This is a genomic window from Stenotrophomonas maltophilia (genome assembly GCF_013464485.1).
Classification (GTDB): Bacteria; Pseudomonadota; Gammaproteobacteria; order Xanthomonadales; family Xanthomonadaceae; genus Stenotrophomonas; species Stenotrophomonas maltophilia_AW.
Genome location: NZ_RAUX01000040.1, coordinates 1 through 50,194, shown reverse-complemented (window position 1 = coordinate 50,194; position 50,194 = coordinate 1). Strand labels below are relative to the sequence as shown.

Below are 50,194 nucleotides of genomic sequence, written 5' to 3'. Positions count from 1 at the left end.
CCGCCCCCCCTACTCCGCCATCACCGCTTCGATCTCGTCGGCGCTGCGCGCCAGGCCCTCGGTCAGCACCCGATGGCCCTCGTCGGTGATCAGCACATCGTCCTCGGTACGGATGCCGATACCGCGCCAGCGCGGCTCCACGGTCGTGTCGTCCACGCCGACGTAGAGCCCCGGCTCGATGGTGAACGCCATGCCCGGCTCCAGCAGGCGCGAATCGCCGGCCAGGCGGTAATCGCCCACATCGTGTACATCCATGCCGATCCAGTGCCCGGTCTTGTGCCGGTAGAAACGCTGGTACAGGCCTTCGGACAGGTTCTTTTCCAGCGTGCCCTTCAGCAGGCCCAGCCGCAGCAGGCCCTCGGTCAGGGTCTGCACCGCCGCGAGGTGACCGGCCTCGTATGGCACGCCCGGCTGGGCCTGGGCCAGCGCCGCAGCCTGCGCCTCGCCGACCAGGTCATACAGCGCGCGTTGTTCGGCACTGAAGCGGCCGTTCACCGGGAACGTACGGGTGATGTCACTGGCATAGCCGCGGTATTCGGCACCGGCATCGATCAGCACCAGTTCGCCATCACGCGAACGTGCGTTGTTGTCGCGGTAATGCAGGATGCAGCCGTTGCGGCCGGCACCGACGATGCTGCAATAGGCTGGCACTGCGTCGTTGGCGCGGAACACGCGCTCCAGTTCCGCCTGCAGTTCGTACTCGTGGATGCCCGCCCTGGCGGCCTTCATCGCGGCCAGATGCGCACGCACGCTGATCTGCGCGGCGTGGTGCATCAGCGCCACTTCTGCACCTGATTTGAACAGGCGCTGCTCGTGCAGCAGGTGCCCCAGTTCCAGGAACTCATGCGGTGGCTGTGCGCCGTGGCGCACCTGCGAGCGCACGCGGTTGACCCAACCGATCAGCTTGAGGTCGAAATCGGCATCGCGGCCGAAGTGGTAGTAAACGCGCGAGCGCCCTTCCAGCAGGCCTGGCAGGATATCGTCCAGATCATCGATCGGGTAGGCATCGTCCATGCCGTACTGCGCCACTGCCCCTTCCTGCCCGGCGCGACTGCCGTCCCAGGCCTCGCGCTCGGCATCGCGCTCGCGGCAGAACAGGATGGCCTCGCCGTGGCGGCGGCCCGGAATCAGCACCAGCACTGCTTCCGGTTCCGGGAAACCGCTCAGGTACTGGAAGTCCGAATCCTGCCGGAACGGATAATGGGTATCGAGGCTGCGCACCTTCTCGGCCGCGGCCGGCAGTACCAGGATCGCGTCCTCGCCGGCCATGTCCATCAGCTGGCGGCGACGACGCTTGTATTCGCCGGCCGCGATGCCGGTGCGCTGCTTGATGTCCATCAGTTCAAGCGCTGCCGATGGCGCGAGGCCAGCACCACGTCGCCGTGCAGCAGCAGTACTGCCACGCGGATGAATTCCTCGATCTCCGACAGGGCTTCGTCGTCATCGTCGCCACCGGCCTCGAAATCCTCGCTGGAGGCACGGGCCAGGCTGGCCATGTCGGTCAGCGCTTCTTCGCCCTCTTCGGACAGGGCCGGGCGGCGACCACCGCTGCCCAGACCAAAGCCGCCCAGGAACGAGCGGGTCCAGCTGAACATGGCGTCGGCCTGTGCGGACACGTCGTCGGTATCGGTCAGCAGCAGCTCGAAGGCGAAGTCGCGGTCTTCCAGCTGCTTGATGGTGACCTGCAGCAGCTGCCCCAGCACGCTGTCGGCGGCCACCGGCGGCAGGTTGTCGTCAGCCAGCACCCGCGCCGGCCAGTCGTTGCCGGGGGCGCCGCCGGCGGCCAGCCAGCCGCACAGCGCACCGTGCAGCTCGGCAGCGGTGGCGCCCAGGCCCAGTTCGTGGCTGGCGCGGGTAACGTCGTCGACGGAGGGAAGTTCGGTCATCGTGCGGCTCGTTCGGATAAGGAAACCCGGGACGCGCACGCGCGCGCCCGTGAGACCCGGTAGTGTAGCAACCCGACGGCATCCTCTCCGCAGCTGTCCAGCCTTGCTGCGACAACGCTTGACCGCCCTTGCCCGGCTTGCCTATCGTGCCCGTATGGAACCCGCTGACCCCCTTGCCCAGCTGCAGGACTTCGCCGCCCGCGTGGAAGCGTTGCTTGAACGCAACCAGCGCCTGGCCGAGGAAAACCGCAGCCTGCGCCACCAGCAGGAACAGCTGGTGGCCGAGCGTTCGACGCTGCTGGCCAAGAACGAGCAGGCACGCTCGCGGGTGGAAGCAATGATCAGCCGGCTCAAATCCCTGGAGCAGCACACATGAGCGCCGAACCGGTCAGTGTCCGCATCCTTGATCGTGAATACACCGTGGGCGTCGGCGGCGACGAGCGCGACAGCCTGATGGCCGCCGCGCGCCTGCTGGATGCGCGCATGCGCGAAATCCGCGGCAGCAACCGCATGGCCGCGGTCGACCGTGTCGCCGTACTGGCCGCGCTGAACCTGGCCCACGAACTGCAGCTGCTGCGCGACGAGAACGCGCGCCAGGCGGTGGCCCTGCAGCAGACGCTGGCCGACCTGAACCGGCGCCTGGACCGCGCCATCGACGGCACCCCGTAGAAAAAGGGGACGGAGGGAATTAAGGCGCATTCGCCCCTTCCGTGCCGGAAACGTCTTAATCCCCTCCGTCCCCTTTTCTCCGTCCCCTTTTCTCATATCTGAATTGGCACGGACTGTTGCCGACGAACGGCCTATCCAGATTCTGCTCGCTGGCTATAATGGCCACGCGTTCTCTGCGGTACTCGACGGCATGTGCAAACATTCGCCTTGTCCCTTAAGAACGACACCGGGAGCGCGACAGCGCCGGGAGTGCAGGTCCGCCTTGTAGCGGGAAGCCCGATGGTTCTCCAGCGTTCCCACTTGAGCCCCCGGGTTCAAGGTCGTTTCGCATGCATCGACATTGCGGAGAATGCAATATTCCAAGCAAGGGCGGCGTCTTCGGGCGTCGCCCTTGTTCTTTCCGGCACAATGACGGCTGATCCTTGCCGCACGCTGCCATGACCGATCCGCGCCAGGCCCTGCGCCACGACCTGCGGCAACGCCGCCGCGACCTTTCCGCCGCTGAGCGCATCGCCGCCGCCGAATCCCTCGCCGATGCCCTGATGAACCTGCCGTTCGCCCCGCGCGAAGGCGCCGTGGCCGGCTACTGGGCGCTGGATGGCGAAATCGCCCTGCACCGCTGGCAGCTGCAGCTGCCCGAAGGACTCACCTACTGCCTTCCGGTGCTGGCCGGCGACGTGCTGCGCTTCGCACCGTGGCGGCCCGGGCAGCCGCTGACCAGCAACCGCTACGGCATTCCCGAGCCGGACGTGGCGATGGAAGACACCCTGGAACCGGCGCAGATGGCGCTGGTGGTGACCCCGCTGGTGGGTTTCGACACGCAGTGCCGGCGGCTGGGCATGGGGGGCGGCTGGTATGATCGCAGCTTCGCCTTCCGCCATGATCGGCCGGCGCCGCCCTGGCTGGTCGGTGCTGCGTTCGCGGTGCAGCAGGTCGAGTCCTTGCCGGTGGCGTCGTGGGACGTGCCGGTGGATGCGATCTGCACCGAAGACGGCACCCTGTTCCCCTCCGCTGCCCCCGTGAACGCATGACCGCCCGCAAGCGCTACTGGCTGATGAAGTCCGAACCGGACGCCTTCTCCATCGATGACCTGGCCAAGGTCAAGGTCGAGCCCTGGAACGGGGTGCGCAACTACCAGGCGCGCAACTTCATGCGCGATGGCATGCAGGTGGGCGACGGCATCCTGTTCTACCACTCCAATACCAAGGTGCCGGGCATCGTCGGCCTGGCCACGGTGGCCAGCACGGCCTACCCGGACGACACCCAGTTCGACCCGAAATCCGACTACCACGACCCCAAGAGCACGCGCGAGAACCCGCGCTGGATGCTGGTGGACGTAGGCTTCGACCGCAAGCTCAAGCAGGTGATCGCGCTGGACGAGATCAAGCTGCACGCCGACGAGCTCGGCGAGGGCTTCCCGCTGGTTGCCAAGGGCAACCGCCTGTCGGTGTTCCCGGTGACCGCTGCGCAGTGGAAGCTGTTGCTGTCGCTGGAAAAGAAATCCTGATTCCCTGCCTGAGAGTTCTTCCCATGTCCGAAGCCAAGCGCCTGGCCGCCGAGAAAGCCATCGAGTACGTTGAAGACGGCATGATCGTCGGTGTCGGCACCGGTTCCACCGTGGCCTATTTCATCGATGCCCTGGCCCGCATCCAGCACCGCATCAAGGGCGCCGTGTCCAGCTCCGAGCAGAGCACCGCGCGCCTGAAGCAGCACGGCATCGATGTGATCGAGCTGAACCACAGCGGCAACCTGTCGCTGTACGTGGACGGCGCCGATGAGTGCGACGGCAACAAGTGCCTGATCAAGGGCGGCGGTGCCGCGCTGACCCGCGAGAAGATCATCGCCGAGGCCAGCGAGCGCTTCATCTGCATCGTCGACCCGAGCAAGCAGGTGCCGGTGCTGGGCAAGTTCCCGCTGCCGGTGGAAGTGATCCCGATGGCGCGCAGCCTGGTCGCCCGCCAGATCCGCGACATGACCGGCGGCCAGCCGACCTGGCGCGAAGGCGTGGTCACCGACAACGGCAACCAGATCCTGGACATCCACAACCTGCAGATCACCGATCCGGAAAAGCTGGAGCGCGAGCTCAACCAGCTGCCGGGCGTGGTCTGCGTCGGCCTGTTCGCGCGCCGTCGCGCCGATGTGGTGATCGTCGGTGGCGAGCCGCCGGTCGTGCTCTGACCTTTTCGAAGGATCCTGACGATGTCGCTGTTGCGTTCGCTGCTGATGCTTCCGCTGCTGGCCCTGGCCGGCTGCGCCACCGACGCGGCCCGCCATTGGGTCGAGCTGGATGGCGCCCGCTACCAGGTCGAGCTGGCCACCAACGATGAAACCCGCGCGCGCGGGTTGATGTTCCGCGACCAGATGGCCGCCGACCACGGCATGCTGTTCATCCACGACCGCGAGGAAATGCAGGCGTACTGGATGAAGAACACCAAGCTTGCGCTGGACATCCTGTACTTCGACAGCCAGCGCAAGCTGGTCAGCCAGCAGCGCGATGTGCCGCCGTGCTCGGCCGGCGACATGTGCCCGCCCTACCCCAGCGGTGGACCGGCGCGCTATGTGCTGGAGCTCAACGCCGGTCAGGCCGAGAAGCTCAAGCTGAAGGACGGCACGGAGCTGAAATTCGGCCCAGGCATCGAGTAACAGGGTTCTGCCCGCGGTAGTGCCGGCCGCTGGCCGGCAACCCTGCAGGGGTCAGATCCCTTTCGCACGCKAAWGGGATCTGACCTCCGGATTTTTCACGCGACACCGCTTGAAACCGCCTGCAATTGCCGCCAGTCTGTGGTCATGCAGGACCAGATCTCACTCCCCGACTGGGATGCACTGGCCGACCTCGAAGACGAGGCGCTGCCACTGTTGCCGACCGCGCTGCTGATCGCGCGCGATGAATACCCCGATCTGCAGCCGTCCACCTACGACGCGCTGATCCAGAGCCATGTCGACCACCTCCGTTCGGAAGTGGACAGCATCGACAACAGCCCATTGAAGATGGCAGCGATCAATCGCCATCTGTTCGACGAGCTGGGCTACAGCGGCGACCACGACGAGTACTACGATCCGCGCAACAGCTACCTCAACCAGGTATTCGAGCGCCGCCTGGGCAACCCGATCTCGCTGGCGCTGGTGCAGATGGAAGTCGCGCGCCGGCTGGGAATCCCGCTGGACGGCGTGTCCTTCCCCGGCCACTTCCTGGTGCGCCTGCCGGTGGACGACGGCGTGCTGGTGATGGACCCGTTCAATGGCGGCCGCCCGCTGGACGTGGACGAACTGCGCGAACGTGCCAAGTCACACCTGGGTGGGCAGATGCCGGACGACCAGGTGCTGGCGCAGATCCTCGACCCGGCCCCGGCGCGCGCGATCCTCATGCGCATGCTGCGCAATCTGCATGGTGTCTATGCCGAAGCCGGCGAGTGGGACCGCGCCGCGCGCAGTGCCGACCGCCTGCTGAAGCTGGCCCCGGAGCAGGACGACGCGCTGCGCGACCGCGGCCTGGCCTACCTGCAGCTGGAGTACCTGGCCGGTGCCCGCCATGACCTGGGGCAGTACCTGAAGCGCAATCCCGAGGCCAGTGATGCGCAGTGGCTGCGCGAGAAGCTGATCGACCTCGGCGGGCCGGTGCCGCGGTTGCATTGAGGGAGTCGGTGTGCGGACCAACGGTCCACACCCACAGGAAAGTCCGGTCAATCGACCTCGACCATCTCGAAATCGGCCTTGGTCACCCCGCAATCCGGGCAGGTCCAGGTCTCGGGGATGTCCTCCCAGCGCGTGCCAGGCGCGATGCCCTCTTCCGGCAGACCTTCCGCTTCGCTGTACAGGAAGCCGCAGACCACGCACATCCAGGTTCGCAGGGTGGTGGGGGTGGCGTCGCTCATCGGATAATCGGGGCTGGATTCACGGGCCGCCATTGTCCCATCGCGGCCCACGCACCGGTAGCCATCGATGACTTCTGCTTCCCCGGCGCCCTGCGGCGTCTACCTGATCACCCCGGACGAGCCTGATACCGCACGCCTGCTGGCCCGTACCGCGCCGCTGCTGGCCGCCGGCGCCACCTGGCTGCAGTACCGCAACAAGACCGCCAGCGATGCGCTGCGGCAGGAGCAGGCGATCGCGTTGCAGGCGCTGTGTGCGCACTACGGCGTTCCGTTGATCATCAATGACAACCCGGCGCTGGCCCAGGCCGTGGGCGCGGCCGGCGTGCATCTGGGCGGCACCGACGGTGACATTCCCAGCGCGCGCGCCCTGCTCGGCCCTGAAGCCATCATCGGCGCCTCCTGCTACGACCAGCTGGCCAACGCCGAAAAGGCCGTGGCCGCAGGCGCCAGCTACGTGGCCTTCGGCGCGTTCTTCCCGACCACCACCAAGGTCACCAGCAGCCGCGCCCATACCGACCTGCTGCGGCAAAGCGCCGCACTGGGCGTGCCGCGGGTGGCGATCGGCGGGCTGACGCCGGACAATGTCGGCCCCATCATCGACGCCGGCGCCGATCTGGTGGCCGTGGTCAGCGGTATTTATGCCGCACCGGACCCGGTCGCGTCCCAGCGCGCCTACCTCGCCCAGTTCGCGTAATGCCCAGGAAAGCCCCATGAACCACGACCAGTCCCACGCCCTGTTCTCCCGTGCCCAGCAGCTGCTGCCGGGCGGCGTCAATTCGCCGGTACGTGCGTTCAAGTCGGTCGGCGGCGAGCCGTTCTTCGTCGAGCGCGCCGACGGCGCCTACCTGTACGACGTCGACGGCAACCGCTACATCGACTACGTCGGTTCCTGGGGCCCGATGATCGTCGGCCACAACCACCCGGCGGTGCGCCAGGCGGTGAAGCGGGCGATCGACAACGGCCTGTCCTTCGGCGCACCGTGCGCGGCCGAAGTGACCATGGCCGAGACCATCACCCGGCTGGTGCCGTCGTGCGAAATGGTGCGCATGGTCAACTCCGGCACCGAAGCCACGTTGTCCGCGATCCGCCTGGCGCGCGGTGCGACCGGTCGCAACCGCATCGTCAAGTTCGAAGGCTGCTACCACGGCCACGGCGACTCGTTCCTGGTCAAGGCTGGCAGCGGCATGCTGACCCTGGGCGTGCCGACCTCGCCGGGCGTGCCGGCCGGCCTGAGTGAACTGACCCTGACCCTGCCCTACAACGATTTCGAAGCTGCCACCGCGCTGTTCGAACAGCAGGGCGAAGACATCGCCGGCCTGATCATCGAGCCGGTGGTGGGCAACGCCAACTGCATCCCGCCGCGCGAAGGCTACCTGCAGCACCTGCGTGAACTGTGCACGAAGCATGGTGCGCTGTTGATCTTCGACGAAGTGATGACCGGCTTCCGCGTCGCCCTCGGCGGCGCGCAGGCGCACTACGGCATCACGCCGGACCTGACCACCTTCGGCAAGATCATCGGCGGCGGTATGCCGGTGGGCGCCTACGGCGGTCGCCGCGAGCTGATGCAGCAGATCGCACCGGCCGGCCCGATCTACCAGGCCGGTACGCTGAGCGGCAATCCGGTGGCAATGGCCGCCGGCCTGGCGATGCTGGAACTGATCCAGCAGCCAGGCTTCCACGCCAACCTCGCCGAGCGTACCGCGCGCCTGTGTGCCGGCCTGGAAGCGGCCGCCGCCGACGCCGGCGTGGCCGTGTCAACAACCCAGGTGGGTGCCATGTTCGGTCTGTTCTTCACCAGCGAGAAGGTGGAGACCTATGCGCAGGCCACTGCCTGTGACATCCCGGCGTTCAACCGCTTCTTCCACGCCATGCTGGACCAAGGTGTATTCCTGGCACCGTCGGCATACGAAGCGGGCTTCCTGTCCAGCGCACACGACGATGCGGTGATCGAAGCCACGCTGACCGCTGCGCGCGTCGCCTTCAAGGCTGCCAAGGGCTGAGCCCACGCCCGGTAGGTGCCAACCTTGGTTGGCACTGCCGCATCTGGTAGGTGCCAACCTTGGTTGGCACAGAGCAGTCGAGCATGGCTCGACGCTACAAACGGCATCAACCGAAGACGAACTTGCCCTTCATCATCGCGAAGTGGCCGGGGAACGAGCAGAAGAAGGTGTAGTCGCCGCCCTTCTGCAGGCCCTGGGTGGAGAAGCGCAGACGCGTGCTCTCGCCGCCACCGATCACCTTGGTGTGCGCCAGCACGCGCTTGTCGGCCTTCGGCAGGTAGCTGTCGGCCAGAGTCATGCGCATGCCCGCCAACGCCACCGGCTGGTAATCGGCACTGCGGGTCAGCACCCAGTTGTGGCCCATGGCAGTAGCGGCCAGCTTGCCGGTGTGGCGCAGGGTCAGGTCCACGGCGGTGCAGTCGGCGGCGACCTTGATCTCGCGGCTGCTGAAGCTCATCTGGTCGGTGCTGTCGATGCTCACCGCGCACACGCGCGCCATCGCCGACGGCGCCAGCATCAGCGCACCCAGTCCCACTGCCACCATCCAAGCCTTCATCGTTGCGTCTCCTGCAGGTTCAAGCGCCATTCTAGGCAGGCCACTGCCACCGCGTCTGCGACCGTCTGTCGCATGCCCACTCCAGGGTTTCCCGCGCACTTACCGCAATGGCATGCTCGGCCGATGCGGATCGACCTGTTGCTGCTGGATATGGACGGCGTGCTGGTGCAGTACCAGCGCGCTCAGCGCGTGTTGCACCTTGCGCAGGCGCTGGATGTCAAGCCGGAAACCGTGCAGGCCGCGCTGTACGACAGCGGGCTGGAAGCGGCACATGACAATGGCACGCTGGATGGCCCGGCCTATCTGGCGCAGCTGGGAGAGCTTCTAGGCACGACGGTCGATGTGACTGCTTGGACCGCGGCGCGGCGGGCCGCCAGCCATCCGCAGGCTGCCTTGTTGCAGCGGCTGCAGGCCCTGCAGTTGCCGATGGCAGTGCTGACCAACAACGGCGCGCTGATGCAACAGGCCTTGCCCACCCTGCTACCGGAACTGTTCCCTGCCCTGCAGGACCGCGTGTTCTGCAGCGCGGATTTCGGCCTGCGCAAACCGGCGCCTGCGGTATTCCTGCGCACGCTTGAGGTACTCGGCGTGGCACCTGCGCGCACGCTGTTCGTCGATGACCTGTTCGCCAATGTGCGCGGCGCACGCGCCGCCGGCCTGCACGCGGAAACCGTGCGCGATGGCCGGGGATTGGGCAAGGTGTTGAAGCGTTACGCGGTGAGCTGATCGGGGTCAGAGCCCTCTCCGCAGGAGAGGGATCCGATCCCAGCGCCGCGGCGTCAGCGCGCGGCGATGAACGCAGCAATCGCTGCGCGCAGGCGCTTGAGGCCTTCGGCCACTTCTTCGTCGGTGATGTTCAGCGATGGCACGAAGCGCAGCACGTCCGGACCGGCCTGCAGGGTCAGCAGGCCCTGCTCGGCGGCGTGGTCGAGGATCGCACCGGCCTGGCCGGCGAAGTCCTTGCTCAGCACCGCGCCCAGCATCAGGCCACGGCCACGCACGTCGCTGAACACACCGAACTCGTCGTTGATGCGGGCGAAGCCATCGCGCAGCGCCTTCGACTGGCGGCTGACGTTGGCGGCGATCTCCGCCGAGGCCAGCTTGCGCAGTGCCACGCGGGCCACCGCAGCAGCCAGCGGGTTGCCGCCGAAGGTAGTGCCGTGTGCGCCGAACTGCATGGTTTCGGCCACCTTCGGGCCGGCCAGCATCGCACCGATCGGGAAGCCACCACCCAGCGCTTTGGCCAGGGTGACCATGTCCGGTACCACATCGTCCTGCCAGTGCGCGAACAGCGTGCCGGTGCGGCCCATGCCGGCCTGGATTTCATCCAGCACCAGCAGTGCGTTGTGCTGGTCGCACAGTTCGCGCACGCGCTTGAGGAAACCGGACTTGGCCGGCATCACGCCGCCCTCGCCCTGGATCGGCTCCAGCATCACTGCGGCCACGTCGCCGGCGGCCATCGCGGTTTCCAGCTGCACCTCATCGTTGAAATCGATGTAGCGGAAGCCACCGGGCAGCGGCTCGTAGCCTTCCTGGTACTTCGGCTGGGCGGTGGCGGTCACCGCGCCCATGGTGCGGCCGTGGAAGCTGCCACGGAAGGTGATGATCACCCGCTTGTCGGCCGGGCGACCCTGGCTGGAGGCCCACTTGCGGACCATCTTGATCGCCACTTCGTTGGCTTCGGCGCCGGAATTGCACAGGAACACGCGCTCGGCGAAGCGGCTGGCCTTCACCAGCTCCTCGGCCAGATGCAGCGGCGGCGCGCTGTAGAACACGTTGCTGGTGTGCCAGAGCTTGCCGGCCTGCTCGACCAGCGCGGCGACCAGGTCCGGGTCGTTGTGGCCCAGGCCACACACGGCGATGCCGGCGGCCAGGTCGATGAACTCACGGCCCTGGCTGTCCCACACGCGGGCGCCCTGGCCTCGTTCCAGTACCACCTGGCGGGGCTTGTAGACCGGCAGGTAATAGTGCGAAAGGGAGATCAGCGGATCGGTCGCGGCGGTCATGGCAGTCGGCAGGATTCAGGAACCCCCATTCTCGCGCCGGAACCCCTGCGGCACAATGCGCCCATGCGACCGTTTTCCGCCCCCCAGCTGAACCCCGCCACCGAGACCGGCTGGCGCCGTCGGTGGTTCGACATCATCTACCGGCACGACTCGCGGCCCTCGCGCAATTTCGACCTGATCCTGGTGGTGGCGATCGTCGCCAGCATTCTGGTGGTGATGATCGACAGCGTGCAGCACCTGCATGCCGAGTGGTCCACCGGCCTGTACATCCTGGAATGGGGCTTCACGATCATCTTCACCGCCGAGTACCTGCTGCGTCTGGCGGTGGTCAAGCGCCCGCTGCGTTACGCAGTGAGCATCTGGGGCATCATCGACCTGCTGTCGATCCTGCCCGCCTACCTGTCGATGTTCATCCCCGGCGCGCAGAGCCTGCTGGTGGTGCGCGCGCTGCGCATCCTGCGCGTGTTCCGCATCCTCAAGCTGACCCGCTACATCGAGGAAAGCGGCGTATTGATGACGTCACTGTGGCGCAGCCGGCGCAAGGTGCTGGTGTTCCTGTTCACAGTGATCACCATCACCATCATCGCCGGTGCGCTGATGTACGTGATCGAAGGCCCGGAACACGGCTTCACCAATATCCCGGCCAGCATGTACTGGGCGGTGGTGACCATGGCCACGGTCGGCTTCGGCGACATCGTGCCGCAGACCGTGCTCGGCCGCTTCGTCACGTCGGTGCTGATCCTGATCGGTTACAGCATCATCGCCGTGCCCACCGGCATCTACACCGCCGAACTGGCCAGCACCATGCGCGAAGCCGAACTGGCGGCTCGCCGCGATGCCCGCGGCTGCCCGCATTGCGGGCTGGAAGGCCACGAGCCGGATGCACGGCATTGCCGCAAATGTGGCGGCCAGCTACCGGATCCGTTCAACCATTGAGGCGCATGCCGGCCAGCGGCCGGCACTACCCTGGTGGATCCACGCCGTGCGGGGAGGACTGCCGTCACTCAGCGCAGGCGGTTGCTGGTGGACACCAGATCGTTGTAGGCGTCCAGCAGGGTGGATTGCGCGCCTTCCGGGGCCGAGGTGTCCCAGCTGCCGGAGGCCTTGCGCTCGGCAGCCAGCCCTTCGGCGGTGATCGGCTTGCCCTGCTCCAGACGCTCCACACCGCGCCCGGCCGTGCGCACCAGCTTGTCTGCTGAACGCTGCACGTGGCCCCACATCGGATCGTCCTTGCCCACGCCGGAATTCTGGATTTCCGTCACCAGCGCCTGGTAGTCGGCCAGCTGCGTGCGCAACGCTGCCAGGTCCGGTGCGTCGCCCTGGAATGCCATGGCCAGCTGCTTGCCATCACCCAGCAGGCGCAGGTGGTAATAGGCCAGCGAACGACCCTCGCTCTCCTCGATCTGCTTCAGCTGTGCCGCGCGACGATCGTTCTCGTTCTTCTCCAGTGCCGCATCCAGTGCCTCACTGGCCTTGAAGAACCCGGCATAGGCCTGCATCAACGGCGCGTGCTGGCTGCGCAAGCCCTCACCGCCATCGCGGCGATAGTCTTCTCGGGTGATGTAGCCGTCGGCGCGTTCGATCAGCGCGTACAGCGACTGGAAGGCCTGCTGGTAGTCGCGCGCCGGTGCATCCAGCGCAGTAGACGGGGTCTTTGCCAGCGCATCGGTCAGCGCCTGGCCGCAGTATTCCACGCGGTGCGACAGCACCTTGCCCGGTGAGCGCGGCTGCGCTTCCTTGCCGGTCGGACCCGCTTCGGGATCCTTCATCCAGCCGGTGTAGGTCTGGAAACCTTCGTGGATGGGCTGTTCAACGCCGTTGTAGCACTCGATGTAGGCGTTGATCTTCGCCAGCCCGGGATCGGCTGCCGCCGGTCCCGGCGCCTTGTCGCAACCGGCCATACCGGCCAGCGTGCCGAGCAGCAGAAGGGGAAGCAGGCGTGCAGAAGCGTTCAAATCGATTCCTTGCAGAGAGAAGCGGTAGGCATCCTCGCGCGTGACGCAAACACCCACGGCGGCGGTATCGGGAAGGCCCCTCCGTTCCGGAGTGTGCGAAGCGTCGCAATCGACCTGTTCGATTGCGACGCAAATGACGCGATGGACGCTGCAGTTACTGGCGGTTGCTCTGGAAGACCAGCGTGTTGTACTCCTGCATCAGCTTGCTGGCCGAACCACGCGGGGCCATCGAAGGCGAGTCCAGCATGCGCCGCTCGAAATCGCTGTAGGGCGTCTTGCTGCTGACCCGCTGCAGTCGCTCCTTGCCCTCCCGTCGGAAGTTCTCGGCTTCACGCTCGAAGCTGTTCCAGTCCAGCTTGCCCGGCTCCTGATCAGCCACCTTCGCATGCGCTTCGTCGGAAATGCGGTTGAACGCATCCAGTCGTTCACGGGCCTTGGCCGGATCAAAATCGTCCTCGCTCATCAGATCCACGATCGCCTTCGCTTCCAGCATCATCGCCAGGCGGTAGTACTCGCGCGTGCGCCCCTCGGCCTGTTCCAGCACCTTGAGCTGCTCGCGCTGGGCCGCGTCGTTCTGACGCTCCAGCTCGGCATTGAACGTTTCGCTGGCAACCACGAACTCCTTGAACGCAGCCATCAAGGGCGCGTGCATCTGCTTGCCCCTGGCGAACTGGTCGTCCTCATGGTCCTGCCGGTCGTAGTAGTCGTGCGCGTCCTTGCTGACCGGCACCAGTGCCTTCAGCGACTGCTGATAGCGGCCTGCGGCGGCATCGAGATCGGCCAGTGCCGGCTTGGCAGCGATCGCCTCGGTCACTGGGGCGTCGCAGCGCTTCATGTCGTAATCGCTGATCTCCGACGGCCCGTACACCTGCGTCTCGTGCCCGGTCGGGCCGGCATCGACGTCCTTGATCCAGCGCGTGTACGACTCGATGCTGCGGTGGGTCTTCGAATCGAGTGCGTTGAAGCACTCGATGTAGGCATTGAGTTTGGCGGTCAACTGCTGCTGCGCGTCGGACAGCGTCGCGCCGGTGTCCGGCTTGGTGGACGGGCCAGTGTCACCCGTCGTTGCGGGCGACTCGCCGCCGCAGGCGGTCAGGATCAACGACAGCGAAGCGGCCAGTGCCGCGATGGAAAGCGTACGTGTCATGTGCTCACATCCTTGTTGAAAACGATTACATCTGGACATTCTAGCGCAGCAGGCCGACAGCCGCAGCCCTCGGCCCGGGTTCAACGCAGCACTCAGTCCAGAAACAGGTCTGGCAGCAACGGCCGCGACGGATCCACCGCGTATCCGGAAAGATCGGTGATACCGGCCTGTGCCAGCACCTCATCGTCGATCAGGAACTGGCCGTGGAAGCCGGCCGCTTCACGCACCAGCACCGCATGTGCGGCATCAGCCATGATCTGCGGCGTACGGCAGCCAGCCGCATCCACGCCCGGAATCATGTTGATCGCATCGGTGGCGATCACCGTGCGCGGCCACAGCGCATTCACCGCTACGCCCTGCGGACCGAATTCCGCGGCCAGGCCCAGGGTGACGAAGCTCATGCCCATCTTCGCCAACGTGTAGCCGGTGTGCGGTGCCCACCACTTCGGCTCCAGGCTCGGCGGCGGCGCCAGAGTCAGGATATGCGGGTTCGGCGCCTGCAGCAGGTACGGCAGGCAGGCCTGCGCGCACAGGAAGCTGCCGCGCGAATTGACCTGCTGCATCAGGTCGAAACGCTTCATCGGCGTATCCAGCGTGCCGCGCAACCAGATCGCGCTGGCGTTGTTGATCAGGATGTCGATGCCACCGAAGGTATCGACCGTGGCCGCCACCGCCGCCTGCACCTGCTCTTCCTCGCGGATGTCGCACTTCAGGGCCAGGCCCTGGCCACCGGCTGCCGTTACCGCTTCGGCTGCGGTATGGATGGTGCCCGGCAGCTTCGGATTCGGCACCGACGACTTGGCTGCAATGGCCACATTGGCGCCGTCGCGCGCAGCGCGCAGTGCGATGGCCAGGCCGATGCCGCGCGAGGCACCAGTGATGAAAAGCGTTTTGCCCTGCAGACTGCCCACGTTCCACACTCCAGCGTATGCAATGAGCCGCTAGTATGCCGCGCCGACGCGGAGTTCACCCGCCCTTGACGATACTTGGGCCTCCAGACAACGCACGAGGTCCACGCCATGCGCCGTTCCCGCCTGTTGCTGCCTGCCCTGGGGCTTGCCCTGCTGACCGCCTGCCAGGGCCGTTCGCCGGAACCCGGAAAGGAGCCGCCCGCCGGTGACGCGCCCAGCGCGGAGAAGGCCGCCGCCGACGGCAAGATGCGCTGGAGCGAGGCGGTGGTCTGGGATGGCGACCTCAACGCCTGCCGCCAGGGCGAGAATGCGGCCACCCGTGACTGCCTTCGCGACGCGATGCGCGCCGGAGGCGCCAGTGCCGATGCCATCACTGCCGCTGAGCAGTTGTCCAGCGGCGGTGAGCTGGCCTATGTGACCGCCTGGCACGAGAACGAAGGGCTGGGCATTGCCACGATTGAGTATCCTTTCCGCGCCAATACCAATGAGGGCACGCGACTGGTCGATGCCAGCGGCAAGCGCATCGACGTGGATGCCGTGCAGTTGGACGACACCCTGCGTGCCGACCCGACCGTGCAGGAACTGCTGAAAGCCAGCCCGCAGGCCACGCCGTTCGCGCCGGCACAGTCGGCCGGCGCTTCGCCATTGGATAACGGCGGCATCCGCCTGCTGTACCGCACGCCGCTGCGCGACTGCCACGCCTGCCCGGACGTGGGGCAGCTGCAGATCGCCTATGACTTCGATGCCAAGCGCAACTTCATCGGCCAGCAGGTGGTGCCGGCGACGCCGTAAGGCCACGGCCCCCTATAGAGCCGAGCATGGCTCGGCTCTACATTTCTATTCCTGGTACAGCACTGCCACGCCATCACCACGGGCAAGCCGCTTCACCTGGTCCAACGTATCCACCGCCATGACGGAGTACGTGACCTCCACACCCGAGTGCAGGCGTCCCTCGGCAGTGTCCTCATCACTCGCCACTGATATCAGCTTGCGAATTCCGGCGAATCGATAGAGGGAAGGCCTACCGTCTTCACCCACCAGGCGACCGGTCAGATCCTCATACCCGGAAGCAAGCGCTTCTGCATTCTCAAGAGCGTGTTCATCGTTGTCGGCACTGATCAGATACACGTTCTCATGCACCCGGAACGCCCCCTGTCCTGGACTCTCGTAGTAGAAAATGGCGTGTGCGCAATACCACATGCATCACCTCAATGATTCTTTTGCGGGTTGTCCCTGGTTTGGATGTCGCGAGCCTTCTGCTGCCAGCGGAATCCACATTTATGCGGCACTTGGCAATGAGCCGTTTAGCCGTTAAGCAGCCCACGGATCACAAACCACATCCACGCATGGCCTGGATCTACCGGTACAACCGCACCTGCTTCTCCAGCAGATGCGGCACGATCAGCCGATGCACGGGCGCAACCGGCAGCATGTACACGCGCCCGAACGCGTTGTGCGTATGCACCACCGTCGCCACTTCCAGCACGTCGCCCTGCCACTGCAGCGCCAGCTGCACGCGCAGGTGGCGGTCGTCGTCTTCCAGCACGATGGCATCGTCGTCCAGCGACTGCAGGGTGAAGATGCCCAGCCGCTGGCCGGGTTGAGGATCCGCAACAACCTGCACCGCCCGCAACGAGCCCAGGTGCTTCATGCCGAGCAGGCGCATGCCGTGGTTGCGCAGCGCCATCAGCCCATCGAACCAGCCGGGAATGGTCGCGGCCATATCGCGGTAGGCCTGCAGGGCCGAGCGCCCATCGCGACAAGTCGTCGCCTGGCAGGCGTGCACGAAGTCGGCACCGGGCAATTGCGCACGCAGCACACTGCAGGCAGTTGGCGGCCTGCTCACGACGGACGCACTGCTCACGGCTTCGGCCCCTGCCCTTCGTTGTCTTCCCAATGCAGGATGCGGCGGGTCACGAAGCGATAGACCGGCTTGCCGGTGGCAAACCACAGTTCGCGCACCCACGAGGTGCGCTTGAGCACGCGCTTCTCCACCGGGGTGAGCGATTCACGGCAGTACATGCGCTTGTGCTTGAGCAGGTGGCGCAGGTCCTCGCGGGCCAGCAGCCGCATCCAGCGCGAGCGCGGGTTGCCGATCACCGCCAGCTGGAAGTCGATCAGCGCCGGGCGGCCGTCTTCGGTGACCAGCCAGTTGGCTTCCTTGGCCAGATCGTTGTGGGCCACGCCATACCGATGCAGCTGCTGCAGCAGCCGACGCGCCGAGCGGAACCAGGCCAGATCGTCACGCGGCGGGCGCTGGTACATGGCATCGCCGGCCATGAAGCTGCGGTCGAGGTGACGGCCATCCCACGCCAGCAGCTGCGGCACATCGGCCATGCCGTGGATGTGGCGCAGCGCGCGTGCTTCGCGGCGGGCCAGCCACCAGGCCGGCAGCCGCAGCCACAGCGGCGTGGCGCCCAGATCACGGCGCACGAAGGGGCCATCGGGCCCTTTCACAAGAAGGATCTGGCCGAAGCTGTCGGCCTTCAAAGCGTGCGATGGAGCGTCTGGCGTATGCGGCATGGGGCCATTCTAGGCGAAGGCGCCGGTTGCAAACGGTCACGAAGCGGCTGGGAACCAGTCACCTTCACGCCCCTATAATCGGGCAATGGACTCTTCATGGATCGACGCCACGCTCGCGTGGATTGCCGCTCACCCCGTGTTGGCGGGTGCCGTTATCTTCCTCATCGCCTTCTGCGATGCGGTGATCATTCTTGGCGCCATCGTGCCGGCGCTGCCGCTGCTGTTCGCGGTGGGCGTGTTCATCGGCCTGGGCCAGATCTCCGGGCCGTACGCGGTGGCGGCTGCAGCCCTGGGCGCATTTGCCGGCGACGGTATCAGTTACTGGATCGGCCGCCGCTGGGGTGACCGCCTGCGCGGCGTGTGGCCGTTCAGCCGCTACCCGCAGCTGCTCGACCGCGGCGAGAACCTGTTCCGTCGCAATGCCTTCAAGAGCATCCTGATCGCACGCTACGTCGGCGCGATCCGACCGTTCGTGCCGGCCATCGCCGGCATGATGAAGATGCCCGCCAGCCGTTACGTGCAGGCCAGCGGCATCGCCAGCATCTCCTGGGCGGTGCTGTTCCTGGCGCCGGGCTGGATTCTTGGCGAAGCTTACGACGCAGTCGCGGCGGTGGCCGGGCGTCTGGTGGTGGTGGTCGGCCTGCTGGCGGTGATCCTCGGCCTGGTCTGGGCCATCGTTCTGTACGGCTATCGCTGGTCGGCCGCGCGCATGGACAACTGGCTGGCGCGCCTGCTGGATTGGTCCAACCGTCACCCGACGCTGGGCCGCTACACCGTTGGCGTGCTGGACCCGAAGCGGCGTGAGTCCGTGCCGCTGGCGATGCTGGCGCTGATGCTGCTGGTGCTGGGCTGGGGCTGGTTCGCGCTGCTGACTGTGGTGGTCGCCCATGGCGAACCGTTGGCGATCGACTTGCTGGTGCACCAGGCCATGCTGGCGCTGCGCAATCCGCTGGCCGATTACCCGATGGCCGCGTTGGCGTCGCTGGGCGCCTGGCAGGTACTGCTGCCGGCCACCGCTGCAGCGATGGGCTACCTGATCTGGCGCCGACGCTGGATGGCGGCCGCACATTGGCTGGCCGCCCTCGCCTTCGGTCTGGCGCTGACCATGCTGCTCGGTGCCACCGTGGATGTGGTGCGCCCGGTCGACGCCAGCAGCGGCTTTGGCTTCCCGTCGGTGTCGGTGACCATGGCCACCATCACCTTCGGTTTCTTCGCGGTGCTGATCGCCCGCGAGATGCCGGGTCGCACCCGCGTCTGGCCCTACCTGGTGTCGGGCATCGTGGTCAGCCTGATCGGCTTCTCGCGCCTGTACCTGGGTGCGCATTGGCTGAGCGATGTGATCGGCGGCATGCTGTTCGGCACGTTCTGGCTGCTGGTGCTGGGCATCGCCTACCGCCGCCGCTTCAACCGCTCGTTCTGGGTGAAGCCGGTGGCCTGGCTGTTCTACGGCGTCTTCGCCGTGGCGGCGATGTGGTACGCGCCGCGCAACATCCCGGTGAAGCTGGAGCGGTTCGAGCCGACCCTGCCGGCACCGCAGGCGATGGATGCGCAAGCCTGGTGGCAGCACGACTGGGCCACGCTGCCGGCGCGCCGCAACGAGTTCGACGACGACCAGCGCTGGCCGCTGGACGTGCAGGTGGCGGGCCCGCTGGCGCCGCTGCAGGCGCAGCTGGAAGCCCGCGGCTGGAAGCGGCAGGAGCAGGCCGGCTGGCAGCAGGCGCTGCTGATGTTGGACAAGAACACCGGCGCTGAGGAGCTGCCGGTGCTGCCGGCAACACTGGATACGCGCGTTGAAGCCCTGCTGATGGTGCGCCAGGGTGCGCAGCCCAATGAGCGTTATGTGCTGCGGCTGTGGCCGGCGCCTGCAGAACTGCAGCCGGGCAACACACCGCTGTGGCTGGGTAGCGCGCAGACGCTGCGCTACGAGCGCCACTTCGAGTGGATCGGCATGTGGCACCCGCTGCGTGGCGTCGACCCGGCGTTGAACGCGGTGAAGGACGCCGTGCAGGACCTGCCGCAACGTGAGGATGTGCACAGCGAAACCGGGCTACCGGTGCTCCGGCTGAAGACCACCACGCCCTGACCGGTACCGGTGCGCGGCCACCCACTGTAGAGCCGAGCCCATGCTCGGCTGCCCTTCGCGGGATCCATCAAGCCGAGCATAGGCTCGGCTCTTCAGTAGATCCACGCCATGCGTGGATGACTTCTACGGCATCCAGCCCAGCAACTGCTGCAATCGCTGGTGCGGGTCATCCATCTGCAGCAGCTGCAGGCGTTGCTGCTCGCTCAGCGGCAGCAGCTCGGCCAGCCGCCAGCCGACCCAGCTGGCCTGGTCCAGCAACGCCGGATTTGCCGGTGCATAGGCCTCACCCGCCTGTTCGATGATGTGCCCCAGCACCGTGGCCAGCAGCGCATGCTGCGGCTTCAGTTCGTCATCGGGGTCTTCTTCGCACCAGCGCACATCGGCCACAACCAGGCCGTTGTCGCGCACGCGCGTGCGCTCGACATGGAAACGACGCGTACCGCGCAGGCGCAGCTGCAGCACGCCATCGGCGCCGACATCGAAATCTTCGATTCGCACCTGCACGCCGTAAGCGGCAGGGGTGGCCGGCTCCCCCACTTCCTGCCCTTCCAGGATCAGGCAGACACCGAAGCCCTCCCCGCTGCGGCCGGTGTCACGCACCAGATCGAGGTAGCGCCGCTCGAACACGCGCAGGCCCACCGCTGCACCTGGTACCAGCGCGGTGTGCAGCGGAAACAGCGGCAGTGACGTGTCGCTGCTCATCGGGCCTGCAGCGCGGCAAGGAAGCGGCGCGGCGCGCCGTCGAAGCCACCATTGGACATGAACACCACGTGGTCGCCGCTGCGCGCGCTGGCCTGCAGCTGCGTCAGCAATGCGTCGGTATCCGGCACAGCATGGGCTTCGCCCCGCACCGCGGCGATCACGGCGGCGGCATCCCAGGCCAGTTCCGGGCGGTGCAGGAACACCACTTCATCGGCCAGTGCCAGCGAGGGCGCCAGCGCCTGCGCATGTGCGCCCAGCCGCATCGAATTGCTGCGCGGCTCCATGGCGACCACGATGCGCGCATCGTCCACCTTGGCACGCAGGCCTTCCAGCGTGGTGGCGATCGCGGTCGGATGATGGGCAAAATCATCGTAGACGGTGATGCCGTCATGGCTGCCGATCACTTCCATGCGGCGCTTGACGCTGCGGAAGCGCGCGAGCGCCGGAATCACCTCGGCCGGGGCCACGCCCACGGCATGCGCGGCGGCCAGCGCGGCCAGGCCGTTGAGCACGTTGTGACGGCCCAGCAGCGGCCATTGCACATCGCCCAGCACCTGCCCGCGATGATGCACGCGGAAGGCGCTGCCATCGGCGGCCAGCAGTTCAGCATGCCATTCCAGCGACGGATCGAAGCCGAAGCGCTCGACCGGGGTCCAGCAGCCCATCGCCAGCACTTCTGCCAGGTGCTGATCCTCACCGTTGACGATCAGGCGCCCACGCGCCGGCACGGTGCGCACCAGATGATGGAACTGGCGCTGGATCGCCGCCACGTCGGGGAAGATATCGGCGTGGTCGTATTCAAGGTTGTTGAGGATGGCAACCAACGGCCGGTAGTGTACGAACTTGCTGCGCTTGTCGAAGAAGGCGGTGTCGTACTCATCGGCCTCGACCACGAACTCGCGGCCCTGGCCCAGACGCGCGGAGACGCCGAAATCCTCGGCCACGCCGCCGATCAGGAAGCCAGGTGAACGACCGGCGCTTTCCAGCAGCCAGGTAAGGATGGTGGTGGTGGTGGTCTTGCCGTGGGTGCCGGCCACGGCCAAGGTGTCGCGGCCCGGCAGCACCTGTTCGGACAGCCATTGCGCACCCGAAATGTAGCGCTGGCCGGCGTTGAGCACAGCCTCCACGGCCGCATTGCCGCGCGAGAGCGCGTTGCCGATCACCACGTCGTCGGTGCCCGGTGGCACGCTGTCGGCGCGGTAGCCCTGATCCAGGGTGATACCCAGCTGCTCGAGCTGGGTCGACATCGGCGGATAGATGGCCTGGTCGCTGCCACTGACCGAATGACCGAGTTCCCGCGCCAGGGCGGCCACGCCGCCCATGAAGGTGCCGGCGATTGCAAGGATATGTACGCTGCTCATGACCGAGGATTGTGACCGATGACGGCTGTATAGGGCCAATGTCCGCTCAGGGGTAAGACAAGTCCTACACAGGATGTGAGAAAACTCCAATCTTCTGTCAGGGAATTCCCGATAGCGATGTTCTGTGAACCCGGACACAATTCGAACTGCCAGCCGCAGTACCCGAACCGGTCCTACTCCCCAAGAGGCCATCCCCAAGGGAGCTCATGCTGCGGGGCCCTGAGCAAGCCCTCTGCTGGCGCCTATCAAACGACACAGGCCTGATCCTCGCGGACCAGGCCTGTGTTGTTTCTGCGCCCTTGGGGCCGGCAGCAGGCCGGCCCGGCTGGATCACGCTTTGATCGTCGCCAGGATGCGGGCTTCGATCTCGTCCAGCTCGCCCACGCCATCGACGCGGGCCAGGGTGCCACGGCCGGCATAGAAATCGACCACCGGGGCGGTCTGGTCGTTGTAGACCTGCAGGCGCTGGCGCACCGCTTCCGGATTGTCATCGGCACGGCCCTGCTCCTTGGCGCGACCGGCGATCCGGTCGACCAGCAGCTCGGTGGCTACGTCCAACTGCACCACGGCATCCAGCGGCTGGCCGATCTTGGCCAGCAGACCGTCCATCGCATTGGCCTGGGCCACATTGCGCGGGTAGCCATCGAGGATGAAGCCCTTGGCGACGTCAGCCTGGGTCAGGCGCGACTCCAGCATGCCCAGCAGGATGTCGTCCGACACCAGATTGCCGGCATCCATCACCGTCTTGGCCTGCTTGCCCAGCTCCGTGCCTGCGGCGATTTCCGCGCGCAGCATGTCACCGGTCGAAATGTGGGCAATGCCCAGCTTTTCCTTCAGGCGCGTCGCCTGTGTCCCCTTGCCCGAACCGGGCGGTCCCAACAGAACCAATCGCATTGACCTGACTCCAACGTGTTGAAAACAAAGAAGGTTCGCGTCCCGGACGGACCGGTATCGCTGCACCGCAATAGCGCCACTTTACCGCATCCGGGTAATGTCCCTGCAATGTCCTTTCCCCCGAACAGGTAGACGCATGCGCAACGGTACTCTTCTCTACGCCCAGTCCGGCGGTGTCACCGCGGTCATCAACGCCACGGCGGCAGCGGTGATCGAACAGGCCCGGGCCAAGGGCATCAAGGTGCTGGCCGCCCGCAACGGCATCCTCGGCGCCCTGCGCGAAGAGCTGATCGACACCAGCAAGGAAAGTGCCGCGGCCATCCGCGCGCTGGCCCATACCCCGGGCGGCGCCTTTGGCTCATGCCGGGTCAAGCTGAAATCACTGGACGCAGACCGCGCCCGCTACGACCGCCTGCTGGAGGTGTTGCGCGCCCACGATGTGCGCTGGTTCCTGTACAACGGCGGCAACGATTCGGCCGACACCGCGCTGAAGGTCTCGCAGCTGGCCAAGGCCTCCGGCTACGACCTGACCTGCATCGGCGTGCCCAAGACCATCGACAACGACCTGGCGGTGACCGACACCTGCCCCGGCTTTGGCTCTGCGGCCAAGTACACCGCCGTATCGGTGCGCGAGGCGGCGCTGGACGTGGCGGCGATGGCCGAGACATCTACCCGCGTCTTCATCTACGAAGCGATGGGCCGCCATGCAGGCTGGCTGGCCGCCGCCGCAGGTCTGGCCGGCAATGGCGAGGACGAAGCCCCGCACATCATCCTGCTGCCCGAGCGCGCCTATGACGAGGCCGCGTTCCTGGCCAAGGTGAAGGCGGTGGTGGAACGGGTGGGCTACTGCGTCGTGGTGGCCTCGGAAGGTATCGCCACCGCCGATGGTCGCTTCGTGGCCGATGCCGGCGGCGGCAAGGATTCGTTCGGGCATTCGCAGCTGGGCGGCGTGGCCGCGCACCTCGCCGGCCGGGTCAAGGACCAGCTGGGCCTTAAGGTGCACTGGGCCCTGCCCGATTACCTGCAGCGCTCGGCCCGGCACCTGGCCAGCAAGACCGACTGGGAGCAGGCGCAGGCGGTGGGCAAGGCCGCCGTGCAGTTGGCATTGAAGGGCCAGAACGGGGTGATGCCGGTGATCGTGCGCAGCAGCGATGCGCCCTACCGCTGGAAGATCGAAGCGGCGCCGCTGGCGAAGATCGCCAACCACGAGAAGAAGATGCCCGCCGGCTTCATCCGCCGCGATGGTTTCGGCATCACCGCCAGGGCGCGCGCCTATCTATCGCCGCTGATCAAGGGCGAAGCGCCACTGCCCTACGGCGCCGACGGCCTGCCCAGGTACGTCACGCTGAAGAACGTGGCGGTGAAGCAGAAGCTGCCACCCTTCGAGGGCTGACCCGACTAAGGGGACGGAGGGGATTAAGTCGCATACCCCCTCCCTCACCTCCAACAGCGTCGGCAGTCGGTCGGATACGACTTAATCCCCTCCGTCCCCTTTTCATGGAGGAACACCATGGCACTGCGTGTTGTTCGACTCGGTACGCCACGCGTGCCTGGCGAAGGGCTGCGCATCGGCACCGTGCGGCGGCCGCCGCGCGGTGTGCCGCGCAGCGAGTTCGCCCGGCAGGACTGGTATGACGTCTGGTTCCCGACCCTGTCACCCAGCGCAGCGCTGGTGAAGCAGGCACACGAGGCGAAAACGGCCGCCGACTGGAACGCCTTCTTCCGCCACTACACGACCGAGATGAAGGCGCCTGATGCCGCCCACGCACTGGACCTGCTGGCCGCGATGTCGCGGCACAGCGACATCAGCGTGGGGTGCTACTGCGAGGATGAGGCGCACTGCCACCGCAAGGCCCTGCGCGAACTGCTGGTGGTACGCGGGGCGACGCTGGCGGAGTGACGATTGCAGGGTTGCCGGCCAGCGGCCGGCACTACCCGTGGATGACCGCGTCGGTACACCGCCCACGCAATTTCAATTGCAGGACTTTCCTTCCATCTGCAACTGCGCGGCGAACATGGTCACCTGCGGAATCTGCCCGGCAGCCGCCTGCTTCTTCGCTTCTTCCAGGTAGATGCGCGACTGGCCCTGCCCGTCCAGCTCGACCTTGTTGCTCGATGGCAGCCGCCACACGCGCACCACCGCCTGCTGTGCCGGGCACGCGGCGTTGGGCACGCGGATTACATCATTGAGTTTCCAGCCCTTGTCGGCGCTCGGCTGCGCCTTGGCGTAGTCGACGAAGCGCGCGCGTGGCTGGCATTGTTCGCTCGTACGCACCGCAGAGAAGCGATACGGCTCGGCCGCCTGCCCGGTGAACGCACCTTCCAGGCGCGCACAGGCCTCGGGGATCTGCCGCAGCGTATGCACCGAGCCTACGGCCTGCGGCGCACCCACGGCGCGCTGCAGCTCGGGGGTTTCCGCAGCAAAGGCCGGCAGCGCCGGGACCAGGGCGGCAAGCATCAACAGGGGCATGCGCATGGGGATCTCCTTCAGGACTTTGCGCAGGCTTGCAGAGGAAGGCTTAACGGGGTGCAAAGGCCTGTGGCTCTCGAATCATGCCCATGGCCGGCGGCAGGGCCCGCGCGCATGGTGATGCGTTCATCTGGAGGGCACCCACGGGTCATGCGGCGCGGCTCGCAAAAGCCAGTCGAGCATGGCTCGACTCTACAAGTGGCCGGACGCATACTGCGGGCACCAGGGAATGCTGAACACCGCCATACGTCGGACGACCGCCAAGGTCGGTACGGGTTGGTTCCAGGCTGCAGCCCGTCGTCCCCCTCGTGGTGCCGTTCATCGCCACTGGATGCCTACATCCATTCTGCGGAGGGGTCTAATGCTGGAACGTCATGGGCTTTCATTGGCGCTGGGCTGCGCCATTCTCGCGATCCTGTTCGGAATCGTCTCGGCGCGCTGGATCCTGCGCCAACCCACCGGCAATGAACGCATGGTCGCGATCGCCACTGCGATCCAGGAAGGTGCGCGTGCCTATCTCAACCGCCAGTACCTGACCATCGGCGTGGCCGGCGTGGTGCTGTTCGTGCTGGTCGGCGTGTTCCTGAGCTGGTACACCGCGATCGGCTTCGCAGTCGGCGCGGTGCTGTCCGGCGCGGCCGGCTACATCGGCATGAACGTCTCGGTACGCGCCAACGTACGCACCGCCGAGGCCGCACGCCATGGCATCAGCGCGGCGATGGACGTCGCCTTCCGCGGCGGTGCGATCACCGGCATGCTGGTGGTCGGGCTGGGCCTGCTGGGTGTGGCCGGCTATTACGCACTGCTGCTGCGCATGGGCCTGCCGATGGAACAGGCGCTGCACGCGCTGGTCGGGCTGGCGTTCGGTTCGTCGCTGATCTCGATCTTCGCGCGGCTGGGCGGCGGCATCTTCACCAAGGGCGCCGACGTCGGCGCCGATCTGGTCGGCAAGGTGGAAGCCGGCATTCCCGAGGATGACCCGCGCAACCCCGCGGTGATCGCCGACAACGTGGGCGACAACGTCGGTGACTGCGCCGGCATGGCCGCCGACCTGTTCGAGACCTATGCGGTCACCGTCATCGCAACGATGCTGCTGGGCAGCCTGATGCTGGCCGAAGCCGGTGCCAATGCGGTGCTGTACCCGCTGGTACTCGGCGGCGTGTCGATCATCGCCTCGATCATCGGTGCGCTGTTCGTCAAGGTGAAGCCTGGCGGCTCGATCATGGGCGCGCTGTACAAGGGCGTGATCGTCTCCGGCGTGCTGGCCGCGATCGCGTTCTACCCTATCACCACAGGACTGATGGCCGACAACGTGCACGGGCCGATGGCGCTGTATGGCTGCGCGCTGATCGGCCTGGTGCTGACCGGCCTGATCGTGTGGATCACCGAGTACTACACCGGCACCCAGTACAAGCCGGTGCAGCACGTGGCGCAGGCCTCAACCACCGGCCACGGCACCAACATCATCGCCGGCCTCGGCATCTCGATGAAATCCACCGCCCTGCCCGTGGTGGCCGTCTGTGCGGCAATCTGGGGCGCCTACGCGCTGGCCGGCCTGTATGGCATTGCCATCGCCGCCACCGCGATGCTGTCGATGGCCGGCATGATCGTCGCCCTCGATGCCTACGGACCGATCACCGACAACGCCGGCGGCATCGCCGAAATGGCCGAACTGCCTTCGGAGATCCGCGACATCACCGATCCGCTGGATGCGGTGGGCAATACCACCAAGGCCGTCACCAAGGGCTATGCGATCGGCTCGGCGGCGCTGGCCGCGCTGGTGCTGTTCGCCGACTACACCCACAACCTGCAGGCGGCCAATCCCGGCCAGGAATTCCGCTTCGATCTGAGCGACCACACGGTGATCATCGGCCTGCTGATCGGCGGCCTGATTCCCTACCTGTTCGGCGCGATGGCGATGGAAGCGGTCGGCCGCGCAGCCGGTGCGGTGGTGGAGGAAGTACGCCGGCAGTTCCGCGACATCCCCGGCATCATGCAGGGCACCGGCAAGCCGCAGTACGACAAGGCGGTGGACATGCTGACCCGCTCGGCGATCCGCGAAATGATCGTGCCCTCGCTGCTGCCGGTGGCGGTGCCGGTGGTGGTCGGCCTGCTGCTGGGGCCGCGCGCTTTGGGCGGCCTGCTGATCGGCACCATCGTCACCGGCCTGTTCGTGGCCATTTCCATGACCACCGGCGGCGGCGCCTGGGACAACGCCAAGAAGTACATCGAAGACGGCCACTTCGGCGGCAAGGGCAGCGAGGCGCACAAGGCGGCAGTGACTGGCGATACCGTGGGTGACCCGTACAAGGACACGGCCGGTCCGGCGATCAACCCGCTGATCAAGATCATCAACATTGTGGCGCTGCTGCTGGTGCCGCTGCTGTAAAGGCCTTCTGTAGAGCCGAGCCCATGCTCGGCTCACCGGCTTCGCGGGATCGGAGAGCAGCCGAGCATGGGCTCGGCTCTACAAGGTCACCGCCCGCGCAGGAAAAACGACACCGGCACCATCACTTCCACCGGGTCGTCGGCCACTTCGGCCGGCGGCGCCGGTACCGGACTGGCACGCTGCACGGTGTCCAGCGTCTCCTGGTCGAGCAGCGCAAAACCACTGCTGCGGCCCAGCGTCAGAGCCGAGACAGCGCCATCGCGGGCCACGGCGAAGCGCACGTACACCACACCCTGCTGGCGCAGCCGCTCGGCCTGGCGTGGATAGCGGCGATGCTTCTGCAGATGCCCCAGCAGGCGACTTTCCCAGGTGGCTTCAGCGCGACTGCGCTCGCCGGCGGTGGTCTGCGGTGCGGTGTAGCGTGCGGCGGCGTCGGCCGCCACCTGCGGCGGCGCGCTGGTCTGCGCGACATTGGCCTCGGCGGTGTCCGGCGAGGGCGTCGGCTCCGGCGTACGCGGCGGCGGCAGATCACCCTGCGGCTGCACCGGTGCCTTGGGTTGCTCACGCAGAGCCGGCTTCGGCGCCTGTCGCTGCTGTTGCTGCTGCAGGGGCCCGGTTGCCACCTCGCGCGGCGGCACCGGAGGCGCCTGTGCCATCGGTGCCAGCTCCAGCATCAATGCAGCGGGCGGCGCTACGGCGGCCACCGCCGGTGCGCGCGCCGGCCACCAGCAGGTCACGCCAATCAACAGCGCATGCACCAGCAGCACGATCGCCAGGCTGGTCGCCCAGCGCCGCAGTCCGCTCATCGCGCGCCCTGCTCCAGTCCAACCAGTGCCACCTTCAGGTAGCCCGCAGCACGCAGCGCATCCAGCGTTGCCATCAATTCACCGTAAGGCACACGGGTATCGGCACGCAGGAACAGACGCTGCGAGGTGTCACCGTGGGTGGCTACCTGCAGCGCAGCTGCCAGCCCGTCGCGTGCCACCGCTTGTTCGCCAACGCGCAGCGACAGATCGGCCTGCACGGTGACGTACACCGGTGCCTGTTCCGGCGGCGTGGCACTGGCATTGCTGGCCGGCAGCTGCACCGGTACCGACACGGTGGCCAGCGGTGCCGCCACCATGAAGATGATCAACAGCACCAGCATCACATCGATGAAGGGCGTGACGTTGATCTCGTGCGCTTCTTCCGGCGTGTCGTCGCGGTCGGACGCGGTCCTGATCGCCATCGCCGCGCCTCAGTGCACCGCACGCAGCGGCGTCGCTGCGCTACGCGGAACGGCACGATCGAGATCGCGCGAGACCAGCTGCTGCACGGCCGCCGACAGATCGCCGAGCAGGCCCCGCAGGCCGGCCAGCACGCGACTGAAGTGGTTGTAGACCAGCACTGCGGGAATCGCCGCGACCAGGCCGAGCGCCGTCGCCAGCAGGGCCTCGGCAATGCCGGGTGCGACCACCGCCAGGTTGGTGGTGTTGCTGTGGGCAATACCGATGAAGCTGTTCATGATGCCCCACACCGTGCCGAACAGGCCGACAAACGGCGCCACCGCGCCGATGCTGGCGAGCACGCCGATGCCGCGCCGCTGCACGCGCGCGGTTTCCAGTTCGATGCGGTCCAGGCGCGAAGCGATGCGTTCCTTGATGCCGTCGCGGCTGTCCAGATCCTGCGACAGGCGCAGTTCGGTGCGGGCGGCGTCCAGCATCGCCCGTGCGATGCCCTGCTGCACACTGGCATCCGCGCTCTCGCCAGGCAGGCTCGGCACCTGCAGCAACAGCGCGCGCGCCGCCCGCAGCTGCCGGGCCTGGCAAGCCAGCTCCCAGCCCTTGGCCAGCAGCACGGTCCAGGTGGCCAGTGACGCCAGTGCCAGCGCGATCATCACGGCTTTCACCACCACGTCGGCGGCCAGGTACATGCCCCACGGGGTCAATGCGGTGGCGGCCACAGGGGCCAGGTCAGCAGGCAGCATCGTCTCGGTTTCCATCAGCGTCAGGGGTCGCTGCGCGACGACGGGCCGCGCGCGGATCATTGGCGTCGTTCACTTCCACGACCGGATTGGACTCCAGCCGCGGTGCGGGTCGACTGAGTACGTAGCCGGCGCTGACTGCAAAGAACAGGCCCACGCCCAACAACAAGCGCCACGACGGCTGTGCGCCCCAGCAGAACAATGCGAAGCCCACCGCCATGCCGGCACTGGCGAACGCCTTGCCCTTGCGCGACACCGCACCCTGCTCACGCCACAGCCGCAGTGACGGGCCGTAGCGCGGATGCGCCAGCAGGCGCTGCTCGAACTTCGGCGAGCTGCGCGCGAAGCAGCCTACGGCCAGGATCAGGAAGATGGTGGTCGGCATCACCGGCAACAACGCGCCGATCACGCCAAGGCCGACCATCACCCAGCCCAGCGCGAACCAGAGCCAGCGCATCAGCGCTGCACCCGCGGGTGGCGGGCGTTCATCAGGCGAATTCCACTTCAACGTGGCCGTGCACGCTGCGGAACGCGGCATCGGCAGCGTCGATCACCTGCTGCTCCTGCTCGGCGCTCATCGGCACCGCGTCCAGCGCGGCGGTGAACTCGCGCCAGTGACGGGCGGCGCCATCCGGATGGGCGGCCAGGTGGCGGGCGCCGAAGTCACGGTCCAGGCCGAGCTTGGCTGCCATCTTGTATAGCACGGTACCGCCCAGGTTGGAGCCTTCGGCCACGTACAGCCAGCCCAGCGCGGCCGGCAACGCGAGATCCGACGGCAGCGCGGCGATGTCCGCCCCCGGCAGGGTCTGCTCCAGGTCCTGCAGGTCACGTGCCACCTGGGTCAGGCGGCGGCGCTCGCCAAGATCGGGCAGCAGTGCGTCCAGTGCAGGGTTGGCGTACAGCGCATCGATGCTGCGGTGGAAGCGATACTGCACGCGCAGGAAACGGGCGAAATTGCTGCGGTCGGCGAAGATGTCGCCGGCCATGATGCGCTTGTCCAGCGCGCCATGGCTGTCGCGGGTGGCGGCCTTGAGCCGCAGGCTGCGGCTGTCTTCAGGAGCAATGTGTGCGTTCATTGGGGGGGAATGCCAGGAGGGTCGTCCTGCTGTAGACGTTCGCCGCGGGGCTTTCCCCAAGCTCGTCTGCGCCGATAATGAGGCATCCCTTCTTCCCGCAGGAACCGACGATGATCACCACCGAACCGCGCATGACCAACCTGTTCCTGCAGCTGGGCCTGGATGCCAGCGCCGAGAGCATCGCCCGCTTCATCCGCGAGCACCAGCTGGCCACCGACGTTGAAGTGGTCGAGGCGCCCTACTGGAACGATGCCCAGCGCCAGTTCCTGTCCGAATCGCTGCAGGCCGATGCGGCATGGAGCACCGTGGTGGATGAGTTGAACGAGTCGCTGCACGAAGATGCGGTGAAGGCCGCGACCGGGTTGTAAGCAGACGCCGCGCGTCGCCCGGCGCTGGCGATTGCACGGCAGAATCGGTGCGGACCAAGGCCCGCACCCACCGAGGTCGGTCGGGGCCCGATGGGGTCAGAGCCCTTTCCACAGGAAAGGGATCCGACCCCGCTGCCAGATCACCCGTCGATCAATACTTCCAGGTCAACGCCAGGCGCGCGGTGCGGCCCGGGGCCGGCATCACGCCCAGGGCGAGCGGATCCAAGTAGTAGCGATCGGTCAGGTTGTCCACGCCCGCTTCCACCGACCACTGGTCGTTGAAGTTCCAGCTGGCGAACAGGTCGACCAGCGTGGTCGGCCGGTACAGCTGCTGGATCGCCGACAGGCCGACGTTCCACTCCTTGTCAAGCTTGCTGATCGGGCCGGCGTTGTGGATCACGCGGGTACCGAAAGTCAGGCGCTCGTCGAACAGGCGCGAACCCAGGGTCATGTTGACCATGTAGCGCGGCGGGTTCTGCGTGTTGGTATACGAGCCTTCGAAGCCGCCATCCACGCAGTCCGGCGTGCCGGCCAGCTCCGCGTTCCTGCGCTGCACGCCATACGCGCGACGCTCGGCGGCGATGTCCGGCGCGCAGGTCTTGGCCTTGAAGTAATAGTGCGCGGACAGATCGGCGAACACCTTGCCGCTGTCATAGCTGGACTGAAACTCCATGCCCGATACCTTGAACTGGTCGACATTGCGGATCAGGCCCGCCGACAGCGTGCGGTAGTCGCGGGTGATCAGGTCGTCGATGCGGGTATCGAAGTAGGCCAGCTTCAGCGCCAGGCGGTCACCGGCAGTGAACAGGTCGTAGCGGATGGTGCTGGCACCGATTTCCCAGCTGCGCGCGCGCTCCGGCTTCAGCTCGCCTACCGGCTTGGCCGCGGTGAACAGGCCCAGCGTGGTCTCGAACAGGCTCGGCAGCTTGGTGCCCTCGGCGTACTTCACGTAGACCATGGTGTCCTCGCTGAAGCGATAGGCGACGCTGGCGGTCGGCGAGAACGCGGTGTCGCGGCGGCGGATCGGCTGCGACCAGGTCCAGCTGACCGGCACTTCCAGATCCTGCGCCTTGCCAGCGTCGTAGAAGTTCCAGCCGCCGATGTCGCCGACCGTGCCATTCTTGTACGGTGAGGCCAGCAGAGATTCCTGGGTGAAGTTTCCGTTGGCGTCCGGGTACCAGTTCAGCAGCGCGATGCGTTTGGCACGCCACGAAGGCAGCGCCGGGTTGCCGTTGAGCAACTCGGTGTAGCGGTACTGGCCCTGCACCTCGTAGGCATCCGGCGTGGCCAGTCGGTTGCGGTCATGCACATCCACCCGGTTCCAGCGGCCACCGGCCAGCAGCTCCCAGTGTTCGTCGGGCTGCCACTTCAGCGACGCCACGGCGCTGTATTCCTTGCGCTCGGCGTTGCGCAGGAAGCGGTTGTTGACCAGGTCATCGTGCATGACCGGACCGGAGCTGCCCGGTGCAATGTCTTCATCGCTGTAGGACAGGCCGTAGTCCAGCGTGAACGCACCGGCACGGGTGTCGAACTTCGACGTGTTGCTGGCATCCAGGCTCAGGCGCTTCTGCCGCAGCGGGTTGCGGTAGGCATCCTTGTAACCGGGGTCGCCACTGAAGCTGGGCGCGTCATACCACTCGGTGCGGCGGTCGAAGTACCACGGGGTGATGCCGGTCAGGCTGTTGTACATCACGCTGTCGGTATCGTTGTATGCAGCGTTGACGCGCAGGTCGACCAGCTCGCTGTCCGGGTTGAAGCGGTAGCGCAGGCTGTAGCTGTCCATGTCGACATGGCCCGGGTCCCACTGCGGAATGCGATCGCGGTCGACGCGAATGATCTGCGACGCCATGATCTCGCCGGCAGTGCCTTCGTAGCGACGGTAGCCGGCTTCCAGGGTCTGCGCATCGTCGATGCGCCAGGTGCCCTTGAGCAGCGCCGACTTCGAACGCGACGAGGTGTTGAACACTTCGGTGCGCGGTGGATTCAGCGGCGCCAGCGTACGACGGGTCTGCGGGAAATCATCGTAACCGTGCTTGCCTGAGAAGTAATTCCCGTTGTCGCGGTAGGCATAGGCGGCAACCAGGTCGAAGCGGTCCCAGTGACCGGCGCCGGCCACATTGAAGAACTGGCTGCCAGTAGCGCTGCGATCGGTGCGCGGGGCGGCACTGTAGGCCGGCATGTTGTTGGCGCTGGCATTGGCCAGGCCGCCACGCACGCGCACGCCAAAGTCGCGCCCCTCGCGCAGCACGTCACCGATCTTCAGCGTCTCCATCTCGACCACGCCGCCGATGCCGCCGGAGGCGTTGGCCTGCAGGCTCGGGCCCTTGGTGATGGTCAGACTGGAGATCAGGTCCGGGTCGAGGTAGGTGCGCTGTGACTGGCCGGCATAGCCGCGGTAGGTATCCATGCTGGACTGGCCGCCATCGATGATCACCGGCACGCGACCCTGGCCTTGGATGCCGCGGATGTTGACATCGAAGCCGTTGCCAACGCGCGGATCGCCGGCGGTGACGCCGGCCACGCCCTTGACGATGTCGCCGTTGGAGGTGCCGCGGAAGCGCTCCAGGTGCGTGCGGTTGAGCGTGGTGGTGGAACCCACGCTGCGGTAGCTGTCGAGCAGGCGCGCCTCATCACTGGTCGCGCCACCGTCGACGCGGTCGCCGGCCACGCTCAGCGTGTCGGTGACGATCACACCGCTGTCGGCCTGCACCGGCGTCGCCGCTTCCAGAGTGACTGCATCTGCGCTGACGCGGCGCACCGCCAGGCCACTGCCCTGCAACAGCTGCTGCAGCGCCTCGTTGGCCGGCAGGCTGCCATTGACCGCGCGCGAGGTTACGCCCTGGGCCAGGGTGGCCGGATACACGACCTGCACGCCGGACTGGCGCATGAAGCTGCGCAGCGCATCGTCCAGCGGCTGCGCCGGGATGTCGAAGCGTTGCACGGCAGCGTGGTTGCCGCTGGCGCTCTGTGCCAGCACGGACGGTGCGGCGCTGGCCAGGCCGGCGGCCAGCAGGGCGATGCACAGGCGGGACGGGCGCAGCACGCGGCCCGGGCGGTGGGAGTCGAACATGGGGAACCTGTCAGGTAATCGGTGCCGCAGGCGCGGCGTCATCCACGGCATGCGTGGACACGGCGACGTACGTGGCGGCGGCGGGTACGTTCGCGGGGTAAGACGGGTGGCGCGGCAGGAACCCCAAGAGGGATTTGCGATCGCGGTGGGTGCCGACCGGCCGGTGGTCGTGGTGGGTGCCGACCGTTGGTCGGCACACTGGGACCTTCATCCACGTATGGCGTGGATCTACTGGTGAATGATGGCGACGCCGAACGGCAGGCGCGTGACCTGCAAACCTGCTGTTGCCGCCAGCGCGTCCAGCGCCTGTTCCGGGCGATCGATGCGCAGCGCCGCACTGACCGCCGCCAGCCGTGACAGATCACCGCGCACGAAGGTCGGGCCGGCGCGATAACGCCCCACCCGCTGCACGGCGTCGGCGACGCTGGCCTGCTCCAGCAGCAGCTCGCCTTGCCGCCACGCGCCGACGCTGTCGGCGGCTACGTCCGGCAGGCGTGTCACCCCGCTGTGTTCGCCATAGCTGGCACGCTGCCCCTCCTGCAGATACGTCCAGCCACCGTCGGCCGGGCTGGCCACGCGCACCCTGCCCTGCCCGACCTGGGTTTCCACCGTTTCACTGTCGCGTGCGACAGAGAAAGCGGTCGAGATGTCCTCGACCACGCCATTACCCGCACGCACGCTGAAACGTCGCTGCGTATCCGGGCTGACCTCGAACCAGGCGCGCCCGCGCAGCAGCTCGACCCGGCGTGCGTGCCCATCGAAGCGCACGGCGATGGCACTGTCCGCATCCAGCACCGCACGGCTGCCATCAGGCAGCTGCACGTTCTGCACGACATGCGTACTGCGGTGGTCGGCCTGCAGGCGCAGCCAGGCATCCGGCCATGCCACCAGCATCGCCAGTGCCGCCGCCGCGGCCATCGCCCAGCGCAACCGCTTCGGGTGCTTGCGCTCGGGGGGCGCAGCCKGCGGCCGCGGGCCGACGCTACGCCACAGCGCACGCTCGTGCTCGAAGGCGCGACGATGCCCTGGCTGCTGCAGCCAGCACTCGAACTCGTGCATGCGCACATCGCTGATATCGCCAGACGACAGCCACGCGATCCAGCCCCGGGCCTGTTCGGCCAGGGCATCTTCATTGGCGGCGGGCAGCGTGTTCGGCGGGCTCATCGGCTGGCGGACAGGCGCATTCAAGCGCGGGCGGGGGAACTAGACCGCATCCACGGTCCAGTGATCAAGACGTTTCAGCGAGGGCCAGCCCCAAGTCGGGACGATCATCGGCCGCTGCGTGCCCAGGCCAGGCGCTGCAGCGCCGTGCGCACATGGTTCTCGACGGTAGTCACCGACACGCCCAGGCGGCGCGCGATCTCAGCCTGGGTCAGGCCCTGCAGGCGGTTGAGCCGGAAGATGGTGCGGGTCGGCTCCGGCAGGTGCCCCGCCGCATCGAGCACCCGCTGCAGCTCGTCCTGTGCCATGGCCTGTTCCTCGGTCGAGATGACCTCGTCCGGCCCCCACAGGTAGTGGTCGGCCAGCAGGCGGTTGCGCCGGGTCGATTCGCGGCCGTGGTCGGTGGCCAGGTTGGCGGCCAGCCGGTACAGATAGGCCCGCGGGTTGTCGATGGCCTGGCTGTCGTCGACCCCACGGGCCTTGAACCACACCGCCTGGATCACATCCTCGGCACCATTGTCTCCGCCGAGGATGCGCTGCACCCGGCGCAGCAGTGCCGGCCGCTCACGGATCAGCAGTTCGGTAAGGGAGGCGGCATTGGAGGACATGCGCGGAACCGGGACGACAGACGGAAGGCGCCGCGCATGCTACTCCGTTAATGCGAATCAGTCACGTTCGCATCAGTGGATGCAGCCGGTCAGCCCGTCATAGACGCTCTCCGACGTGCCGGGCAACGGATCATGCAGCGGATTGCGGGCCGCGAGGGCTGCATGGAAGTCCTCCACCGGAGTACCCGGCATCAGTGGCAGCCGGCACAACCAGGTCGGCTGCCGGGCCACGATCGCACCGTCACCCCGCGACACAGCCAGATCACTGGCGGCAAATGCCCAGAGGCACTCATGCACCGTGCCGCGCACCGCATCCACCGAGCAACGCAGGCGCAGCGCCTGGATGTCGCTGTACTCACCCTCGCAGAAGGTGTCGCCACAGATCGCGTCGAAACCATGCTGCAGCCGGCCTTCCAGGGCGAAGAAGCGGTCCCAGTTGGCTTCCTGGTGCGGGTAATCGATCAGATCGACGTAGGGAAAGGCCTCGGCGGCAGGTGCGACCAGCAGCGCGCAGAACAGGCCGAAGGACAGGGCGGATGGTTTCATGCGGGAGCTCCTCGGGTGGGTGCATCCAGCCTGCGCCCGCACGTCGGCCGGCCCCATCGGTCAACCCCGGCCCGCCGGGTCGGCGCCTTCCGCGCCCTGCCGTCGGCCCCCTCCCCTGCACAGCGCCCGGCAAAGGCATAAAATGGGGGGCTATCCGTCTATATCCCCCACCTGGAGCACACCATGGGTCTGGAACTCGTCTCGCCCGGCAAGAACCCGCCGGAAGAAATCAACGTCATCATCGAGATCCCGAAGGACTCGGAGCCGGTGAAGTACGAAGTGGACAAGGAAACCGGCGCGATCTTCGTCGACCGCATCCTGTCCACGCCGATGCGCTACCCGTGCAACTACGGCTACGTGCCGAGCACCCTGTGCGGCGACGGCGATCCGGCCGATGTGCTGGTGGTGCTGCCGCTGCCGCTGGTGCCGGGCTCGGTCGTGCGCTGCCGTCCGGTCGGCGTGCTGAAGATGAGCGATGAGGCAGGTAGCGATGAGAAGATCCTGGCCGTGCCGGTGTCGAAGATCTTCAGCGGCTACGCCCACGTCGAAGACATCGCCCAGGTGTCCAGCCACTGGCTGGAGCGCATCGGCCACTTCTTCGAGCACTACAAGGACCTGGAGAAGGGCAAGTGGGTGAAGCTCGATGGTTGGGGCGGCGCCGCTGAGGCCAAGCAGATTCTGGTCGAGGCGCATCAGCGCCATCTCGACAGCAAGGCCTGAGCCTGAACCGGATTGCTCCGGCATGCCCTGCCGGAGCGATGCGGGTCACGTTTCATGACGACGGCACGTCACTCTTGCCGCCGTATTAGGTAAATTGCGTCACTTCACACGTCGTCGACATCCATCGTCGAGACAGCCAGGGGAATGTGTCGTGCGTATTCTGCTTGTAGGGGATACAGCCAGCCTGCCGGCTGAGCTGACCGAATTCATTGCCGATCTTGGGGAAGACTGGCAGCCGCTGACCGCCACCGATGGCCAGACCGCGATGACCGCGGTGGCCACGCAGGGCGTGGATGCGGTGATCGTCTGCCCGCAGCTGCCGGATCTCAATGCCACCACGCTGCTCGGTCAGATCCGGACGTTGCGCCCGGAGACCATCCGCATCGCGCTGGTGGATGCCCAGCATGGCAACCGGCCGCCACCGGCACGCCTGATCGGCGTCGCCCACCGCTTCCTGCCGTTGCCGCTGGCACCTGAAGTGTTGCTGGAAGCGCTGACCAGCCTGGAAGAGCTGCGCGAAGTTCTGGACAGCCCGCGCCTGCGCGACGCCATCGGCCGTATCGAGAAGCTGCCCTCGCCGCCGCACCTGTACCTGAGCCTGACCCAGGCGCTGGAGCATGACGACGATGCCGACAGCGCCGACGTCGCAAAGCTGGTCGCGGCCGATCCGGCCATCGCCGCGAAGGTGCTGCAGCTGTCGAACTCGGCGTTCTTCAGCCAGGGTCGCACCATCGCCGACCTGCGTACCGCCGTGACCCGCCTCGGCCTGTCGACGCTGCGCGATCTGGTACTGGCCAGCGAGGTGTTCTCGGCACCGACACTGTCCACGGCCGAGCGCAACTCGCTGCAGCAGCGTGCCCTGCTCGCCTCGCGCCTGGCGGCACGCCTACTGCCCGAATCCAGCGCCGAACTGGGCGCGACCGCCGCCCTGCTGGCCGACATCGGCCTGCTGCTGCCCGGCGTGCGCAACGAGCGCAGCGAACCGTCGCTGGCCGGTGACACCCGCCCGGGCCACGCCGAAGCCGGAGCCTACCTGCTTGGCCTGTGGGGCCTGCCGATGCCGATCATCGAAGCGGTCGCGTTCCATCTGCAGCCGCAGCGTGCCAATACGCGCAGCTTCTGGGTGACCGGCGCGGTGCACGTGGCATTGGCACTGGTCAATGGCGATCCGGTGGACGAGGACTACCTGCAGCGCGCGGGTGTACTCAACAGGCTGCCGCAGTGGCGCGAGCATGCCAACAGCCTGATGGGACTGGTGCCCAGCGAGGTCTGAGCTGTCAACGCAGGAAGAACCTTGAAGGCGCGCCCAAGGGCGCGCCTTTTTTGCATCAGCGCGCGCCGCAGGCATCCTGCACGCAGTGACGATACTGCAGGTCGCACAGGACCTTCGACTTGCCTGCAGCCAGGCATTCCTGACGCAGCTCCTCGCAGTACAGCCCGCCCCCACAGACGCCACCGGTCTGGGCGAACACTGCCCCCACCAACGTTGCATAGATCAGTGCAGCAGCAGACAGTTTGTGCAACAGCGTGCTCTTCATCGCTCTCTCCATGTGCAAGTGTCCGCAAGTGGACCCAGCAACTGTGTAGATTGCGACACGACAGGAACGTGACTCCGCTCACCTTCCAGGATATTTCAGAAATCCCTTACAAAAAAAGGGAGGGCGGACCCTACGATCCGCCCTCCCGGTACTGCTAGCGCACTTCGAACGATCAGAAGCGCTGGGTGTACTTCATGTAGTAGTAGCGACCGATATCGAAGCCACCGTAGTAGGAGAAGCTCGAGTTCGGCTGGCTGTACATGACCGGGCCTTCGTGGTTGAACACGTTGTTGGCACCCAGCGAGACAGTGGCTTCCCACGGCAGGTTGTAACGCACCTGCACGTCGTGGAAGGTGTTCGAACCTACCTTACGGCTCGGCTGACCCAGGGTGTAGGCCGAGCTGAAGTCAGGCAGGTTGCACTCGGTATCGTAGGAGCACGGCTCCTTCATGCCCGAGTAGTAACGCACGCCCCAGTTCACGCCCAGGTTGCCGTAAGTCCAGTCGACATTGAGGTTCGAACGGACGCGGAAGTTGGCACCCCAGTCGCCGGTCGCCCAGCTGGTGTGCTGCTCGACCGGGGTCTCGGCTTCGTTGTCACGCTTGTACTCGAGGTAATCGACGTAGGTGGTCTTCCAGTCGATGACGAACTTGCCGAAGGAGAACTCCGGCAGGCGGTACTTGATGCCCAGGTCGTAACCAGCGGTTTCCTGGTAGCCACCGTTGATCAGCGTACGGGTGACGTCGACCACCTGGTTGACGGTACGACCGTCGGTGCCGCGATCGAAACGCTCACACGCCGATGCCACGCCCAGCACATAGCACTGGTTGAGGATCGAGGTCACCGACTCGGCGGCGATGACGTTGTTGATGCGGATCTTCCACCAGTCGAGGCTGACGTCCAGGCCCTGCACGAAGTTCGGGCTGTACACCAGGCCGGCGGTCCAGGTCTTGGAGGTTTCCGGCTTCAGTTCCGGGTTGGAACCCGACTCGAAGGCGCTGTAGGACTGGGTGCCCGGGCCGGTCGACTGCGCACCACCCGAGGTGATCTGGCGGAAGTTGGCCGGAACGCCACCCGCCTGGCAGGCTGCCGCAACCGACGGGTTGCGCGCGGCCGAGCCGAAGCTGCTGTCGCACGGATCGGTGTAGGCATCGAAGGTCTGCGACGTGCCGCCGTACATGTTGGAGATGCTCGGGGCGCGGAAGCCGGTCGAGTAGGTCGCACGCACCAGCAGGTCATCGATCGGCTTCCACTTCAGGCCGAACTTGCTGTTGATGGTATCTCCGAAGGTGTTGTAGTCCGAGTACCGGCCAGCCATGTCGAGCGACAGCTCCTTGGCGAACGGCATGTCGGCCAGCACCGGCACGTTCAGTTCGACGTAGAACTCGTCGAGCTTGTAGCTGCCCTTGGTCGGCTTGCCGGCCAGATCGGTGCTCAGGCCCGACTGCAGCAGCGCGTCCGGGTTGTACTCACCGCTTTCTTCGCGGTGCTCGTAACCGGCCGCGATGGCCAGCTCACCGGCCGGCAGCGAGAACAGCGAACCACCGATGTTGGCGCTGTAGGCCTTGGTGGTGTTGGTGTAGGTATCGTGGCTCGGCAGGTACAGGTACGCCTGCAGGGCCGGGTCGGCCAGCGAGCCGTTGCCGGTCGAGCCGTACGGTGCCAGCGGGTTCCACGGGGTGCAGCCGGCGATGACGTGGCCCGGGGTACCGCAACGGGCAACGTCGCCGTCCATGAACGACGGACCGACCGCATTCTGCACATTCGGGATGAACAGGTTGCCGGTGCCGGTCTTCACGCCCTTGTTCTGGTTGTAGACGTAGCCCACGTCCCAATCCCAGAACTTGTCGCCGAACTCGAACGAACCTTCCAGGCCGGCCGAGAAGCGGAAGGTCTCCTGCTCGGATTCGGTCTGGCGCGGCACTTCGGAAGTACGACGGATGAAGTTCGCGTCCTTGCCCAGCGGGTTGTAGATGCTGTCAGCCGAAAGCGGGGTGCCATAGACCTCGGACTGGTACGGATAGCCGGCGATCTGCTGGGTGGCCGTACGCTTGGTGTAGAGCACGTTCGCAGTGGCGCGGATGTTGTCGGTCAGGTCGTAGTTGCCATTGGCGAACACCGAACGACGGGTCAGCTTGTTCTGCAGCCACATTTCCTGGCTGGCATTGGTGTAGTCGGACGTGCCGAACTCGCGGTAGTCCGCCATGGTGTTGCCCGAGCCATTGTTGCCGCGGGTGTACCAGATGTCGTCGTTCGCGTCCTTCGGAGTGCCCATGTCATCGATCAGCACGCCATGGTTGGATGCCGGCGACCAGCCATTGGCATCCGCATCCGTCGGGTTCGGGTGGAAGCGACCGTTCGGGTAGCGGCTGAAGGCACGATCGATCGCACGGACCGGATCTTCCTTGCTGTACTCGGCGCCGAAGGTGATCGAACCACGCTCACCGGTCTGGCCGTAGACGAAGTTGTAGACCTGCTTTTCGCCGTCGCCCTTGCTGTACTGGCCGCCGTAGACGCTGGCTTCCAGACCGTCGAAGTTCTTGCGGGTGATGATGTTGATCACGCCGGCGATGGCGTCGGAACCGTAGATCGCCGAAGCGCCGTCGGTCAGCACTTCAATGCGCTCGACCACCGAGGTCGGGATGGAGGCCAGGTCGGTGTAACCGCCGGTGCTGACGCCCATGCGCTTGCCGTCCAGCAGCACCAGGGTGCGCTCCGGGCCCAGGCCACGCAGGTCGACGTACTGGCCGCCCACTTCTTCGCCCGAGGTCAGGGCGTCGGCGCGGCTGATGGCCGGCGAACCGGTGGCCGACAGGTTCTGCACGATGTCGCCGACGCTGGTGAAGCCCTGCTTCTCGATGTCGGCACGCTGCAGCGCGATGACCGGCTGCGCGGTTTCCATGCTCGCCTGGCGGATGCGCGAGCCGGTGACCGAAATGCGGTCCAGGTCGGTCGTGGCCTTCGCTTCCTGGGCGGAAGCAAAGGCCGGCGCCAGCGCCAGCGCGATGCCGGCGGGCAGCAGGCCGAGCCGCACTGCGGGATTACAAACGTTCATCTATCTCTCCAAGGTACGTGTTAGCAGTGTGTTAAAACACCCCAGCACGTTACGATTGCGTTGCAGCGCTGTATTTGCGCGAGCCAACCGGAGACTTTGCAGAATGTGGCGGCAGCAAACCGCCGTTCTCCCTGAAGCGCGAAGCCGACTGCCCGTAGCGGGCACGGAACGCACGCGCGAAGCTGCAGCAGTTGTCGAAGCCACTGGCAGCAGCAACCTCACCCACCATCATGTCGGTGTCCCGCAGCAGGTCGGCGGCGCGCTCAAGACGCAACCGTGCCGAAAGCGACTGCGGGCTTTCCTCATACAGGCTCTGGAACGTCTTGGAGAGGTACCAGCTGGAGAAGTTGGTCAGCTCGGCCAGTTCGCCGATCCGCACCACACGATGGCTGTTGCCTTCCAGGTAAAGCCGCGCGCGCTGCATGCGGCCGAACACCTGGCGCTTGCGACTGCGGGAGCGGCCCGGGCAACGCTGCACGTTGTCGGCAAGTCCGCGCTGCAGGCCCGCCAGATGCAGCAGCAGCGGGCGCAGCGCCTGTGCCGGCTGGCCACTGGCCAGCGCATCGCGCCACAGGCGCAACGCGACGCGGGCGTCACCACGGTGCATTGCGCCACGACCGGCGTACAACCCACAGTCGGCCATTTCGGCCAGCACACGAAGCGCTTCAACCGTCAGATTCAGGCCAACGCACAACCCATTGCGGCCTGCCTGCACCAGCGGTCGCGATTCCTTCTCGAAGGCGATCCACTCGCCCTGACGCAAGCGGAAACGCCCTTCCTTGGCTTCCACCCAGGAGCTGCCGCGCACCTGCATCCAGACAGTGAAACTGCTGCCAGCGGTCTGCAGGCTGCCCAGCCGGGCCACGCCCAGGCAGGTCGGCGCAGCATCGTCGAGCGACCGGTCCAGAGAAACGGTTTGGCCGCGATCGGCCAGCGAGAGTTGACGCATGGGGGCACCACGGATTTGCCTAGTACAGGCCTCCGTTTTGCCAAATCGGGCGGCAGGGCGTCAGGAAAGTCAGGCGAGATCGCCACGAATTCGCAACGAGAACCACACGAAAGAATTACGAAGAAAAATTCTTCTTCAGAATCAATAGGCTGGAGATTGCCGGGAACAATGCCGGGGCCTGCTCGGGTAACTGCATGACGCCGATGTCGGCGCCATCGCTGACCGCCAGCGCCACGTACAGGTCGCGTCCATCGGTGCTCGCGCTGAGTCCATTGCCTGCGCTGAGCCGCTGCGGGTCGAGGCAGCGCTCCGGCGTCTCGGTTCCTGCCTCGATCCGGACCAGGGTCGTGCCGCACTGGGTGGAGGTACCGAGGTAGCCGATGACACCACTGCCGGCGACGGTCCAGGTGCGATAGCGCCAGCGGCTCGGCCGGTCCTCACTGATCTGGCGCACGCTGGTCGGCGACAACGCAGGATCGACCGACCACAGCCCACCGGCCGCGAGGCGCGTGAACAGGATCCGCCCGCTGCCGCGATCGAAACGCGCCTGCGACACACCTTCGATGCTGGCCAACCGGCGCCAGGGTAGCGAACTGCGATCGAACAGGCTCAACCGCGTGCGCTGGTCCGCATCGCGCTCGACCACCAGCAGTTGGTCCGGGGTGGCTGCATACAACGCCTGCAACGGTTGTTCCGCAGGTACCGGCAATGGCTGCAGGTGCTCATCACGCGGGGACATCTCGTAGACAACCGTGCGCCCGTGTTCATCTCGCCCCACCACCAGCAGATGGCGGCTGTCTGCGGACCAGTCCGGCGCCTGTCGGCCCTCCGGCCGCAGGCCCTCGATCGGCCGTAGCGAATCTGGTCGCTGCATGTCGGCCCACCACAGGGCGAAACTGCCTGAGCGATCGGAAGTGAAGACCAGTTGCCGCCCATCGGGCGCCGCCATCGGCTGCCCATCCCGGCCACTTGAGGCAAACAGGCGCTCCGCGCCCCCTCCCTTCGCAGGGATCTTGAACACTCCAAACTGTGCGCGCCGGTGAACGAACGCCATCACACCGCCATGCCGCGATACTGCGGGCCATTGCGCATCATCCAGACCGGCGTCGCGCAGCGTACGGCGTTCTACGTCGAGGTAATACAGGCGTACTTCGCTGTCGACGCGACGACCAAACACAATGGTGCGCCCGTCTGCCAGCCAGGCCCAGCCCCGCTGCTCGGCGGCTTCGCTGGTCAGCTGTTCCGGCGTGCCGCCGCTGGCAGGCATCCGCCACAGATCGCCCATCTGTGGATTGCGCACAAACACCAGCCACTTGCCGTCCGGCGAGTAGCGCGGTGCATAGTCGAAGTCGTCGGCATCGACGCTGTACTCAAGTTCGCGCCACCGGCCACTGGCCAGATCAAGCACGCGGATGCCGCGATGCGCATAGCGCCCGACCATGCTGCCGAACACCAGGCCGCGGCCATCCGGGGTCCAGTCAAAGCTGAGTAGCTCAGTGCCGTCACAGCGCGTAGCCTGACGAAGGGCGCCACCTGTCGCGCTGGCGATAAGCACCTGGCAGCCGCCGTCGGCGCTGAACCGCGCGAACGCGATCTCGCGCCCATCCGGCGACCAGCTCGGGAACCGATCACTGGCACCGGCCGGCGGCGCCAGCAACTGGCGAGCGGGCGCATTGCCCGACGTCTGGACCTTGATCGCACCGCCGCCCTCTCCGTCCTCGTTGGCCCCCTCATAAGCGACCTGGGATCCATCAGGCGAAAGCGTTGGGTATGTCTCGAAACCGCTGGTCGCCGTAATCAGTCGATACGGCCGTTGCGGACTGCCGATCACGCGCACACCGTTCTCGACGGCCGCCTCGACCGGCGAACTTGCCGCAGGCGCGCGCCGCAGCAGCAGCATCGTCAACACGATGACCGTCGCAAGCATCAACACGCCGGCCGCCAGAAGCAGCTGGCGTCGCACCTGTCTCCAGGTCCGGCGCATACCCGCCACCGGCGGCGCAGCACCGACAGGCGCAGCAACTGCGGAACCTGCCATTGGCAATGGTGCATCGGCCATCTCGCCGATGTCCGCGGAAGGCTCAAGCGTATCCAGCACCTGCACCGGCACCAGCAGGCGGTAGCCACTTTTGGCAATGGTTTCGATATACGCCTGACCGTTGTCTTCGTCGTTGGCAAACGCCTTGCGAAGCTGGGTAACGGCCTGCGTGAGCACGTCATTGGTCGGCAGCGTATCCGGCCAGACTTCAGCGAACAGTTCGTCGCGGGTAACAACACGCCCGGGTTGGCGCAGCAGCACCCGCAGCACGCCCAGCGCCTTCGGTGTCAGTCGGCGCGGCCGACGCGCACCCACGACTTCGACCTCTCGCGAGGACAAAGTGACAACGCATTCGCCAACCTGGATACGGTCAGCGTCGGGCAACTGCATTTCGCTGCTGTTCATTTTCCGATATACAGTAGGGACGGACCCCGGCAGGTTTCACCAGCGATACCCTCCCGTCCTGGGAACAGCAAAAAGCCAGACTCCGCACAAAGCATCGGCGCATACCGCAAAAACAATGAAGCGGGCGAATACTAGCCTATGCGGGTTACCTCGCCTATCGCGGGGTCGACATCCAGGCTCTCTCTCGCCGACGCATTCACATAATTTGCAGCACCATTCGCGCTCTTCGGGGCGCGAAATTTTTATCTGGCGTTCATTTTCACATGCGCCGCAGCATGGTCAATCCGACCAGTCGCGAAACCACCAAAGCTACGTACATCACGCCTGAAAACTGCTCCAGCATGACCAGTGCGCGGGCCTGCGGATGCAGTGGCACAACGTCGCTCAAGCCCACACCGGACAGCAAGCTGAAGCTAAGATAAAGCAGCTCCATCCAGCTGCGCTGCGAGCTGTCGCCGGTGCCCTGGAAACTGCCTGGATACCACTGCTGGCACACGGCGAACGCAAACGCGAAGGCCCAGGCCAGCAACGTGAATGTCGCACCTGCGGCAAACAGTTCATCACGGGTGACTTTGTGGTCCTGGAGCATGTACGCAATCAGGGCTCCGGCGGTGTAGAAATACAGCAGGCTTTCCAGCAGCTGCGCGGTGGTCAGCAGCGCACTGCGATCCAGCAATGCACCGGCCAACGAAAACACTACCGAAGGGATGGCCAGCAACAGCGCCAGCCAGGTACCCAGCGGGCTGCGCTGGACCACCCACAGCGCCAGGCCGAGCACTGCCATGCCGAACATGCCCAGCGCCGCACGGCCACCGGCAGTGTCATCCAGGGCGGGATACAGCAGCACCGCCAGCAGCTGAGCGCCCAGCAGCCAGGCAGAGGGGTGGCGGCGCGCGATGGCCAACCAACGGGTGGTCATGGCAATGGGCATGGCGTCCTTTCCCCAGGGTGATGGGCCGAGGATAGCCGGGAGCGGCGTGATGAGCGGTAGTGCCGGCCGCTGGCCGGCACCCCCGCTTCCGCATCACCCCTGGCGGTAGACCTCGGCACCGGCCGCGCGGAACTCCGCCGACTTTTCCTTCATGCCGGCCTCGGCGTAATCGCGCACGTCCTGGGTGATCTTCATCGAACAGAAGTGCGGACCGCACATCGAGCAGAAGTGCGCCAGCTTGTGCGCATCCTTGGGCAGGGTCTCATCGTGGAATTCCTTGGCCTTCTCCGGATCCAGGCCAAGGTGGAACTGGTCCTCCCAGCGGAACTCGAAGCGCGCCTTGCTCAGTGCGTTGTCGCGCACCTGCGCACCGGGATGACCCTTGGCCAGGTCGGCCGCGTGCGCGGCGATGCGATAGGCCATGATGCCGTCACGCACGTCCTGGCGGTTGGGCAGGCCGAGGTGTTCCTTCGGTGTCACGTAGCAGAGCATCGCGGTACCGAACCAGCCGATCATCGCTGCGCCGATCGCGCTGGTGATGTGGTCGTAGCCCGGCGCGATGTCCGTGGTCAGCGGGCCCAGCGTATAGAACGGCGCCTCGCCGCACTCGCGCAGCTGTTTGTCCATGTTCTCCTTGATCAGCTGCATCGGCACGTGGCCAGGGCCTTCGATCATGGTCTGCACATCGTGCTTCCAGGCGATCTTCGTCAATTCGCCCAGCGTCTCCAGTTCGCCGAACTGTGCCGCGTCGTTGGCATCGGCGATGCAGCCCGGGCGCAGGCCGTCTCCCAGCGAGAAGGTCACATCGTAGGCCTTCATGATCTCGCAGATCTCTTCGAAATGCGTGTAAAGGAAGTTCTCCCTGTGGTGCGCCAGGCACCATTTGGCCATGATCGAACCACCACGGCTGACGATGCCGGTAACGCGTTTGGCGGTCAGCGGCACGTAGCGCAGCAGCACGCCGGCGTGGATGGTGAAATAGTCCACGCCCTGCTCGGCCTGCTCGATCAGCGTGTCGCGGAAGATCTCCCAGGTGAGTGCTTCAGCACGGCCGTCGACCTTCTCCAGCGCCTGGTAGATCGGCACGGTACCGATGGCCACCGGCGAGTTACGGATGATCCATTCACGTGTTTCGTGGATGTGCTTGCCGGTGGACAGGTCCATCACCGTGTCACCGCCCCAGCGGATCGCCCACACCAGTTTTTCAACCTCTTCGGCGATGCCGGAGGACACCGCGCTGTTGCCGATGTTGGCGTTGATCTTGGTGAGGAAATTGCGACCGATGATCATCGGCTCGCTTTCCGGGTGGTTGATGTTGTTGGGCAGCACTGCACGGCCACGGGCGATTTCGTCGCGCACGAACTCCGGGGTGATGATCTTCTGGATCGACGCGCCGAACGCCTCGCCCGGGTGCTGCTGCAGCAGGCTGGCATCGCGGATCGCGTCCAGGCGCTGGTTCTCGCGGATGGCGACGAATTCCATTTCCGGCGTGATGATGCCGCGCCGCGCGTAGTGCATCTGGGTGACATTGGCACCAGCGCGTGCACGGCGTGGCAGGCTGCGCGCGGGAAAGCGCACCGCATCGAGCTTCGGGTCCTGCTCGCGATCGCGGCCGAATGAAGAACTCAGTCCTTCGAGCTGCTCGGTATCACCGCGCTCTTCCACCCAGCCGCGGCGCAGTTCCGGCAAACCGACCGACAGATCGATGCGCACCTCCGGATCGGTGTACGGGCCGGACGTGTCATAGACCGTGACCGGCGCATTCTCTTCGCCGCCGAACAGCGTCGGCGTGCGGGTCAGCGCGATCTCGCGCATCGGTATCTGCAGATCCGGACGTGAGCCGGGCACGTGGATCTTGCGCGAGCCGGGAATGGGCCGGGTCACGGATTCGGAGAGTTGCTGGGCCTGTTGCTGCAGGGCGGAGAGCTGTGCGTTCATCGGGCATCGTCCAGGAAGGTCAGGGACGAAGCGGCGGCGCACTGCTACCGCTCCCGGACGCTCCTTGGGCGGAGTCCGGGCATGGCTGCACTGCAAAGCTTCCCTACGCCGGTATGAGCCGGATCAGGTTCCAAGGGACTGTCTCAACCGCGGCCACATGGCCGCGGTACCCCCGCTTCTTGGTGCGCATTAGACCATAGAACGCACCACAGCTCCTGGCTGTTTCATCCACGCACGGCGTGGATCCGCTGTTTCTGTATTAACAGAACCGTGACATCGCATTCAGTAACGTGCACGCGCACCGTGTCGCCGCGACCGGTGTTCGTCTCGCCGCTGTCGCGGCCCCTGCCCGGTCCGTGCTGCATGCCGCCGGCCCCTCGCCGCAAGCTCTGCTCGCTCCCCTCAATCCCCTTGATCGGAGAAGCTCCTTCATGGTGTTTCGCGTTTCCATCGCACTGGTGCTGTTGCTGGTGCTGCTTGCCGGCATTGCGCCTGGCCCCTTCAACACAGTGGTCCAGACGATGCTGGCAGAAGTCATCCGCAGTGTCGGCTGGCTATACCTGCTGGTGGTGTTCCTGGCGCTGGTGTTCCTGATGTACCTGGCGTTCGGCCGCTTCGGCAACCTGCGCATCGGTGGCGAGGATGCCGAACCCGAGTTCTCGCGTGCCAGCTGGATGTCGATGCTGTTTGCCGCCGGCATGGGCATCGGCCTGGTGTTCTGGGGCGCGGCGGAGCCGATCTCGCATTTCAGCAAACCGCCGGAAGGCCTCGCTCCACAAAGTCTCGACGCGGCACGTGCTTCGATGCGCTATGCGTTCTTCCACTGGGGCCTGCACCCGTGGGCCATCTACGCGCTGATCGGCCTCGCGATGGCCTGGTTCCAGTTCAACCGCAACGGCCGCGGCCTGGTCAGCGACATGCTGCAGCCGATCATCGGTCGCCACCATCGCGGCTGGGTCGGCCGTGTGGTCAACATCGCCGCCGTGGTCGCCACCGCGATCGGTGTGGCCACTACGCTGGGCTTCGGCACCATCCAGATCGCTGCGGGAATCGAGCGCGTGTTCAGCGTGCAGGCTACGGTCGCAGTGCAGATGACCATCATTGCCACGGCCTTCGTGCTGTACATGGCGTCCACTGCCAGCGGCGTGGAGCGCGGCGTGAAGTGGCTGTCCAACTTCAACCTGGCATTGGCTGCGCTGCTGGCAGCCACCCTGCTGGTGCTGGGGCCGACCGGCTTCATCTTCGATACGTTCACCACCACGCTGGGCTCCTACCTCAACCAGCTGGTGACGATGAGCCTGCGCATGTCACCGTTCTCCGGCAGCACCTGGGTGGCGGACTGGACGATCTTCTACTGGGCCTGGTGGATCTCGTGGGCACCGTTCGTGGGATCGTTCATCGCGCGCATCTCGCGTGGCCGCAGCGTGCGCGAGTTCGTGATCGGCGTAGTGCTCGCTCCGACGCTGTTGGGCTTCTTCTGGTTCGCGGTGTTCGGTGGCACCGCGCTGTGGGCACAGATCTTCGGCCACGCCGATCTGGTGCAGGCGCTGGGCAATGGCTACGAAACGGTGCTGTTCACGCTGTTCGACAGCATGCCGCTGCCGCTGTTGCTGTCCTGCATCGCGCTGGTACTGCTGATGATCTTCTTCGTTACCTCGGCCGATTCAGCGGTGCTGGTACTGGCCAGCATGTCCACCGACGAGGCCGGCGACCCACCGTTGAAGCGCAAGCTGGCCTGGGGCATTGCGGTGGCATTGATCGCAGCGGCGTTGCTGCTGGCCGGTGGACTGGACGCGCTGCAGGGCATGATCACGATTGCCGCACTACCGTTTGCGTTGCTGATGGTGCTGGTGATGGTGTCGCTGTACCGGGTGCTGGACCAGGAGTACACGCGGGAGCGGCGGCAGGCGCAGCGCCAGCGGCACATGATCGATGCCTGGATCGCACGCGAGATGGCGGCGCAGGAAGAAACCCAGGCGGAGGCGGCGCGCGCGCAGGATTCGGATTGAGGGTGTTTTGCAGCCTGCGGCTGCACCGCTTTTTTCAGGCAACGGCAACAGCAACCTCAAAAGCGGCTCTGAGACATTGAGGGTCTGGCGGGGAGGGGCCCGATGGCGGGACACGCCGCAAGTACGTCCCTGTAGGCTCGGCCACGGCATCCATGCCGTGGACGGTCCCGCCATCGGCCCCCTCCCCGCCTCCGACAGTTTCCCGGCGGTTTGTAGATCCACGCCATGCGTGGATGAGGTGTATCGGAAAACAAGAAGGGGTCAGATCCGTTTTCCTCTGGAAAACGGATCCGACCCCAACCCACAGCGCGCGGCTGTTGCTGTTGCCTTTGCTTTTGATCTTCTTCTTTCTCTTCCTGCGGTGGCGGCCGCAGGAAACTGTCAGGGGCCGGGCG

General features: G+C 66.2%; 50 protein-coding genes, 1 other RNA gene and 1 riboswitch. Of the genes, 21 read left to right on the top strand and 30 right to left on the bottom strand.

Annotated features, from left to right (window positions below):
- Positions 1 to 9: 9 nt before the first annotated feature.
- Positions 10 to 1,332, bottom strand: coding sequence for an aminopeptidase P N-terminal domain-containing protein (locus D7Y61_RS17690; protein ID WP_180868182.1), 1,323 nt, complete (start codon positions 1,330 to 1,332; stop codon positions 10 to 12).
- A gap of 5 nt (positions 1,333 to 1,337) precedes the next feature.
- A complete protein-coding gene (locus tag D7Y61_RS17685; RefSeq protein ID WP_180868179.1) occupies positions 1,338 to 1,886 on the bottom strand; it encodes a YecA family protein in 549 nt (182 codons plus the stop codon).
- A gap of 154 nt (positions 1,887 to 2,040) precedes the next feature.
- Between D7Y61_RS17685 and D7Y61_RS17680 the strand changes: the two genes are divergently transcribed.
- From D7Y61_RS17680 to D7Y61_RS17645, 8 genes are all read left to right on the top strand, one after another.
- Positions 2,041 to 2,262, top strand: a complete 222-nt coding sequence (locus D7Y61_RS17680; RefSeq protein WP_005410898.1) for a TIGR02449 family protein — start codon at positions 2,041 to 2,043, stop codon at positions 2,260 to 2,262.
- The gene (locus D7Y61_RS17675) at positions 2,259 to 2,555 is read left to right on the top strand and encodes a cell division protein ZapA (RefSeq protein ID WP_005410899.1); all 297 of its coding nucleotides are present in this window, start codon (positions 2,259 to 2,261) and stop codon (positions 2,553 to 2,555) included. Before D7Y61_RS17680 ends, D7Y61_RS17675 begins: the two co-directional genes overlap by 4 nt.
- 167 nt (positions 2,556 to 2,722) lie before the next feature.
- A non-coding RNA gene (gene ssrS, locus D7Y61_RS17670) (6S RNA) lies at positions 2,723 to 2,908 on the top strand.
- An 84-nt stretch (positions 2,909 to 2,992) separates the two neighbouring features.
- On the top strand, positions 2,993 to 3,586 hold the full coding sequence (locus tag D7Y61_RS17665; protein ID WP_180868178.1) for a 5-formyltetrahydrofolate cyclo-ligase: 594 nt from the start codon (positions 2,993 to 2,995) through the stop codon (positions 3,584 to 3,586).
- Positions 3,583 to 4,062, top strand: coding sequence for an EVE domain-containing protein (locus tag D7Y61_RS17660; RefSeq protein ID WP_180868176.1), 480 nt, complete (start codon positions 3,583 to 3,585; stop codon positions 4,060 to 4,062). Before D7Y61_RS17665 ends, D7Y61_RS17660 begins: the two co-directional genes overlap by 4 nt.
- 23 nt (positions 4,063 to 4,085) lie before the next feature.
- Positions 4,086 to 4,733 carry a ribose-5-phosphate isomerase RpiA gene (gene rpiA, locus D7Y61_RS17655; protein ID WP_180868170.1) on the top strand — a complete coding sequence of 216 codons (648 nt, stop codon included), beginning with the start codon at positions 4,086 to 4,088 and terminating at the stop codon, positions 4,731 to 4,733.
- Positions 4,734 to 4,754: 21 nt separating this feature from the next.
- Positions 4,755 to 5,198 (top strand): DUF192 domain-containing protein, encoded by a 444-nt coding sequence (locus tag D7Y61_RS17650; RefSeq protein WP_049421686.1) that lies wholly within the window; start codon positions 4,755 to 4,757, stop codon positions 5,196 to 5,198.
- 144 nt (positions 5,199 to 5,342) lie between these two features.
- The gene (locus tag D7Y61_RS17645; protein WP_049400716.1) at positions 5,343 to 6,188 is read left to right on the top strand and encodes a SirB1 family protein; all 846 of its coding nucleotides are present in this window, start codon (positions 5,343 to 5,345) and stop codon (positions 6,186 to 6,188) included.
- 47 nt (positions 6,189 to 6,235) lie between these two features.
- On the opposite strand, the gene D7Y61_RS17640 is transcribed toward D7Y61_RS17645, so the two are convergent.
- A complete protein-coding gene (locus D7Y61_RS17640) occupies positions 6,236 to 6,460 on the bottom strand; it encodes a rubredoxin (protein WP_014038358.1) in 225 nt (74 codons plus the stop codon).
- A gap of 34 nt (positions 6,461 to 6,494) precedes the next feature.
- Here D7Y61_RS17640 and thiE point away from each other — a divergent pair, with 34 nt between their 5' ends.
- On the top strand, positions 6,495 to 7,121 hold the full coding sequence (gene thiE / locus D7Y61_RS17635; RefSeq protein ID WP_180868168.1) for a thiamine phosphate synthase: 627 nt from the start codon (positions 6,495 to 6,497) through the stop codon (positions 7,119 to 7,121).
- A gap of 16 nt (positions 7,122 to 7,137) precedes the next feature.
- Positions 7,138 to 8,427, top strand: a complete 1,290-nt coding sequence (gene hemL, locus D7Y61_RS17630; protein ID WP_180868166.1) for a glutamate-1-semialdehyde 2,1-aminomutase — start codon at positions 7,138 to 7,140, stop codon at positions 8,425 to 8,427.
- A 106-nt stretch (positions 8,428 to 8,533) separates the two neighbouring features.
- Here the strand turns inward: hemL and azu are convergent, their stop codons facing one another.
- The gene (azu, locus tag D7Y61_RS17625; RefSeq protein WP_180868165.1) at positions 8,534 to 8,983 is read right to left on the bottom strand and encodes an azurin; all 450 of its coding nucleotides are present in this window, start codon (positions 8,981 to 8,983) and stop codon (positions 8,534 to 8,536) included.
- 123 nt (positions 8,984 to 9,106) lie between these two features.
- Between azu and D7Y61_RS17620 the strand changes: the two genes are divergently transcribed.
- The gene (locus D7Y61_RS17620) at positions 9,107 to 9,709 is read left to right on the top strand and encodes an HAD-IA family hydrolase (protein ID WP_180868163.1); all 603 of its coding nucleotides are present in this window, start codon (positions 9,107 to 9,109) and stop codon (positions 9,707 to 9,709) included.
- 53 nt (positions 9,710 to 9,762) lie between these two features.
- Here the strand turns inward: D7Y61_RS17620 and D7Y61_RS17615 are convergent, their stop codons facing one another.
- Positions 9,763 to 10,989: an acetylornithine transaminase gene (locus D7Y61_RS17615; RefSeq protein WP_006467246.1), complete on the bottom strand. Its 1,227-nt coding sequence runs from the start codon at positions 10,987 to 10,989 to the stop codon at positions 9,763 to 9,765.
- A 63-nt stretch (positions 10,990 to 11,052) separates the two neighbouring features.
- On the opposite strand from D7Y61_RS17615, the gene D7Y61_RS17610 reads away from it, so the two are divergent.
- The gene (locus D7Y61_RS17610; protein WP_180868161.1) at positions 11,053 to 11,925 is read left to right on the top strand and encodes an ion transporter; all 873 of its coding nucleotides are present in this window, start codon (positions 11,053 to 11,055) and stop codon (positions 11,923 to 11,925) included.
- A gap of 68 nt (positions 11,926 to 11,993) precedes the next feature.
- On the opposite strand, the gene D7Y61_RS17605 is transcribed toward D7Y61_RS17610, so the two are convergent.
- The 3 genes from D7Y61_RS17605 to D7Y61_RS17595 all read right to left on the bottom strand — a co-directional run bounded on the left by D7Y61_RS17605 (position 11,994) and on the right by D7Y61_RS17595 (position 15,002).
- Entirely contained in the window at positions 11,994 to 12,944 is a 951-nt protein-coding gene (locus D7Y61_RS17605) for a YiiG family protein (protein ID WP_258010413.1), read from the bottom strand.
- A gap of 154 nt (positions 12,945 to 13,098) precedes the next feature.
- Entirely contained in the window at positions 13,099 to 14,091 is a 993-nt protein-coding gene (locus tag D7Y61_RS17600) for a YiiG family protein (protein WP_180868159.1), read from the bottom strand.
- A gap of 92 nt (positions 14,092 to 14,183) precedes the next feature.
- Positions 14,184 to 15,002 carry an SDR family oxidoreductase gene (locus tag D7Y61_RS17595; RefSeq protein WP_071228178.1) on the bottom strand — a complete coding sequence of 273 codons (819 nt, stop codon included), beginning with the start codon at positions 15,000 to 15,002 and terminating at the stop codon, positions 14,184 to 14,186.
- 108 nt (positions 15,003 to 15,110) lie between these two features.
- Here D7Y61_RS17595 and D7Y61_RS17590 point away from each other — a divergent pair, with 108 nt between their 5' ends.
- Positions 15,111 to 15,794: a hypothetical protein gene (locus D7Y61_RS17590; protein WP_180868157.1), complete on the top strand. Its 684-nt coding sequence runs from the start codon at positions 15,111 to 15,113 to the stop codon at positions 15,792 to 15,794.
- Between the two features lie 45 nt (positions 15,795 to 15,839).
- Here the strand turns inward: D7Y61_RS17590 and D7Y61_RS17585 are convergent, their stop codons facing one another.
- The 3 genes from D7Y61_RS17585 to D7Y61_RS17575 form a co-directional block, all read right to left on the bottom strand.
- Complete coding sequence (locus D7Y61_RS17585; protein ID WP_071228176.1) at positions 15,840 to 16,202, bottom strand: DUF4288 domain-containing protein; 363 nt, start codon at positions 16,200 to 16,202, stop codon at positions 15,840 to 15,842.
- Between the two features lie 157 nt (positions 16,203 to 16,359).
- Positions 16,360 to 16,848: a DUF2867 domain-containing protein gene (locus D7Y61_RS17580; RefSeq protein ID WP_430543718.1), complete on the bottom strand. Its 489-nt coding sequence runs from the start codon at positions 16,846 to 16,848 to the stop codon at positions 16,360 to 16,362.
- A 14-nt stretch (positions 16,849 to 16,862) separates the two neighbouring features.
- The gene (locus tag D7Y61_RS17575) at positions 16,863 to 17,525 is read right to left on the bottom strand and encodes a serine/threonine-protein kinase (protein WP_180868154.1); all 663 of its coding nucleotides are present in this window, start codon (positions 17,523 to 17,525) and stop codon (positions 16,863 to 16,865) included.
- 85 nt (positions 17,526 to 17,610) lie between these two features.
- On the opposite strand from D7Y61_RS17575, the gene D7Y61_RS17570 reads away from it, so the two are divergent.
- Positions 17,611 to 19,608, top strand: a complete 1,998-nt coding sequence (locus D7Y61_RS17570; RefSeq protein WP_180868152.1) for a bifunctional DedA family/phosphatase PAP2 family protein — start codon at positions 17,611 to 17,613, stop codon at positions 19,606 to 19,608.
- Positions 19,609 to 19,731: 123 nt separating this feature from the next.
- On the opposite strand, the gene D7Y61_RS17565 is transcribed toward D7Y61_RS17570, so the two are convergent.
- From D7Y61_RS17565 to D7Y61_RS17555, 3 genes are all read right to left on the bottom strand, one after another.
- Complete coding sequence (locus D7Y61_RS17565) at positions 19,732 to 20,310, bottom strand: LON peptidase substrate-binding domain-containing protein (RefSeq protein ID WP_180868150.1); 579 nt, start codon at positions 20,308 to 20,310, stop codon at positions 19,732 to 19,734.
- The gene (gene mpl / locus D7Y61_RS17560; RefSeq protein ID WP_180868144.1) at positions 20,307 to 21,671 is read right to left on the bottom strand and encodes a UDP-N-acetylmuramate:L-alanyl-gamma-D-glutamyl-meso-diaminopimelate ligase; all 1,365 of its coding nucleotides are present in this window, start codon (positions 21,669 to 21,671) and stop codon (positions 20,307 to 20,309) included. The genes D7Y61_RS17565 and mpl overlap by 4 nt, the downstream gene beginning before the upstream one ends.
- A 330-nt stretch (positions 21,672 to 22,001) precedes the next feature.
- Entirely contained in the window at positions 22,002 to 22,565 is a 564-nt protein-coding gene (locus D7Y61_RS17555) for an adenylate kinase (protein ID WP_180868142.1), read from the bottom strand.
- A 136-nt stretch (positions 22,566 to 22,701) separates the two neighbouring features.
- Between D7Y61_RS17555 and D7Y61_RS17550 the strand changes: the two genes are divergently transcribed.
- Entirely contained in the window at positions 22,702 to 23,958 is a 1,257-nt protein-coding gene (locus tag D7Y61_RS17550) for a 6-phosphofructokinase (RefSeq protein WP_180868140.1), read from the top strand.
- A gap of 117 nt (positions 23,959 to 24,075) precedes the next feature.
- Complete coding sequence (locus D7Y61_RS17545; RefSeq protein WP_180868139.1) at positions 24,076 to 24,465, top strand: DUF488 domain-containing protein; 390 nt, start codon at positions 24,076 to 24,078, stop codon at positions 24,463 to 24,465.
- Positions 24,466 to 24,537: 72 nt separating this feature from the next.
- Here the strand turns inward: D7Y61_RS17545 and D7Y61_RS17540 are convergent, their stop codons facing one another.
- Complete coding sequence (locus tag D7Y61_RS17540) at positions 24,538 to 25,041, bottom strand: hypothetical protein (protein ID WP_180868137.1); 504 nt, start codon at positions 25,039 to 25,041, stop codon at positions 24,538 to 24,540.
- Between the two features lie 355 nt (positions 25,042 to 25,396).
- Here D7Y61_RS17540 and D7Y61_RS17535 point away from each other — a divergent pair, with 355 nt between their 5' ends.
- A complete protein-coding gene (locus tag D7Y61_RS17535) occupies positions 25,397 to 27,424 on the top strand; it encodes a sodium-translocating pyrophosphatase (protein ID WP_180868135.1) in 2,028 nt (675 codons plus the stop codon).
- Positions 27,425 to 27,510: 86 nt separating this feature from the next.
- On the opposite strand, the gene D7Y61_RS17530 is transcribed toward D7Y61_RS17535, so the two are convergent.
- The 5 genes from D7Y61_RS17530 to D7Y61_RS17510 are packed head-to-tail and all read right to left on the bottom strand — an operon-like array spanning position 27,511 to position 30,463.
- Positions 27,511 to 28,230 (bottom strand): energy transducer TonB, encoded by a 720-nt coding sequence (locus tag D7Y61_RS17530; RefSeq protein ID WP_180868133.1) that lies wholly within the window; start codon positions 28,228 to 28,230, stop codon positions 27,511 to 27,513.
- The gene (gene exbD / locus D7Y61_RS17525) at positions 28,227 to 28,652 is read right to left on the bottom strand and encodes a TonB system transport protein ExbD (protein ID WP_180868131.1); all 426 of its coding nucleotides are present in this window, start codon (positions 28,650 to 28,652) and stop codon (positions 28,227 to 28,229) included. Before exbD ends, D7Y61_RS17530 begins: the two co-directional genes overlap by 4 nt.
- Before the next feature lie 9 nt (positions 28,653 to 28,661).
- Positions 28,662 to 29,390 carry a tonB-system energizer ExbB gene (gene exbB, locus D7Y61_RS17520; RefSeq protein ID WP_180868130.1) on the bottom strand — a complete coding sequence of 243 codons (729 nt, stop codon included), beginning with the start codon at positions 29,388 to 29,390 and terminating at the stop codon, positions 28,662 to 28,664.
- Positions 29,377 to 29,844, bottom strand: a complete 468-nt coding sequence (locus D7Y61_RS17515) for a YbaN family protein (protein WP_180868128.1) — start codon at positions 29,842 to 29,844, stop codon at positions 29,377 to 29,379. The genes exbB and D7Y61_RS17515 overlap by 14 nt, the downstream gene beginning before the upstream one ends.
- Positions 29,845 to 29,875: 31 nt before the next feature.
- Positions 29,876 to 30,463 carry a biliverdin-producing heme oxygenase gene (locus tag D7Y61_RS17510; RefSeq protein WP_180868126.1) on the bottom strand — a complete coding sequence of 196 codons (588 nt, stop codon included), beginning with the start codon at positions 30,461 to 30,463 and terminating at the stop codon, positions 29,876 to 29,878.
- A 110-nt stretch (positions 30,464 to 30,573) separates the two neighbouring features.
- Here D7Y61_RS17510 and D7Y61_RS17505 point away from each other — a divergent pair, with 110 nt between their 5' ends.
- Positions 30,574 to 30,831: a DUF2789 domain-containing protein gene (locus tag D7Y61_RS17505; protein ID WP_180868124.1), complete on the top strand. Its 258-nt coding sequence runs from the start codon at positions 30,574 to 30,576 to the stop codon at positions 30,829 to 30,831.
- A gap of 151 nt (positions 30,832 to 30,982) precedes the next feature.
- On the opposite strand, the gene D7Y61_RS17500 is transcribed toward D7Y61_RS17505, so the two are convergent.
- From D7Y61_RS17500 to D7Y61_RS17485, 4 genes are all read right to left on the bottom strand, one after another.
- Positions 30,983 to 33,901: a TonB-dependent receptor gene (locus tag D7Y61_RS17500; protein WP_180868122.1), complete on the bottom strand. Its 2,919-nt coding sequence runs from the start codon at positions 33,899 to 33,901 to the stop codon at positions 30,983 to 30,985.
- 228 nt (positions 33,902 to 34,129) lie between these two features.
- A complete protein-coding gene (locus D7Y61_RS17495) occupies positions 34,130 to 35,065 on the bottom strand; it encodes a FecR family protein (protein WP_180868120.1) in 936 nt (311 codons plus the stop codon).
- Between the two features lie 104 nt (positions 35,066 to 35,169).
- Positions 35,170 to 35,670: an RNA polymerase sigma factor gene (locus D7Y61_RS17490; RefSeq protein WP_014038389.1), complete on the bottom strand. Its 501-nt coding sequence runs from the start codon at positions 35,668 to 35,670 to the stop codon at positions 35,170 to 35,172.
- A gap of 72 nt (positions 35,671 to 35,742) precedes the next feature.
- Positions 35,743 to 36,216, bottom strand: a complete 474-nt coding sequence (locus tag D7Y61_RS17485) for a hypothetical protein (protein WP_180868119.1) — start codon at positions 36,214 to 36,216, stop codon at positions 35,743 to 35,745.
- 183 nt (positions 36,217 to 36,399) lie between these two features.
- On the opposite strand from D7Y61_RS17485, the gene ppa reads away from it, so the two are divergent.
- Positions 36,400 to 36,936 (top strand): inorganic diphosphatase, encoded by a 537-nt coding sequence (ppa, locus tag D7Y61_RS17480; RefSeq protein WP_057497596.1) that lies wholly within the window; start codon positions 36,400 to 36,402, stop codon positions 36,934 to 36,936.
- Between the two features lie 151 nt (positions 36,937 to 37,087).
- Positions 37,088 to 38,209, top strand: a complete 1,122-nt coding sequence (locus D7Y61_RS17475; RefSeq protein ID WP_180868117.1) for an HDOD domain-containing protein — start codon at positions 37,088 to 37,090, stop codon at positions 38,207 to 38,209.
- A gap of 55 nt (positions 38,210 to 38,264) precedes the next feature.
- Here the strand turns inward: D7Y61_RS17475 and D7Y61_RS17470 are convergent, their stop codons facing one another.
- The 6 genes from D7Y61_RS17470 to thiC form a co-directional block, all read right to left on the bottom strand.
- Complete coding sequence (locus D7Y61_RS17470; protein WP_010483987.1) at positions 38,265 to 38,474, bottom strand: hypothetical protein; 210 nt, start codon at positions 38,472 to 38,474, stop codon at positions 38,265 to 38,267.
- A gap of 172 nt (positions 38,475 to 38,646) precedes the next feature.
- Positions 38,647 to 41,529, bottom strand: a complete 2,883-nt coding sequence (locus tag D7Y61_RS17465) for a TonB-dependent receptor (RefSeq protein ID WP_219628024.1) — start codon at positions 41,527 to 41,529, stop codon at positions 38,647 to 38,649.
- A gap of 49 nt (positions 41,530 to 41,578) precedes the next feature.
- Complete coding sequence (locus D7Y61_RS17460) at positions 41,579 to 42,478, bottom strand: helix-turn-helix transcriptional regulator (RefSeq protein ID WP_180868116.1); 900 nt, start codon at positions 42,476 to 42,478, stop codon at positions 41,579 to 41,581.
- Positions 42,479 to 42,593: 115 nt separating this feature from the next.
- Positions 42,594 to 44,921 (bottom strand): winged helix-turn-helix domain-containing protein, encoded by a 2,328-nt coding sequence (locus tag D7Y61_RS17455; protein WP_180868114.1) that lies wholly within the window; start codon positions 44,919 to 44,921, stop codon positions 42,594 to 42,596.
- Between the two features lie 259 nt (positions 44,922 to 45,180).
- The gene (locus tag D7Y61_RS17450) at positions 45,181 to 45,852 is read right to left on the bottom strand and encodes an ion channel (protein ID WP_180868112.1); all 672 of its coding nucleotides are present in this window, start codon (positions 45,850 to 45,852) and stop codon (positions 45,181 to 45,183) included.
- A gap of 93 nt (positions 45,853 to 45,945) precedes the next feature.
- On the bottom strand, positions 45,946 to 47,790 hold the full coding sequence (gene thiC / locus D7Y61_RS17445) for a phosphomethylpyrimidine synthase ThiC (protein ID WP_180868110.1): 1,845 nt from the start codon (positions 47,788 to 47,790) through the stop codon (positions 45,946 to 45,948).
- Between the two features lie 82 nt (positions 47,791 to 47,872).
- A riboswitch (TPP riboswitch) is annotated at positions 47,873 to 47,974 on the bottom strand.
- 247 nt (positions 47,975 to 48,221) lie between these two features.
- Between thiC and D7Y61_RS17440 the strand changes: the two genes are divergently transcribed.
- Positions 48,222 to 49,799 (top strand): BCCT family transporter, encoded by a 1,578-nt coding sequence (locus D7Y61_RS17440; RefSeq protein WP_180868108.1) that lies wholly within the window; start codon positions 48,222 to 48,224, stop codon positions 49,797 to 49,799.
- The last annotated feature ends 395 nt before the right edge of the window (positions 49,800 to 50,194 follow it).

Excerpts from the sequence above, each read along its gene's own strand:
- D7Y61_RS17600 (WP_180868159.1), bottom strand. The coding sequence starts at position 14,091 with ATGACACGTACGCTTTCCATCGCGGCACTGGCCGCTTCGCTGTCGTTG.
- D7Y61_RS17685 (WP_180868179.1), bottom strand. The coding sequence starts at position 1,886 with ATGACCGAACTTCCCTCCGTCGACGACGTTACCCGCGCCAGCCACGAA.
- ppa (WP_057497596.1), top strand. The coding sequence starts at position 36,400 with ATGGGTCTGGAACTCGTCTCGCCCGGCAAGAACCCGCCGGAAGAAATC.
- D7Y61_RS17500 (WP_180868122.1), bottom strand. The coding sequence starts at position 33,901 with ATGTTCGACTCCCACCGCCCGGGCCGCGTGCTGCGCCCGTCCCGCCTG.
- rpiA (WP_180868170.1), top strand. The coding sequence starts at position 4,086 with ATGTCCGAAGCCAAGCGCCTGGCCGCCGAGAAAGCCATCGAGTACGTT.
- D7Y61_RS17555 (WP_180868142.1), bottom strand. The coding sequence starts at position 22,565 with ATGCGATTGGTTCTGTTGGGACCGCCCGGTTCGGGCAAGGGGACACAG.
- thiC (WP_180868110.1), bottom strand. The coding sequence starts at position 47,790 with ATGAACGCACAGCTCTCCGCCCTGCAGCAACAGGCCCAGCAACTCTCC.
- D7Y61_RS17680 (WP_005410898.1), top strand. The coding sequence starts at position 2,041 with ATGGAACCCGCTGACCCCCTTGCCCAGCTGCAGGACTTCGCCGCCCGC.
- D7Y61_RS17550 (WP_180868140.1), top strand. The coding sequence starts at position 22,702 with ATGCGCAACGGTACTCTTCTCTACGCCCAGTCCGGCGGTGTCACCGCG.
- D7Y61_RS17570 (WP_180868152.1), top strand. The coding sequence starts at position 17,611 with ATGGACTCTTCATGGATCGACGCCACGCTCGCGTGGATTGCCGCTCAC.
- exbD (WP_180868131.1), bottom strand. The coding sequence starts at position 28,652 with ATGGCGATCAGGACCGCGTCCGACCGCGACGACACGCCGGAAGAAGCG.
- D7Y61_RS17540 (WP_180868137.1), bottom strand. The coding sequence starts at position 25,041 with ATGCGCATGCCCCTGTTGATGCTTGCCGCCCTGGTCCCGGCGCTGCCG.
- D7Y61_RS17460 (WP_180868116.1), bottom strand. The coding sequence starts at position 42,478 with ATGCGTCAACTCTCGCTGGCCGATCGCGGCCAAACCGTTTCTCTGGAC.
- D7Y61_RS17610 (WP_180868161.1), top strand. The coding sequence starts at position 11,053 with ATGCGACCGTTTTCCGCCCCCCAGCTGAACCCCGCCACCGAGACCGGC.
- D7Y61_RS17510 (WP_180868126.1), bottom strand. The coding sequence starts at position 30,463 with ATGAACGCACACATTGCTCCTGAAGACAGCCGCAGCCTGCGGCTCAAG.
- D7Y61_RS17470 (WP_010483987.1), bottom strand. The coding sequence starts at position 38,474 with ATGAAGAGCACGCTGTTGCACAAACTGTCTGCTGCTGCACTGATCTAT.
- azu (WP_180868165.1), bottom strand. The coding sequence starts at position 8,983 with ATGAAGGCTTGGATGGTGGCAGTGGGACTGGGTGCGCTGATGCTGGCG.
- D7Y61_RS17585 (WP_071228176.1), bottom strand. The coding sequence starts at position 16,202 with ATGTGGTATTGCGCACACGCCATTTTCTACTACGAGAGTCCAGGACAG.
- D7Y61_RS17505 (WP_180868124.1), top strand. The coding sequence starts at position 30,574 with ATGATCACCACCGAACCGCGCATGACCAACCTGTTCCTGCAGCTGGGC.
- D7Y61_RS17485 (WP_180868119.1), bottom strand. The coding sequence starts at position 36,216 with ATGAAACCATCCGCCCTGTCCTTCGGCCTGTTCTGCGCGCTGCTGGTC.
- D7Y61_RS17490 (WP_014038389.1), bottom strand. The coding sequence starts at position 35,670 with ATGTCCTCCAATGCCGCCTCCCTTACCGAACTGCTGATCCGTGAGCGG.
- D7Y61_RS17665 (WP_180868178.1), top strand. The coding sequence starts at position 2,993 with ATGACCGATCCGCGCCAGGCCCTGCGCCACGACCTGCGGCAACGCCGC.
- D7Y61_RS17675 (WP_005410899.1), top strand. The coding sequence starts at position 2,259 with ATGAGCGCCGAACCGGTCAGTGTCCGCATCCTTGATCGTGAATACACC.
- D7Y61_RS17615 (WP_006467246.1), bottom strand. The coding sequence starts at position 10,989 with ATGACCGCCGCGACCGATCCGCTGATCTCCCTTTCGCACTATTACCTG.
- D7Y61_RS17465 (WP_219628024.1), bottom strand. The coding sequence starts at position 41,529 with ATGAACGTTTGTAATCCCGCAGTGCGGCTCGGCCTGCTGCCCGCCGGC.
- D7Y61_RS17535 (WP_180868135.1), top strand. The coding sequence starts at position 25,397 with ATGCTGGAACGTCATGGGCTTTCATTGGCGCTGGGCTGCGCCATTCTC.
- D7Y61_RS17620 (WP_180868163.1), top strand. The coding sequence starts at position 9,107 with ATGCGGATCGACCTGTTGCTGCTGGATATGGACGGCGTGCTGGTGCAG.
- exbB (WP_180868130.1), bottom strand. The coding sequence starts at position 29,390 with ATGCTGCCTGCTGACCTGGCCCCTGTGGCCGCCACCGCATTGACCCCG.
- D7Y61_RS17650 (WP_049421686.1), top strand. The coding sequence starts at position 4,755 with ATGTCGCTGTTGCGTTCGCTGCTGATGCTTCCGCTGCTGGCCCTGGCC.
- D7Y61_RS17575 (WP_180868154.1), bottom strand. The coding sequence starts at position 17,525 with ATGCCGCATACGCCAGACGCTCCATCGCACGCTTTGAAGGCCGACAGC.
- thiE (WP_180868168.1), top strand. The coding sequence starts at position 6,495 with ATGACTTCTGCTTCCCCGGCGCCCTGCGGCGTCTACCTGATCACCCCG.
- D7Y61_RS17645 (WP_049400716.1), top strand. The coding sequence starts at position 5,343 with ATGCAGGACCAGATCTCACTCCCCGACTGGGATGCACTGGCCGACCTC.
- D7Y61_RS17660 (WP_180868176.1), top strand. The coding sequence starts at position 3,583 with ATGACCGCCCGCAAGCGCTACTGGCTGATGAAGTCCGAACCGGACGCC.
- D7Y61_RS17640 (WP_014038358.1), bottom strand. The coding sequence starts at position 6,460 with ATGGCGGCCCGTGAATCCAGCCCCGATTATCCGATGAGCGACGCCACC.
- D7Y61_RS17515 (WP_180868128.1), bottom strand. The coding sequence starts at position 29,844 with ATGCGCTGGCTCTGGTTCGCGCTGGGCTGGGTGATGGTCGGCCTTGGC.
- D7Y61_RS17545 (WP_180868139.1), top strand. The coding sequence starts at position 24,076 with ATGGCACTGCGTGTTGTTCGACTCGGTACGCCACGCGTGCCTGGCGAA.
- mpl (WP_180868144.1), bottom strand. The coding sequence starts at position 21,671 with ATGAGCAGCGTACATATCCTTGCAATCGCCGGCACCTTCATGGGCGGC.
- D7Y61_RS17590 (WP_180868157.1), top strand. The coding sequence starts at position 15,111 with ATGCGCCGTTCCCGCCTGTTGCTGCCTGCCCTGGGGCTTGCCCTGCTG.
- D7Y61_RS17455 (WP_180868114.1), bottom strand. The coding sequence starts at position 44,921 with ATGAACAGCAGCGAAATGCAGTTGCCCGACGCTGACCGTATCCAGGTT.
- D7Y61_RS17440 (WP_180868108.1), top strand. The coding sequence starts at position 48,222 with ATGGTGTTTCGCGTTTCCATCGCACTGGTGCTGTTGCTGGTGCTGCTT.
- D7Y61_RS17450 (WP_180868112.1), bottom strand. The coding sequence starts at position 45,852 with ATGCCCATTGCCATGACCACCCGTTGGTTGGCCATCGCGCGCCGCCAC.
- D7Y61_RS17565 (WP_180868150.1), bottom strand. The coding sequence starts at position 20,310 with ATGAGCAGCGACACGTCACTGCCGCTGTTTCCGCTGCACACCGCGCTG.
- D7Y61_RS17530 (WP_180868133.1), bottom strand. The coding sequence starts at position 28,230 with ATGAGCGGACTGCGGCGCTGGGCGACCAGCCTGGCGATCGTGCTGCTG.
- hemL (WP_180868166.1), top strand. The coding sequence starts at position 7,138 with ATGAACCACGACCAGTCCCACGCCCTGTTCTCCCGTGCCCAGCAGCTG.